Raw genomic sequence first — 57,671 nt, forward strand, 5'->3', positions numbered from 1 at the left:
ATAAAGCCATTGAATATTTACCTATAAGCTGGCCTGACGAGGAACATGGGCGGCCTGACAGAGTAGGCGCCATGGCATTAAAAGCGATGACACAGCTGTATGCTGCCAGCCCTTTGATGCAGAACGACTTGAATTCTATTGAAAACAAAGGATATGGAAAAGAGATGGCTGCCGAAGCTGCCCGTAGTGCGCAAAAGGCGATCAACGCTATTGAAAGCCACGAATATTATCGCTTGATGAATCACGACGAATATCGTAGTATTCAATTAATGCCTAATTCCAATCAATTCGCACAGCCGGAATACTTATGGTTCCTGCGTTGGCATCATGGCAACTGGTCTGCTTTCGTCAGAGCGCAATGGCTGACACAACCATACGATAACAAGACCGGTGCCGAAGGTACTCCTTATAATGCTCCGACACAAAATGCGGTAGATATGTACGAACGTAAGGGAGCTGACGGCAACTACTATCCAATCACTGATCCGCGTTCCGGCTATGATGCGGTAAAGACTACCGACCCTTACTCGGACAGAGATCCTCGTTTCACTAATAATATCCTCGTGCCCGGTGAGCAATGGGGAAAGAATTTACAGGGTGTTCCCTATTATCTGACTACTTATTCGGGCGGTTACTCCGAGAACTTCATTTCTACCAATCAGTTTACGAGAGGCTCTCAACAGACCGGATATATGTGTAAGAAGTTCATTTGGCCGGAAGCAAGTGTGCCTTTGTTTGGCGAAGCTGGTTTCCAATTATATCGTTTGGTGGCTGTGTACATTCGTGTTTCGCAAGTTTATCTGGATATGGCAGAGGCTTCATACGAAGCGACAGGTGATCCGGATGCAGTCGTTACGGGTTGTACGATGTCGGCCCGTCAGGCTTTGAATAAAATCCGTGTAAGAGCCGGAATCGGTGAACTGCCGGATGGAGTTGACTTTAGAGAAGCTTATCGCCGGGAACGTGGTGTGGAATTGATGTTCGAAGGACACCGCTGGTATGATATCCGCCGTTGGATGATTGCTGAAGACCTGTTTAAGGGTGAATATCCGATCATGGGTGTCAAAGCAACTCCGATCAACCATTCTTATACGGCCAACCAGTTGAAAGAGGATAAAGCCTGCACTTATAAGTTGACCGACTTTACTTACGAGTATGTCCCGGTGAGGACAGCCGTACGGACGTTTAACAAGCGTAATTATTGGTATCCGCTACCGATGGATGAAGTGGCGGCTTTGGATAATCTTCAACAGAATCCCGGATGGTGATACCTATAAATAAAGAAAAGTATATGAGAAACAAGATTAGATATATAAGACTGATAGGGCTCATATTTGTCCTTATTGTTGGCTCTAGCCTGACTTTCGCACAGAATAAATCAAAGAGAAAGTCGGCGAAGAAGCCTTTGGTGGAAGTAGTTTCTATTGTTACCGACGAGAAAGGTAACCCGTTGAAGAATGTTTCTATCATTTGTGGAGAAGGCGCAGTCGTTCTATATACAGATGCAAAGGGACGTTTTCAGACGAAGGTCGAGAATGACGCAACCGTCATGGTGGAGGCTTTGGGATATGAAGATAAAGTGTATAAGCTGACAGGCAGCAATATCGTTCCTGAAAAGATTGTCCTGAAGAAAGAGCCTCTGTTCCTGACCGAAGAATCGTTGGTGAATAGAGCCGATGGTGGCAAGACGTATAAAGGGAATGAAGTAGGCGCAACGAGCGTACTGGAGAACGGACAGTTCGGAACGTTCCCTGATTTGACGCTGACTAATATGCTGCAAGGTAAAATGTTAGGTCTGCAAGTTCGCTCCACAGTCAGCGGATTGGGTAATAATACGCCTGATTTATTTATCCGTGGCCAGCATGGCATGTCGGAGAATACAGCTATTGTTATCATCGATGGTGTGGAACGTCCGGCAGCGGATTTGATTCCTGAAGAAATCGAACGTATCGAGTTGCTGAAAGATGCCACTGCCAAGATTCTTTATGGGGCGCGTGCTGCGAATGGCGTACTTTGGGTGACTACCCGCAGAGGAAAGGCCAACCGCCGCATTTATAACGCAACCGCCGAAGCAGGTGTGGTACAGATGACGCGTACTCCTGATTTTCTGAATTCTTATCAGTATGCTAATCTGTACAATGAAGCGCGTGCAAATGACGGATTGACTCCTTACTATAATCAGAAACAACTGGAAGGATATAAAAACTCCAAAGGAGCCAATGACCTATTGTATCCGAACGTCGATTTGTACGATCAGCTATTGAACAAAAATGCCAATTACCGGAAAGTATCGTTCGATATGACGGGTGGTACCGACAGAGTGCGTTATGCCCTGATTGCCGGATATGTAGGAGGTAGCGGATTTGAAGATGTCACCTATACTCCGCAGTTACATCGCCTGACTCTCCGCGGAAACCTCGATTTTAATGTAACGGATTTCCTGACTATATCCGCAGACGTTGCCGGACGTATGGAAATGCGTAAATGGGGACAATTGGACTGTGGTCAGGTATTTACTGCCTTGTCTACGCATCGTCCGAATGAATACCCGCTGACTATGTCACCGGAAGAAACCGGACTGGCCAGCTCGGACGGAATTCCTTTGTTTGGCGCAAGTCTGCTTCGTCCGATGAATGCATACGCGGAAACGATGTACGGAGGATATACGGATGAGCGTTATACACGCAGCCAGACCAATATCGGTTTGAAATTTGATCTTGATATGCTGACAAAAGGATTGAAAGCCGGTGCTTTCCTTTCTTTCGACAACTATGATTACCTGCAACTCTCTTTGAGCAAAGTCTATCCGACGTATGCCATCAAGACATATCGTGACTTTGCCGGTGAGGAACAAATTATGTACACCCAGATGAAGAAAACAGATGTAGCCACTTCACAAAGCCGGAAGTCGACTACCTTGCAACAGACATTGGGTTGGAATGCTTTTGCCGGTTATGAGAATACATTCAACCAAAAACACGATGTATCGGCACGCCTGACTTATATGTACTCGAAAACAACCAATCAGGGAGTGACCCAGGATATCATCAATGCAAACTACGCATTGCGTCTGAACTATATGTATGACCGCCGCTATGCTGTGGAAGCCGACATGGCATTGATGGGAAGCAACCGTTTCAAATCGGGAGATAAATACTTCTTCTCGGCAGCAGGCGGCCTTGCCTGGATTCTAAGCAATGAAGATTTCCTGAAAGACAATGAATACGTGAACTTCCTGAAACTGAAAACCAGTGCCGGTATATTGGGCTATGACAGAAGCACGGAACATTTATTGTATGAACGTGCCTGGTCGCAAGACGGCAGCTTCCGGTTCGGAACAACGAACAACGGTGCTACGGCTTACTATTCCACTTTTGTCCGTGCAGGCAATCCGAACCTGAAATGGGAAAAGGCAGCAGAATGGAACATCGGTGTGGAAGGCCTGTTCCTGAACAACCGCTTATATACCGAAATAAACTATTTCCGTGAGAAACATACGGATATCATTGGTTCTGTTGATGCCTCTTACGGGGATTATACAGGCAACTTTACCTACCAGGATAACATGGGCTCCGTCTTGAATCATGGTATAGAAGGAATGTTCACTTGGAGCGACCGTATCAACGACTGGTCTTATTCGGTAGGAGCTAATTTCGTATGGTCTAAGAATAAAGTATTGAAATGGAACCAGGTGAAACATGGTGAAGAATACCGTTATACAGTGGGGCGTTCTACCGATGCTATGATGGGACTGGTTGCCGAAGGATTATTTGGCAAAGATGTAGCCATCAACGGACATGCCCCCCAGACGTTTGCCGATTATCAGGAAGGCGACATCGCCTACAAAGACCTGAACGGCGATAAGATCATTGACGGTCGTGACGTAAAGGAACTCGGAAACTCATTCCCACGTACTACATTGGGCATCGATTTCAATGTAAGTTACAAAGGCTGGGGATTGTATCTTCAGGGATATTCCGAACTGGGCGTTCACACTTGGGCAACAAATGCTTATTATTGGAACAATGGAGAAGGTAAATACTCTAAACTGGCATTAGATCGTTATCATCCGGCAAACAATCCGACCGGAAGTTATCCGCGCCTGACAACCACTGCCGGTGAGAACAATTTCCGCAATTCTTCTTTCTGGTTGAAGAATACAAGCTTCTTCCGTATGAAGAATGTTGAATTGAGCTACACGTTCAATCAGTTCTCCCCAAGTTCGGTCGTGAAGAAGATGAAGGTTTTCGCTCGTGGTGCAAATTTGTTTGTGCTTTCTTCCGTGAAAGATTTGGATCCTGAATTGCTGAATGCCGGTGTGACAAACTACCCGGTGACGCGTACTTTTACAGGCGGAGTCTCTTTTGTATTTTAATTTTGAACAATTAATAGATGGCAATATGAAACATATATTAGGAAGTTGCGTTTTAGCAGGTCTGTTTCTCTTTTGTGCTTGTGACGACACATTGGATACAAAGGTGACATGGCAGATCGGAGACTCTGATACCTGGAGAGTGCCGGAACTTGCTCAAGGCGTACTATATAAAGCTTATAATGGCATAGCCAACCGTCCGGATTGTTTTGACAATAACTTTCTGGATTGTGCTACCGATAATGCAGTGACTAATCTGCGCAGCTCTTCTGTCTATAAATTAAATATGGGTGGGATGACAGCGTTTAACAACCCGATCGGAAACTGGAGTAATGCGTACAACATGTTGAACTATGTAAACTCCTTCCTCGAAAACGGCTTGACCGACCAAGTGCAGTACAACCGCACCGACCCGGAAGTGGACAAGCAAATCAAGCTGCGTCTGGAAGGTGAATCGTATTTCCTGCGTGCATGGTGGCATTTTGAGCTATTGAAGATGTACGGCGGAAAGGCGAAGAATGGAAAAGCGTTGGGTATTCCGTTGGCAGATCATTTTATTTCGCAGGATGAGGCCGCGCAGAACGGTGAATTTCTTCGTCCTACTTATCAGGCAACAGTTGATTTTATCGTCAACGATTTGGATAATGCCATCGAGTTATTGCCGAATGTGTATCAGGGAGATGACCTGGAGTTTGGTAATACACAAATCGGCCGTGCCACGAAAGCGGCGGCAGCTGTTCTGAAAAGTCGTGCGCTTTTATATAGCGCAAGCCCTGCCATGCAGGATGATGATGTGACGAAGATCACCGGCATGGGACAATTCGAAATACTGAACCCTACGGTTTACCAGGCAAAATGGGAAGCGGTAGCCAAAGAGATCAATAAGATTCTGGGCATGGAAGGTTTCGGAACTTATGTTCCTGTTACAGCTTCCTCCATTGCCGATGTGCAGACCGAAAGTTCCGATTATGCTTTCCGCAAATATTTTAATAGTAATCTACTGGAAGGCCTTCATTTCCCGCCATTCTATTATGGAAGTGCCCGTGCCACTCCTTCTCATAATCTGGTAAAGGCTTTTTATGCGAAGAATGGTTATCCGGCAACCGATGTCCGTTCCGGTGTCGATCTGTCTGATCCTGATTTCGATCTGACGCAGCTTTATGCCGTACTGGATAATCGCTTTGCACTGAATGTCTACTATCATAGTGCTACATTTGGCGATTCCGGTCAGCCGTTGGATATGTCCGAGGGTGGAAAAGATTCTCCTTCGTTTAGTGAGAATGCTACACGTACGGGTTATTATCTGGCTAAATTCGTTTCCAAGAAATCGGCTATGCTGAATCCGATTCAGACCTTAAACTCGGTTCATTACAATCCTTTGTTACGAAAATCGGAAGTTCTTCTTAACTTTGCCGAAGCTGCTAATGAGGCTTGGGGCAACCCGACGGTGAAAGCCGAAGGATGCCTGTATTCTGCATACGAAATATTGAAAACAATCCGTTCGCAAGCCGGGGGTATCAATTTTGATCTTTATCTGGATGAAATGGCTCAAAGTAAAGACTCGTTCAGAAAGTTGATTCAGAACGAACGCCGCTTGGAATTTACTTTCGAGAATCATCGTTATTTTGATATGCGTCGTTGGGTATTACCGTTGAACGAAGAGGTGGAGGGCGTTGCCGTTACCCGCAAGGAAGATGGTACATTCAGCTTCAAAGTACAGAAAGTGGAACAACGGAAATATGAAGTGAAAAACTATTTCATGCCGCTACCGTATGCAGAGCTGGAAAAGAATAAGAATCTAATGAATAATCAGGGTTGGGAATAACGTGCTGTTGATATAAATACTTATTTACAATGAAAAGACTAAATATATTATGGATAGGGCTGATAAGCGTTCTGATGACTGCTTGTTATGACGATTATGAAAAGGACTACGATAAGAGTTCTGTGTACTTTGCTTCGCAAAAACCTTTGCGGACACTGGTAGCCGATACAGATATGTCGATAAAGGTAGGAGTGGCTATTGGCGGTAAAAGAGAGGTGCATACCGATGATTGGGCTACATTCGAGATCGATCCGTCTTTATTGGATGGTACGGGCTTGACACTAATGCCGGGAAACTATTATCAGTTGGCTAATCCGAACAAGATGACGATCAGCAACCCGAACCTGGCAATCGCAGATGTGAAAGTGACTTTCTCCGATGCTTTCTATGAAGACAATGCTGCTTTGAACAAGCACTATGCAATCCCTTTCCGGTTGGTCGATCATAATCAGGATGAAATTAGTACTGATGTGAATGGTAATTTGAAGGATTACAGTATTGTAGTTGTCAAATTTGTCAGCCAGTATCATGGTACCTACTTTGTGAAAGGAAAAGTTACCAATTTGTCTACCCAGCAGGTTACTGAATACAGTAACAAGGATTTGAGTCAGAATATGACCCGCGACTTTGTTTCGTTAGGTAGAAACAAAGTACGCAGACCGGGTTTCGGAAACACATTGGAAAACAATGAGTCGGTGAATCTGACAGTCAATCCGGATGGAAGCGTCAATATTGAAGCCGGAGGAAGCGTCGCTATCACAGATGCATCCGCCACATTAGATCCTGCAGCCGAATCATTGGAATTTGTAGGGAAACAGCCTAAGTTTACCCTTTCTTATAAGTACACGAAAGGTGGCGTCACTTATCAGGTTGACGAGGAACTGATTCGTCGTCAGAATCCGGAAGCTGATTTACGCTTCCAGGAATGGTAGAATAGGTATGAGTTGATTATAGATTTCTATTGCTCGCCGGTAATTAGCTACATCAGTGAATGTTGCAGATTAATTACCGGCGATATCTTTTTCTGTTGGGCGTAGTTGATTTACAATATATACCTACTTGCCCTGTTGGCTATTAATAGCTAACTTCCTTTTGATATAGACCAAACTTCTTTTTGCCGGTTGGATAACTTCCTTTTTCTTCATTCCAAACTATAATTGCAAGCTTTGTTTTTATAAATGCAAGTTCCGTTTATAAAAACAAAGCTTGCAATTATATAAACGGAACTTGCGTTTATAGTTTGAAATAGGGCAAAGACAACTTTACTATGAAGGGAAGAGATCTTTGCAAAGGGAGCAAAAGAACTTTTCTATTAATAGTTGACACGTTGTCTAAGGGTAGGTTGAATTTCTGAAGCAGTTACTTTTGCTTTCTATTTCAACTGTTTGAGAAACTCTGTCGGAGTGATATTAAATTCTTTCTTGAAACACTTTGTAAAGTAGTTCGGATCTGATATACCGACGGCAAATGATGCTTCGGAGACATTCATACCATTCAGTAAATGAGTTTTAGCCTCTTTCATTTTGATGGTCCGTATGAATTGAGTGATGGAGCATCCGGTGAGTGATTTCAGCTTCATGTGCAACAGGCTGCGGCTGATGCGGAGATGGGCTGTGATTTCCGTTACTCCGAAGTCTTCCTTGGTGAGGTTCGCCATAATCAGTTCCATCAGTTCTTTCATGAATATTTCATCCCGCGGGTTGTTGGTTATTTGCTTGATGTTCAGTTCTTCTGCCTGTTTGAAGTGTTCAATACTCTGTTTCCGGCTCTTTTGGATATTCTGTACCAGCAGTTCCAGATTCTTGGCGTTGAAAGGTTTGGTGATATACGCATCGGCTCCTCGCAGATAACCTTCCGTATGATCGTTTTCATCAGTCTTTGCAGTCAGGAGGATAACGGGGATATGGCTGGTCGTTACGTCCTGTTTGACACGTTCCGTGAATTCCAGGCCGTCCATCACCGGCATCATTAAATCCGATATAATGAGGTTGGGCAGCTGTTTGGCTATCTTCTTGCAGGCTTCCGCACCGTTATACGCCCGTATAATATCATATTTCTCACTGAATATGCTGGCAAGATAATCATTCATTTCTTTGTTGTCCTCCACAATCATAATAGATTCCCGAGCAGGATCTTTTTCTTTGTTGGTCAGCTTTTCGGGAATGAGTTCGATGGTTTCCTTGATTCGCTGGTTATATTTCTGTATTTCTTCGGTCGTGATGTTCTCGGACGAGCGTTCATCGGGACCATAAGCATCCTCCGATACATTCAGGGTAACGATAAAGTCCGAACCCTCATTGACTTCGCTTTCTACCCGGATTTCTCCTTTGTGCATGTGTATGAGCGAACGCGTAAGCGATAATCCCAGTCCGAATCCCTCGCGATGGTCGCGCTTCTCAACTTGGTAATAACTTTCAAATATTTGTTCCTGAGCTTCTTTAGGAATCCCCCTGCCATTGTCTTTGACGGAGATTTGCACAAATGTTTCTTTCTCTTCTTTTATTAGTTTGGCACTCAACTTGACGTATCCGCCGGGTTGGGTATATTTAAATGCGTTTGAGAGCAAGTTATAAAGAATCCGTTCCAGCTTGGAAGGCGAGAACCAGACTTCCTCTTCGGTGTCTTCCAGATTGACGATGAAGTCAATTTCTCGTTCCCCGGCTACAATGTCGAAGATGTGCGACAGTTCTTCCAGAAAGTGCATGATGTCTCCCTTCCGGACGCTGATACGCATCTGTTTCATCTCGATTTTACTGAACGTCAATAGTTCATTAATCAGATAATTCATCCGGTTGGCGTTTCGGTAGATGACTTCCAGTTTCTCTTTATCGTTGTTGCTGATTTGTGGCTGCTGGATCAATCGTTGCAGAGGCGATAGAATCAGGGTCAGCGGTGTTTTCAGGTCATGGGAGATGTAAGTGAAGAAATTGATCTTCTGTTGATTCATATTCTCTATGTTGACGCGTTGTTCATGCTCCGTTTTCAGTCGCATGAGCAGGATGATACGCGTTTTGGTATATCTGTATGCGGCGTAAATGATTAATAGGAAGAGTAGTGCATAAACTAAATATGCTCCCGGTGAGAGCCACCAAGGAGGAAGGACTCTGATGGCAAGGTCCTTTTGGCCCGTTTCGTCCCAGTGGATACCATCTTTGCTGGCTTTGATCTTTAAGATATATCTTCCTGAAGGCAGATTGGAGAAGCGTACCTGATGCTGGTTGCCTACAAACTGCCAGTCCTTGTCGATACCTTCCATTTTCATCGCATATTGAGTGTTGTCGGTATATTGATAATTCAGGCCGGAATATTCGAGACGCAGGGATTGGGCTTGTTCGTGCGTCAGGGTGATCTCTGTCAGTTCGGAGATAGAGGAAGGGATGAATGCTTTCTCATTGTTGGGCGACATATATTCGCTGTTGCTCCAAATGGCAGTCAGTGCAATGTTGAAACGGGGATTGACGGAGCGTACCTGTTCCGGGTAGAAAGAAATCATACCGTTGATAGTTCCGAAATACAATTCTCCGTCAGGCTTCTTGCAGGCGGAGGAGTAGTTGAACTGGTTGATGGGCAATCCGTCGGCCGTGGTATATCGGTCAATGCTTCCTGTTTGGGAATTGATACAACAAAGTCCGTTTCCGGTACCTACCCAAACATTGCTCATCTCATCTTCAATGATACCTTTGATGGCGTTGGATCCCAACTGTTCTTTACTGTAAAAGGCGATAATGCTACCGTTGCGGTCCGATACATAAAGCCCGTTGTTGTCTGTACCTATCCATATCCGTTGATGTGAATCGGGGTAGATATAGGTGATGTAGAGATCGGTATGCGGCAGGATGGGGAGCGAGGTTACTTTCAGTGTATGGGTATTGATCTGAAATATACTGCCTTTTCGGGTTCCTGCCCAAAGTATACTGTCATTAAACTGTACCAGGTTAAAGACACGGAGAGATGAAATCTTTTCCGGGCGGGAGTTTGCTTTCTTCTTGTCGATCAGGAATAAGCCGGAAGGGCCTCCGTACCAGATATGATCGTTCTTGTCTTCGATGATACAGAAGCCGGAAGAAACCTCATCCGACAGTAGATTATAGTCCACCGTGCGGTTTAGATGCGGTATATAGTGAAGAGCTCCTTTCAGGAACAGTCCGAGCCACAGGCTGTTATCTTTGTCGAGCCATAAAGAATGTATGTTCTTGGCGTAGATTTGCATTTGCTTGTGAAGCCGTTCGGCGCGGGTGATTTCTTTCTTATTGTCCAGGTAGTTCAATCCGCCATCTTCGGTGGCGATGTACAGACCATTGTCCGGAGCATTGATAATCTGGCGGACAGCCTTTCCGCTCAAATGATTGAAACTGGCTCCGTATGGATATATCTGGAACTGGTCGGAACCGAATATATAATAATTGACTCCTCCGAAATAGGTTCCCACCCACATATTATGAGCCTTGTCCTGATAAAGGCTGTAAATGGGAGAATCGTTCAGCGCACTTAAATCCCGTTCCGATTGTTCGTAGTGTGCAATCAGTTGATAGAGTTTGTTGAAGACAAAGATGCCATACTCCGTGCCTACCCATATATTCCCCGTATGGTCGGTTGCCGCACACCGGAAGTCTTTCACTTCAAGGTCTTTCGAAAGATTACACAGCGTATTGCTTTGTATATGATAGACGAAAAAATCGTTGTTAGTATTAAATAAAAGCTGGTTGGACGAGATCAGGACGGCATTGTTGCATTGTTGTGTAAAAGGCTGGATGAGAGTCGGGAGGGAAACGAACTGTTTCTTTTCCAGACTGTATCGCATCAGTCCTTTGTTGGTATCTATCCATAAGGTTTTGTCTCCGTCCTCCGCAAAGTATCTCACATGAGGTTTTTCTTTATCGAGAAGAAAAGGGACGAACAAGCTGTCTTGTTCATTGTAGCGATAGAGTCCGTTGCTACAAGCTGCCAGAAGCATACCATCGCTGGTGTTCAGGAAACAAACATCATCCTTAGTGTTCCCTTTAATCTGGTAACGACTGAAATCTTCTGTCTCGTAGTTATAGCTGCAGATGCCCTGATCGGTAGAGATCCATAGAATGTTACGGAGCGAATCGTTATATAAGCGCGTGATGAAATTGTGGCGGAGTGAGGTGCTGTCGGCTTCATTATGTGCGAACAGGTTGATATTATAACCGTCATATCGGCACAATCCGTTGCGTGTACCAAACCAGATGAACCCGTGGTTGTCCTGGGTGATTGCATTGATCGTATTATGCGGGAGTCCTTCAGCTATACTTAGCTGTTTGAAGCGTATATTATTATATTGAATCTGTCCCGTCGACAAGCTTGTATTTAAGAGCACGAGACTAAATAAGAGTACGAATTTAAGTAAGGTGGTTCTCATGGCTTTTCTGATTGATTTTCACGACCTAAAGATACGTCTTTTTTTGTTTTGAACGGTCGTAGAATTGTTCAAACGGGCAGCACTCATGTTCAGTTTGCCGCTTCGCTACAGATTTTTATACATGATTGCAGGTATTAAGCATTATTTTTCTGTTTTTCTTGGATAGAAAAGACCACATTTGCAATGTGAAACTCTAAAAACAAATGCTATGAATCATTCGACATTCAAATCCTTTACGTTTGGTATCGGTCTGTTTTTCACATTACCTCTGGTATATGGGAATAGTTCCTCTCCGTCTTCCTCCGATGGAACGTTGTATATCAATAAATCGAAAACCCACAAAGTGGCTCCCGTAAAGTACGGTTTCCATTATGAGGAAATAGGAATGATGGGCGAGGGTGCCTTGCACGCCGAACTGATACGTAACCGTTCGTTTGAAGAAGCTACACCGCCTGCCGGATTATCAGTAAAGAACGGTCTTTATGAAAATGTTCCGGCTCCCCGCGTTAAAGAGAAAAAAGTGTTTCAGGCCGATCCGCTGATTGGATGGACGACTTATCCGTTATCATATACTCCTGTATTTATCAGTCGCACGGATGAAAATCCGATGAGCGGGGAAAATAAGTATTCGATGCTGGTTAATGTCACGGAAGATATTGCGAACCATTCGGATGCCCTGATTCTCAACCGTGGATATTATGGAATGAACCTGAAGACAGATACGTCTTACCGTCTTTCCTTGTTTTTGAAGAACAGGAATTATTCCGCTCCGTTACGTGTATTTCTGGTTGACGAATGGGGACAGCGGGTGAGCAATGTGATCGAAGTGAATGTAGGGAATCGGGACTGGACAAAATATACCGGTGAACTGAAACCGGAAAAGAACGTCCGGCGTGGAATGTTTGCCATACAACCGATGTCGAAAGGACAATTTCAGATAGATGTCGTTTCCCTGTTCCCGTCCGATACCTGGAACGATGGGAAATCCGTATTTCGTAAAGACATTGTTCAGAACCTGAAAGAGTTTTCTCCCAGCTTTATTCGTTTTCCGGGCGGGTGCATCGTGCACGGAGTCAATGAAGAAACGATGTATCACTGGAAAAAGACGCTCGGACCGATTGAAAATCGTCCGGGACAGTGGAGCAAATGGGCGCCTTATTACCGTACCGACGGAATCGGTTATCATGAGTTTTATGAATTGTGCGAATATGTGGGAGCCGATGCGATGTATGTGATGCCTACGGGTATGATTTGCAGCGGTTGGGTGAAGCAAAGTCCACAGTGGAATTTCAGACACATTGATGTCGATCTGGACGCTTATATCCAGGATGCGTTGGATGCCATCGAGTATGCTATTGGTGATACAACTACGAAATGGGGAGCCGAACGGGCAAAGAACGGTCATCCTGCTCCTTTCCCGCTAAAATATATCGAGATTGGAAATGAAGATTTCGGACCTGTGTATTGGGAACGTTATGAAAAAATCTATCAGGCGTTGTCCGCCAAATACCCCGACTTGGTTTATATAGCCAATAGTGTCATCCGTGTAGTCGGAAGAGAGAATGACGACAAACGGAAAGATATTCCCAATTTTGTCAACCCGAAGAATGTAAAAGTGTTCGATGAGCATTATTATAACTCAATCGAATGGGCTTGCGAACAGCATTATCGTTTTGATAACTACAAACGGGGTGTTGCCGATCTATTTATCGGCGAATTGGGTATTAGCGGAAAATATCCTTATAACCTGCTGGCTACCGGAGCCATCCGTATGTCAATAGAACGCAACGGCGATCTGAATCCTTTGTTTGCCGAACGTCCGGTGATGAGGCATTGGGACTTTCTGGAACACCGTATCTTCCTGCCGATGTTGATTAATGGAGTAGACAGTAGCGTAAAGACTTCCTTCTTCTACCTGGCAAAGATGTTCAGGGATAACACGTTTGACGTGTGTCTGGATGCAGCGATCAAGGATATAGAAGGTTTGCAGAACATCTTTGTTACGATGGGATATGATACGGCCAGCAAACAATATATCCTGAAACTGATAAACCTGCAGGATAAAAAAGTCATTCTACAACCGGAAGTTTCCGGCTTCAAACGTCCCGTCAAGGCACATAAAACAAGCCTGGTACTGGTTCCGGGAAAAGAAAACACCCCGTTTACCCCGAATGAAGTCCAACCGGTAGAGACGGAAGTCGGACTGGACCTGAATCAACCGCTCGAACTGGAGGCCGCTTCCATGGTTGTATACCGTTTTAAATTGAAATGATAAATGGGAATTTAGCAGTTAGGCTGAAAGCCTTACAATTATATATTTATTGGGGTGCCCTGAAAGGGCTTAATTACATAGCGTAGGGCAACGCCCTACGAAAAAGACACACCAGCCACAAGACCTGAAAGGGCGGAACTGTATACAATTATGCCCTTTCAGGGCGCAAATTCAGATTGTCGTTTTTACGTAGGGCGTTCCCCTACGCTATATAATTAAGCCCTTTCAGGGCACTCCGCAAAATTATCATTTACTATTCCGAGATATAAGTCATGACAGTTTTTTAATCGTCAAATAGCAAATTAATAAAATGAAAGCAATCTTTTGTATCACAGGGCTTGCCATACAAGGTTTGACAATATCAGCCCAGGCGCAAACCGGCAAACCGAATATTGTGGTTATTATGACCGATCAGCAGCGTGCCGATTTGTGCGGCAGGGAAGGTTTTCCGCTGGAAGTGACTCCCTTTGTCGACCGGTTGGCGCAAGAGAATGTATGGTTCAATAAGGCATACACTGTGATGCCAGCCAGCTCTCCGGCACGTTGTTCCATGTTCACCGGGCGTTTTCCTTCCGCCACTCACGTACGCACGAATCATAATATTCCTGACATTTCCTATCAACAGGACTTAGTGGGCGTATTGAAAGAAAACGGATATAAAACAGCATTGGTCGGCAAGAATCACGCTTACCTGAAACCTGCCGACCTTGATTTCTGGTCTGAATACGGACACTGGGGAAAGCACAAAAAGACGACTCCCGCAGAGAAGGAGACTGCCCGTTTCCTGAATCAGCAAGCCAGGGGGCAATGGTTGGAGCCATCTCCCATCTCGCTGGAAGAACAGCATCCCACCAAAATCGTGAACGAAGCACTGGCATGGATTAAGCAGCAGAAAGAAAATCCTTTCTTCGTATGGGTTTCTTTTCCGGAACCTCACAACCCTTATCAGGTATGTGAACCCTATTACTCCATGTTCTCCCCCGATAAGCTTCCCGTCTTAAAGACCTCCCGCAAAGATTTGGCAAAGAAAGGAGAGAAATACCGTATTTTGGCGCAACTGGAAGACGCGTCCTGCCCGAACCTGGAACAAGACTTGCCTCGAATCCGTGCCAACTATATCGGAATGATCCGGTTGATAGACGATCAGATCAAGAGACTGATCGAATCATTGAAAGCCAGCGGACAATATGAAAACACCCTCTTTGTCGTACTTTCCGACCACGGTGACTACTGGGGGGAATACGGATTGATTCGTAAAGGAGCCGGACTTTCCGAAAGCCTCGCACGTATCCCGATGGTATGGGCAGGATATCACATTAAGAACCAGCCTGCCCCTATGGATAGCCACGTATCGATAGCCGACCTTTTCCCCACCTTCTGCTCTGCCATCGGTGCCGAAATACCGGCAGGAGTTCAGGGCCGTAGCTTGTGGCCGATGCTGACCGGAAAAGCTTACCCTAAAGAAGAATTCTCTAGCATGGTCGTACAACAAGGCTTCGGAGGAGCTGATGTTGGACTGGATGCCTCCTTGACTTTTGAACAGGAAGGAGCATTGACTTCCGGCAAAATAGCCCACTTCGACGAACTGAACACCTGGACGCAAAGCGGTACCTCACGCATGATAAGAAAGGATGACTGGAAACTGGTCATGAATCATTATGGTAACGGAGAACTTTATAATTTAAAGAAAGATCCTTCGGAAATTCATAATCTGTTTGGCGAGAAGAAATACAGCGAAATTCAAACAGAACTTCTGACCCGTTTACTGGCATGGGAGTTGCGTTTGCAGGACCCGTTGCCTCTCCCGCAAAGACGTTACCATTTTAAACAGAATCCATTTAATTATCTCCACCCGGAACACTAAAAAATAAGAAGATTGTACATACCTACGGATATTAAAAACATGATTCCATGAAGTCTGCCCCGCAACGGCCTATTTTTGTATCCGTAAACATAAAACAGAAATATATGAAATTGATTTTGCGATTAGGATTGATCTTGTTTACAGGATTTATTTCCATCTCTACAGCATCAGCACAGTTATATGGAACGGCAGATACAAACGCTCCGGAACTACGTGTTCCGACATCTGTAAAGCCGGCATTTGATTATTGGATGAGGGACACTTGGGCTACGCTGGGGCCCGACGGTTATTATTATATCACAGGAACGACCTCTACCCCTGATCGTTACTTTCCGGGACAGAGGCATTGCTGGGACTGGAACGACGGTCTGTACCTGTGGCGTTCCAAAGATATGAAGTCTTGGGAAGCCAGAGGACAAATATGGTCGATGGAAAAAGACGGAACCTGGCAAAAGAAGCCGAAAGTATATAAAGCAGGAGAGAAATATCAGAAGAAATCTATCAACGGTGATCCGATGGACAACCGTTTCCATGCTGTATGGGCTCCGGAAATGCATTATATCAAAAGTGTGAAGAACTGGTTTATCGTTGCCTGCATGAATGAGTCGGCAGGTGGGAGAGGTTCTTTCATTTTGCGGAGCAAGACCGGAAAGCCGGAAGGACCGTACGAGAATATCGAAGGTAATAAAGATAAAGCTATCTTCCCGAACATCGACGGAAGTTTGTTCGAAGATACGGACGGCACTGTCTACTTTGTCGGGCACAACCATTATATCGCCCGTATGAAACCGGATATGAGCGGATTTGCCGAGGAACTGAAAACATTGAAAGAGAAAAAATATAATCCGGAACCATATATTGAAGGAGCGTTTATCTTCAAATACGATAACAAATATCACCTCGTACAAGCTATATGGTCGCACCGTACGTCGGAGGGAGATACCTATATTGAGAAAAAGGGAGTAACCTCACCGAAGACACGTTATAGTTACGACTGCATCATCTCGACCGCCGATAATGTGTATGGTCCCTATAGCGAACGCTACAATGCCATCACGGGAGGAGGACACAACAATCTTTTCCAGGATAAGGATGGAAACTGGTGGGCTACCATGTTCTTCAATCCGCGTGGGGCACAGGCGGCAGAGTATAAAGTGACGTGCCGTCCCGGATTAATTCCGATGATCTATGAGAATGGTAAATTCAAACCCAACTTTAATTATAATACCAAATGAAAACTTCTTTATTGATAGCAGGCAGCCTGGCTCTGGTCCCGATGACGTATGCGCAGGACAAGCCGAATATTATTATCATACTGGCAGACGATTTGGGCTTCTCCGATCTCGGCTGTTTCGGTGGTGAGATTCATACACCGGTACTGGATAAACTGGCAAAGAATGGCGTCCGTATGACGCAGATGTACAACAGTGCCCGTAGTTGCCCGTCGCGTGCCAACCTGTTGACGGGACTTTATCCGCATCAGACGGGATTGGGACACATGGACGGCAGTCATCCTGCCTGGCCGAAAGGATATTCCGGTTTCCGTTCCAATTCGGACAACGTCACGATTGCAGAAGTCCTGAAAGATGCCGGATATTTTACGGCTATGTCGGGAAAGTGGCATTTGGGGAATAAGTCGAATCCTATTCTTCGTGGTTTCCAGGAGTATTACGGTTTGTTGGGCGGATTCAACTCTTTCTGGAATCCGGCGGTATATACCCGTTTGCCGAAAGACCGTACGCCCAGACACTATGAGGAAGGAACTTTCTACGCTACCAATGTGATAACGGATTATGCGATTGACTTTATCGACCAGGCACATCAGGAGAAGAAACCGTTGTTCCTGTATCTGGCTTATAACGCTCCCCATTTCCCTTTGCACGCACCGAAAGAAGTGACCGATAAATATATGTCTCTCTATATGCAGGGATGGGACAAGATTCGTGACGCCCGCTGGAAACGGATTGTTGACCTGAAACTCATGCAAGGCAAACCGGCACTTAGTCCGCGCGGCGTGGTTCCCGAAAGTCTGTTTGAAGATGAAACGCATCCGTTACCGGCATGGGACTCATTGACGAAAGATCAGCAGACCGACCTCGCACGGCGTATGTCCATTTTTGCCGCTATGGTAGATGTGATGGACGCGAACATCGGCCGGGTGGTAGATGAATTAAAGAAGAACGGTGAGTTGGACAATACGTTTATCATGTTTATGTCCGATAACGGAGCTTGTGCCGAATGGCACGAATTCGGTTTCGACAAACAGACCGGAGTCGAATACCATACCCATACCGGAGAAGAACTCGACCAAATGGGTTTGCCCGGAACCTATCATCATTACGGTACAGGCTGGGCAAATGTCTGCTGCACGCCGTTCACGCTCTATAAACATTATGCACACGAAGGAGGTATTTCCACTCCGTGTATCATTTCCTGGGGTAATCATGTGAAGAACAAAGGCGGACTGAATCATCAGCCTGCACAATTCTCCGATATCATGTCTACCTGTGTGGAACTGGCAGGAGCCACTTATCCGAAAGAATATCAGGGAAGAGCGATTCTGCCTACGGCAGGTCAGTCTATCCTTCCGATTGTGAAAGGAAAGAAGATGCCCGAAAGATATATTTATGCCGAGCATGAAGGCAACCGCATGGTGCGTAAAGGTGACTGGAAGCTGGTTTCCGCCAACTTCAAGGGAGATGAATGGGAATTGTACAACATCAAGGAAGACCGTACCGAACAGCACAACCTGATCGGTAAATATCCTGAAATGGCAAAAGAATTGGAAACAGCCTATTTCGAATGGGCGGACAAGAGTGATGTACTGTATTTCCAGAAAATGTGGAATACCTACAATAAGAATCGACGGAAAGATTTTAAAGAATATAAAACCCGCTAATGCTTATGGATAAGAGAATCTTACTAACTCTGGCTTTAGGAGCCATGTCGCAGGTGTTTACCCATGCATGGGAGCCTAAAGGAGATAAAATTAAAACAGTATGGGCTGAACAGGTGACGCCGGAAAATGTGTGGCAAAGTTATCCTAGACCACAGTTGCAACGGGCAGAATGGATCAATCTGAACGGATTGTGGAAGTATGCCGTAACGGATCAGAACACGTCCCGGAAGAATGTTTCCTTTGAAGGGGAAATCTTGGTCCCGTTTGCGATTGAATCATCTCTGTCCGGAGTGCAGAAAACATTTCTTCCTACGGATAAACTATGGTATCAACGTGAGTTCTCCTTAGATCCTTCCTGGAAGAATAAATCTGCTATTCTGCATTTCGGAGCAGTGGATTATGAATGTCAAGTATGGGTGAATAACCGGTTGGTCGGTACGCATAAAGGAGGAAACAACCCGTTCTCGTTCGATATTACTAAATACCTGAAGAAGAGTGGTCCTCAAAGCATTGAAGTAGCCGTCACCGACCCGACGGACACGGAATCTATCTCCCGAGGGAAACAGCAACTTAACCAGGAAGGTATCTGGTACACGCCTGTATCGGGCATTTGGCAAACTGTGTGGCTGGAAGCGGTGAATAAAACCTATATCCGTCAGGTACTTCCTTCCACTGATATTGAAAGAAAATCCGTGAAGCTGGCTTTCGATATAATCGGAGCCAAAGGCAATGAAGAAGTGAAAATAGAAGTGTTGGATGATGGCAAAGTAATCAAGACGGTGGAACAGAAGTTGACTAATGCGATAGAGATAGACGTTCCGAACGCTGTCTTATGGTCTCCCGAATCTCCGAAACTGTATCATTTGAATATTGTCTTGTCCAATGGAGGACGTGTTTTAGACCGGGTAAAGAGTTACTTTGCCTTGAGAAAAGTAGATGTCCGTAAAGATGAGTGCGGATATAACCGTATTTGCCTGAATAACCAACCCATCTTCCAATACGGTCCGCTCGATCAAGGCTGGTGGCCCGACGGATTGTTGACTCCTCCTTCCGAGGAAGCGATGCTGTGGGACATGGTGCAGTTGAAGAAGATGGGATTCAATATGATCCGTAAACATATCAAAGTAGAACCGGAGCAATATTATTATTACGCCGATTCTCTGGGATTGATGATGTGGCAAGACATGGTTTCCGGTTTTGCTACGTCAAGGAAGAAGGAGGAACACGTCAATCCGTTGGCTACTACTGATTGGAACGCTCCCGAAGAACACACCCGCCAATGGCAAAAAGAAATGTTCGAGATGATCGACCGTCTCCGTTTCTATCCCTGTATCACTACCTGGGTGGTTTTCAATGAAGGATGGGGACAGCATAACACGGTGGAAATCGTAAATAAAGTGATAAAATACGACGATACACGCCTGATAAACGGAGTGACCGGCTGGACGGACAGAGGCGTAGGCGATATGTACGACGTACATAATTATCCTGTCACTTCCATGATTCTGCCGGAGAACAACGGCAACCGCATTTCCGTACTGGGAGAATTCGGCGGCTATGGCTGGGCGATCAAGGAACATATCTGGAATCCGAATATGAGGAACTGGGGGTATAAGAATATAGACGGAGCAATGGCTCTGATTGATAGTTACGGCCGTCTGGTATATGATTTGGAAACGCTGATTGCCCAAGGATTGAGTGCGGCAGTCTATACACAAACCACTGATGTGGAAGGAGAAGTGAACGGCCTGATTACTTACGACCGGAAAGTAACTAAAATACCGGAAGGCTTGTTACACCTGATGCACAACCGTTTGTATGAAATCACCCCTGCGAAAGCTGTTACTTTGATTGCAGACAGTCAGAACGGAAGCAAGAATACCCGCCTTGTCAGTCTGAACGGTCAGGAGTTGAAAATGACTTCTTTGCCTTTCGAGTGTCCCCCTCGTTCTACGGTAGTATCAGAAGCTACTTTTAAGGTGGATAAGGATTTCAATCATCTGTCTTTATGGCTGAATGTTGCCGGAGAAGCCAAAGTATGGCTGAATGGAGTGGAAGTCTTTGCGCAGGAGGCAAAGCAGACCAGGCAATATAATCAATATAATATCAGCGATTACAGCCGTTACTTGCGAAAAGGAAGTAATTTGTTGAGAATTGAAGTGAAAGATAGCAAGAAGATGAGGTTTGATTATGGGTTGAGGGCTTATTAACAGACTTGTTTTTCTTTTGTCTGTTTCTATTGTAAGGTACGTACCTTTGTATTATTTATTGCCTTATTTCCAATATATTCCAAATAAATCATTTATCTTTGTCACACGCTTTCTGCCCATCAGCGTGATGGAACTGGTGGAAAGTGGTTTTATTTCTTATTAGAGTAAAAGCGTATTATCTCTCGTCTATGAAAATTAGCAGTTTTAAAGGAGAGAGGTGATTCAGCAGATACTCCACGCGAACGGTGTATATCAACATATCCGTCAGGAATGTGTTATATATAAACGATTGGCGTGGGTGTCTGTTGTTATCATTATCTTCCGAAGGGTGTTGCTAAGCCTCATAGACGGATAATGGTGCAACAGCATCTACGCCTTTCTTGTATCCGGTCGGTTTATTCATAATACCCCAATATAACCTAACCAATCCCCGCCCACCGGACTGCAGAAAGCGTAGATGCCCGCTGCACTAATATAATAAAAAGAGTATCCCTCTTTCATTGTATCACACATAAAAAAACGAACATTATGTCAGAATGGATTAGCGTAGAAGAAGCGGCTAAGAAATACAATCTTAAAAAAGAATATATCCAACTTTGGGTGGATATGCGGGTAATCATGTCATATTTCAAGGATTACAAAACGGTTGTAAACGATGAAAGTCTCCGTGGATTCCTGAAAACCAGGGAGAAAGGTATTGATCCGGAATATGTGAAAGCATTGGAACAATTCTGTATCAGTAAATCCGAGACGTGCTTGATATATGCTTTCCTCTTAGGGGCACGCGACAAAGAGCTTGAAATGTATAGGGAAGCCAAATCACAGCGGGATGCGTTACGGGGCATGTGGATGGAACAAAACGAACGGGTACGGGATTTAGAAATAGAACTTGAATTAGGACAGTTCAACTGTTATAAATGCCGGTTAAAAAAGTGGTGTATGAGAATCAAAAGAATAAAATTGAATTGGTTTACAAAGGTCTGGAAATGAGGCAAATGCCAACTCCAACATGGAAATTTAGGGGCATAGCGCCCCTAAATTTCCATTTAACTAAGAACGGTGCAGTCATGAGTACATCAATTAAAAATTCAGCAAGCTCTGCAAACGATTTTTCATTTTTATTTCTCATATTCTCATTGATGACTGATAAACAACAAAGAATCAAATAAGTAGCTTATGAGAAATACTTTCTAATATGGTATTTCTCATAATGTACCCTCTATTTTAGCTTAAAATTCACCTTGTTCTCATAGTATTTCAAGGTATTTCTCATAGTCAAGATACTGTCTTCTTCCTTTTTCTAGTTGGAGATAAACTAGTTCCGATCGTCCCATATATTGTGGGAAAGTATTCCCTCATATTATGGGAATTTGTTCCCACAAAATGAGGGAATCTTTTCCCAGTCAGTAGGGAATACTTTCCCACAATATATGGGACAAAAAGAATATGTACTTCCCTGATAATGGTTGACTAGTTGTTTTTTTATTCTTGTTATAGGTTGACTGGAAAGACACTATGAGAAATGAAAATTTGTGTATTCAGAATAATTATATCAGGCAGAGTTTCTATCTGACTTCTTCCATCCGTTCCAACTCCCATCCGCGAAACTGCATGACGATGCAATGCAACTCGGTGTCGTATATCATCCTGCGTACCTTGGGACCGGCAGCATAACCTTTTATCTGCTCTACAGCTTCTTTCCATTGGGCTTCGGCTTTCGCTTCCGAGTCTTTGACAGAGAGATATTTTAGTTCGATGATATAACTGTGCTTCACGTCATAGCGTATCAGGTCGGGCATTAGGAACAGATCACAATAACCGTGGTTCAATTCTACTTCCGGGGCTATCAGGTAATATGCATTCGTACTCAGGTAAGCAGTAAAGAAGCCTTGCAGGTTGCGCTCTCCCTCAATAGCGTTGCGCACGGAAGAGTTTTCCTTGTAGGCATGGGCGATAAATTCCAGCGTTTCACGCCAATGGCCGTCGTAAGCCATTTCGTAATACATCAGGCCAAGGTCGTTCAGATTAATATGTCGATTGTCCTGATATTCTTCCAACAAGAATTCGTAATACTGTTTACGCACGTTATTATTGGGAATACTTAACACCAGATAGTTGCCGCGAGTGGCAGTAATGGTAAGCATACCATAATAAAAAAGCAGACTGGGGAAAATCTCAGGTTTGGTAATATCGGTAGCGGGAAAGGTAGTTGTCAACGTGGTGACAATCTGCCCATCTTCGGTGATTTTACGTAACACTCCTTTGCGGTTACCGTCCAACTTGTCCAGCCGGATAAGTTTTTTCATCTTATTATAGTCCGTGCGGGTATTGGGGTCTATCATTTCTTTGGGGGATTTGCCCAAAGTCATATAATGACGCAGATAATAGAACACCATGTCACAGTTGAACATCTTCGGGTCACGCTCCAAGCTTTCTTCGGCAAAACAATAATTGTCATACCACGGTCGCATTTCCTCTATCATCGCATCTATGTTCGTATTGCCCGGCAACTGCCCGGCATCCTTATAGTATTGGATCATCTCGCGTACATCGGTCTCGCTGAATCCCAACATCATATTAAACTGATGATCGGTGCTGATATTCCAGCCGATATTGAATCCGCTAGTCAGGTCGTCCAGCGTTACGGGGCTGACTCCGGTCATGAAGATGCGTTCGAACATGCCTTTGAACTTCTTGAAGATTTCGCGGTAGAAGCCACTGGCATGGGTTAGGGCGTGATAGACTTTGTCGCCTTGCTCGTTTAGCACCACATTCGTGAAATTATCATATTCATCCACTATCAGATAAAGCTTGGAGCCGTTGTTGCGTGCCTTGCGATCGAGGAAATTCAGTTTGTTGGTAGTGCCGTATTGGGCTTTCATTTCCTCTTCAAAGCCGGGATAATAATAGGGTTCATAGATAGAAGCAAAATCATCCAGTCCGCCGCAACAGTAATCATCAAAGTTTTCGGCAAGCGTTCTGTCAAGCCCTCCCACTCTGGAGAAATCAAGAAAGAGTATTTGGAAAGTCCCTTGCAACTGTGTAGGACGACTGCCTATCCATAAATTGCTGAAACGTTTTTCGAACTTTTCTTTTTGAGCGATGTCATAATAAGTTCGGAGCATACTCAGAAAGATGCTCTTGCCGAAACGGCGGGGGCGGATAAAGAACAAATTACTAGGTTGTTTTTCCAACAACGGCAGATACATAGTCTTATCTACGTAATATTGATTCTGTTCCACCACTTCCACAAAGTTGGAAACTCCGTAAGGGATTCTTTTTACTTCTTCCATAATTTGTTCCTTTCTTTAGTTCTCATATTTATGAGATAATGCAAAAGTAGCATATTCCCGCAGAAAGAACAAAGAAAGGGAAAGAAAGTTGGGGATGTTGACGCACCAGAGTGATGAATATAAACTCTCTTGCGTTTTTATGTCATTAGCCAAATAATGTTGATAATGGAGATGCTTTGCTAATAACCGTACCAAAAATGAATGAAACCTTATTCTTAACTATTCATTTCTAGGATTTATAGTCTAGTAATTCTTTTGTAACCAGACTCCCAACAGTTTATCAGCTATTTCATAGTGATTTTGTTCCTGCGAGACTAGATTCTTTTCCAGTAATCCCTTGAGTGCAGCTTGTACGGAACTCGGAGTACTTAGCTTGTATTTTTTTATAAATTTTCCTGAAGTGACTCCGGTTGCTTTTTGTTCTTTTCCGATAGCAATCAGTACTTCTTTCTGTTTTTCCGGAAGGCGGGAGAAAATCTCCTGATATGTGAAGTCCTGCATCTGCAGGATATTGGTCAGGGCAATACTTTGGAGGGAACGATCACACACTTCCCCTTTTCCGGTCAGTATATATAATTCATTAAACATGAGTTGTACATACCAGGTATGTCCTTCAAAGAAATTATATACTTCGTCTATCAGTTCTTCTTCAATACGTTTCTTATTTTCAAGGAAAAGCCTTTCAACAAATGCCCTGTATGCCGTAAGCGGAATGCTCTTTAGTTGCATCATATTGACACTTTGATAAAAAGGTCGGGCCGGGCTGTTGAACATATTCATCATAATGTGTTTCTGGCTTCCGGCAAAGATGAAACGAGCATTTTGGCAATGCTGGACTTTAGTTCTCAATATGGCTTCTACATTCTTCTCTGTGTAATTGCCTATTTGCTGAAATTCGTCGATGGCTACGATACAAGGTTTATCAGCCTGTTCTAAATAAGCGAAGATTTCATCCAGTGTTGTTTCTGCAGTATGAATGTCTCCTAATCCAATATCAAAGGTGGGTTCTCCCGTAACAGAATCCAGTTTAAAACCTGCGCGCAGTGAGGAAATGACGGAGAAGAAACGTTCGATGAACTTCATTCCTTTGGGTTTGAGCTTCTCGAAAATCTCTTTTCCCAAAGCGAATACAAATTCCCTAAGGCTGGCTGTCGCATAAATATCAATGAAGAATGTATAGTAATGCTCTTTAATCTCATCCTGATAAAAGCAATGACGAATCAGACCTGTCTTTCCCATGCGACGCACAGAAATGATAACGACATTTCTTCCATTGGTTATGTTACGTATCAACTGTTCTGTTTCCACTTCGCGGTCACAAAAGTAATGGGGAGATAGGTATCCGCCTACGATAAAAGGGTTATTAACGATTGCCATACTGATTATTATAAATACAATTATTACAAATATAATAATTATGTTTATAATAAATCCGATTTACCTCCTCTTTTTAATAAACATTGTTTTTCTGCCTGCAATAATTTTCTCCTGAAAGCCGGAAGTTTCTGAAAGACTTTTATCTTTGCAATCATAATACATACGGCACTATGAAAAAAGTGATTCTGATTTTTGTGACAATCGTCCTTTCCGGTCTGCTTTATGCAAAAGATAATAAGAGTACCGATGCGTTACTTCGTGAGATTGATGGTATCATTAAAAACCGTCAGACCTATGGAGCGGAAAAGGAGGCGCGTATCGCTGACCTGAAGAAATTGTTGGCGGAGGCTACTTCCGATGAACAACGATATGGTTTTTGCGGACGTCTTTTCGATGAATACCGGGCTTATAATCTGGATTCGTCTTTTGTCTATGCTCAACGGAAAGAGGAACTGGCGCATCGCATGGATAAACTGGATTACCTGGATGATGCTGCCATGAATATGGCGGAAGTGATGGGAACTACCGGAATGTATAAAGAAGCGTTGGAACTATTGGGGCAGATTAATAAGAAAACGTTGCCCGATTATCTCTATGGTTACTATTATCATCTGTATCGCACTATTTACGGATTGATGGGAGATTATGCCGTTACGGAGAAAGTCAAGAAAGAGTATTATCGAATGACGGATCTGTATCGTGACTCTCTTCTGCAGGTCAACGCTTCCGACTCTTTGGGGCACGTATTGGTGATGGCGGATAAGTGTATCGTACATGCTCAATACGATGAAGCCATCCGTATGCTGATGGAATATTACAACAAACCTTCTTTGGATGACCATTCAAAAGCAATGCTTACTTATACTCTCTCCGAGGGTTACCGGTTGAAAGGCGACAAGCAGGGGCAAAAACATTACCTGGCCCTTTCGGCTATTGCCGACCTGAAATCGGCAGTAAAGGAATATGTATCTTTGCGCAAACTCGCTTCCCTTGTCTACGATGAAGGGGATATTGACCGTGCCTACAATTACCTGAAATGCTCCTTAGAGGATGCCACTCTTTGTAATGCCCGCCTTCGTACGTTAGAAATCTCGCAAGTCTTTCCTATCATTGACCAGGCCTACCAATTGAAAACCAAACGGCAGCAGCAGGAGATGAAAGTCTCATTGATTTGTATCAGTTTGCTTTCCGTATTTTTGTTGGTTGCCATTTTCTTCGTTTACAAGCAGATGAAAAAGGTTGCTGCCGCACGTCGCGAAGTGGTCGATACCAATACGTTGTTGCAAGAACTGAACGAAGAACTTCACGACTCCAACTCGCAACTGAAAGAGATGAACCATACGCTTTCGGAAGCCAACTATATCAAGGAGGAATATATCGGCCGATATATGGACCAATGCTCCACTTATCTCGACAAGATGGATTTATACCGTCGTTCCCTGAATAAAATTGCCGCTGCCGGAAGAGTGGAAGAACTATATAAAGCCATTAAATCTTCTCAATTCCTTGACGAAGAACTGAAAGAGTTTTATGCAAACTTCGACATGACTTTCCTGCAACTCTTCCCCAATTTTGTGGAGGAATTTAATGCGCTGCTTACCGAACCCATGCAACCCAAACCGGGAGAACTGTTGAACACCGAACTCCGTATCTTTGCCCTTATCCGGCTGGGGATTACGGACAGTACCAAGATAGCGCAATTCCTCCGTTATTCCGTGACTACCATTTATAATTACCGGACCCGTGTCCGTAACAAAGCTTTGGGAGAAAGAGATGAATTTGAGACTAAAGTAATGCAAATAGGGAAGGTGGAAGAATAAGAAAACCACTACTTTTTTAGTCTGACTTCTATTTTATAACGTTCTTATATTTAGTGGTTTATGCTGTGAGATACTGTGTAAATCACTATATTTTTGCTATCTGCTCAAAGAAGCAGTATGAAATGTGGATACTTTTGTTTCACGGTCATTTCAGCAATGACACAGAGAACGAAAACAAAAGTAACCCTAATATTAACTTTAAATTAATGTACATGAAACAGAGTATGAAGTCGAAAGGCCTTGAACGCCGCCTCTTATTAATAATGTGGGGCTTGTTCCTATCTCTTAGTGCATTCGCACAACAGATTTCAATAAAAGGACATGTAGTAGATGCCACAGGTGAACCGGTGATCGGTGCCAGTGTGGTGGAAGGACGTACAACGAATGGTACGATAACCGATGTAGACGGTAATTTCTCATTAAGCGTTCCGGCTAACAGCACGCTGACTATCTCTTTTGTCGGCTATAAAACGCAGACTGTTCCGGTGAACGGGAAAAACTCGTTGAAAGTAACCTTGCAGGAAGATACGGAAGTATTGGACGAAGTTGTTGTAGTAGGTTACGGAACAATGAAAAAGAGCGATTTGACTGGTGCCGTATCTTCTGTCGGAGTGAAGGACATCAAAGACTCTCCGGTAGCTAATATCGGTCAGGCAATGCAGGGAAAAGTATCCGGCGTGCAGATTATCGATGCCGGTAAGCCGGGTGATAATGTCACCATTAAAATCCGCGGTTTGGGTACGATCAATAACAGTAACCCGCTGATTGTCATTGACGGAATTCCTACCGACTTGGGATTGTCTTCCTTGAATATGGCTGATGTGGAACGGGTAGACGTATTGAAAGATGCTTCGGCAACAGCTATCTATGGTTCGCGTGGTGCCAACGGTGTGGTGATGATTACCAGCAAACGTGGTGCCGAAGGTGCCGGAAAAGTAACGGTAAACGCAAACTGGGCTATTCAGAACGCTACTAAAGTGCCCGATATGCTGAATGCTGCGCAATATGCCGCCTTGAGCAATGATATGCTGTCTAATAATGATGATAATACAAACCCTTATTGGGCAGACCCTTCTTTATTGGGAACAGGAACGAACTGGCTGGATGAGATGTTACGTACGGGAGTGAAACAAAGCTATTCGGTTAGCTATTCCGGTGGTACGGAAAAGGCACATTACTATGTATCCGGCGGTTTCCTCGATCAGTCCGGTATCGTAGAAAGCGTTAATTACCGTCGTTTCAACTTTCAGGCAAATAGTGATGCTCAGGTCAATAAATGGTTGAAGTTCACTACTAACCTGACATTCAGTACGGACGTGAAAGAAGGAGGAAGCTATAGCATCGGAGATGCGATGAAAGCACTCCCCACCCAGCCGGTGAAGAATGAAGACGGTAGCTGGAGCGGTCCCGGACAGGAAGCGCAATGGTATGGAAGTATCCGCAACCCGATCGGTACGCTGTATATGATGACGAACGAGACGAAAGGATATAACTTTCTGGCAAACATCACCGGAGAGATTGCCTTTACCAAATGGTTGAAGTTGAAAAGTACCTTTGGTTATGATGCCAAATTCTGGTTTGTCGACAACTTTACTCCGGCTTACGACTGGAAACCGAATCCGGTAGAAGAATCTTCCCGCTATAAGAGTGACAACAAATCATTTACCTACCTGTGGGATAATTATTTTGTATTCGACCATACTTTCGCCCAAAAACATCGTGTAGGTGTGATGGCAGGTTCTTCCGCCCAGTGGAACAACTATGATTACCTGAATGCTCAAAAGAATATCTTCATGTTTGATAATATCCATGAAATGGACAACGGCGAGAAGATGTACAGTATCGGTGGCAGCCAGAGCGACTGGGCACTGCTTTCTCTGATGGCACGTCTCAACTATTCTTACGAAGATAAATACCTGCTTACAGCCACTGTGCGCCGTGACGGTTCCTCCCGCTTCGGTAAGAACAACCGTTGGGGAACATTCCCTTCCGTTTCTCTGGCATGGCGTATTTCGCAGGAAGAATGGTTTCCGAAAGACAATTCTCCGGTGAATGACCTCAAATTGCGTATCGGATACGGTGTGACCGGTAATCAGGAAATCGGTAACTACGGCTTTGTGGCTTCCTATAATACGGGAGTTTATCCTTTCGGCAACAACAACTCCACCGCTTTGGTATCTACCACCCTTTCCAATCCGAATATTCATTGGGAAGAGGTACGCCAAACCAACTTCGGTGTGGATATGAGCCTGTTCAATTCACGTGTCAACCTTTCGCTGGATGCCTACATCAAAAAGACGGCAGACATGTTGGTGAAAGCTTCCATCCCTATCACCTCCGGTTTTGAAGATACTACTGAAACCTTTACCAATGCCGGCAAAATGCGTAACAAAGGAGTGGAAATGACCCTGCGCACCATCAACCTGAAAGGTCTTTTCTCTTGGGAATCTGCTTTAACGGCTACCTATAACAAGAATGAAATTCTGGACCTGAACAGCGAAACTCCGATGTTTATCAATCAGATGGGTAACTCATACGTGACTATGCTTAGAGCCGGTTATCCGATCAATGTATTCTACGGATACGTGACCGACGGACTTTTCCAAAACTGGGAGGAAGTAAACCGCCACGCCACCCAACCGGGAGCAGCTCCGGGGGATATCCGTTTCAGGGATTTGAATAACGATGGAGTCATCAACGATGAAGACCGTACCGTTATCGGTAACCCGAATCCGAACTGGTTCTTCTCTTTAAGCAATAATTTCTCTTATAAGGGATGGGAACTCTCCGTTTTCCTGCAAGGCGTATCGGGAAACAAGATTTATAACGCCAACAATGTTGACAACGAAGGAATGGCAGCCGCTTACAACCAAACCACAGCCGTATTGAACCGCTGGACGGGTGAAGGTACCAGCAACTCTATGCCCCGCGCCATTTGGGGAGACCCGAACCAGAACTGCCGTGTATCCGACAGGTTTGTGGAAAACGGTTCCTATCTCCGTCTGAAGAACATCACGCTTTCGTATACACTGCCTAAAAAGTGGATGCAAAAGATTCAACTGGAAAATGCCCGCATCTCTTTCTCTTGCGAGAATGTGGCAACTATCACCGGATATTCCGGCTTCGACCCGGAAGTGGATATTAATGGCATCGACAGCAGCCGTTACCCGATTTCACGTACTTTCAGTATGGGCTTGAACTTTAACTTTTAAATCAGGAGAAAGAATATGAAAAAGATAATAACTTTGGTATTTATGTCTGCCGTGCTGGCATTGACATCGTGCAACGATTTCTTGGATAAATATCCCAAATATGGCGTCGATCCCGAATCGGAAGTGACGAATGAGATTGCTGTGGCACTGACTACTGCCTGCTACAAGACTCTTCAGTCATCTAATATGTATAACCAACGTATCTGGAGCCTCGACATCATCGCAGGTAACAGTGAAGTAGGAGCCGGAGGAGGTACTGACGGTTTGGAGACTGTTCAGGCTTCCAATTTCATAGCCCAGAGCGACAACGGCTTTGCTTTGTATGTATGGCGTTCTCCGTGGGTTGGGATCGGACGTTGCAACATCGTGCTTTCCAATCTGCCTTCAGCATCTATCTCCGATGAGATAAAGACCCGTTGCATGGGTGAGGCTTATTTCCTGCGTGCACATTATTATTATATTCTGGTTCGTTTGTACGGAGGGGTGCCTTTGCGCTTGGAACCGTTTGAACCGGGAGAATCTGCGGATATTGCCCGTAATACGGTAGATGAGGTATATGCTCAAATTCTTTCCGACTGCAAAAATGCAGTGAATATGCTTCCTCCGAAAAGCAGTTATGGAGATGCTGACAGGGGACGTGCCTGCAAAGAGGCTGCAATGGCGATGCTGGCGGATATTTACCTGACATTGGCTCCCAACCATCGCGACTATTATAGTGAAGTAGTGACCTTGTGCAATAACATTGCTGCAATGGGATATGATCTGACTCAATGCAATTATGCCGATAACTTTAATGCGACGATCAATAATGGTGCAGAATCTCTCTTCGAAGTGCAATACTCCGGTAGTACGGAATATGATTTTTGGGGCGGCGATAATCAAGCATCCTGGCTGTCTACTTTCATGGGTCCTCGTAATTCGGGTATGGTAGCCGGTGCTTATGGATGGAATCTGCCTACGGAAGAGTTTATCAAGCAATACGAGGATGGTGATTTGCGGAAAGACATCACTGTGTTGTATCAGGGTTGTCCTGCTTTTGATGGTATGGAATACAAACGTTCCTGGTCCAATACGGGTTATAACGTACGTAAGTTCCTTGTGTCGAAAGACGTCTCTTCGGAGTATAATACCAACCCCAACAACTTTGTAGTATACCGTTATGCGGATGTCTTACTGAAGAAAGCGGAAGCTTTGAATGAGCAGGGACATCCGGATCAGGCTGCCGAACCATTGAATATCGTTCGTAAGCGTGCCGGACTGACAGAGCTGCCGACCACTCTGACGCAGACCGAAATGAGAGAAAAGATTATTCACGAACGTCGGATGGAACTTGCTTTTGAGGGACACCGCTGGTTCGATATGATCCGGGTTGATAATGGAAATTATGCATTGACATTCCTGAAATCTATCGGTAAGAATAATGTGACCAAAGAACGTCTCCTGTTGCCTATTCCGCAGACGGAGATGGACTCCAATCACCTGATGACTCAAAATCCCGGTTATTAATCCGTTTTATAATCATTCATTTAGACAAATAATATGATGAAGAAATATATATATCAGTTGTTATGCTCTCTTTTCATCGGCGCAACGATGGTTGCCTGTACCGAGGATTATATGGAGACAGATAAAGGACATGATACCCTCACCCTTTCGGTGAATCAGCAGGAGTTGGTGTTGAACGAAAAGAACCATAGTCAGGAGGCGCTGGCGCTTTCATGGACTACCGGAACGAATTATGGAAGCGGTAACCGTATCTCTTATACGCTTGAACTGGCGAAAGCCGGAACGGACTTTGCGAATGCTTATTCGGTGGATTTGGGTACGGGAACGTATCAATGGACTAAGAAAGTGGAAGAACTTAACCAATTTCTGCATACGCAGTTCGGTATCGGTTATGACGTGAAGGCAGAGCTGGAAGCACGTATCACAGCGGTTGTTGCCGGAATGGAAGATCAGAAGCAGATTGCGATGACTGCCTTTACAGTGACTACCTACCAGCCGGTTACTACCACGCTTTACCTGATTGGTGATGCTGCTCCGAGCGGATGGAGTGCCGATAACGCAACGGCAATGGAGCGCACGGATAACGGACAATTTACATGGACAGGAAAGCTGAATACCGGATCGTTTAAGTTTATAACGACCTTAGGAGAATTCCTGCCGTCGTACAACCGTGATGCTACTGCCGAAGAAGGACTCAAACTGACCTATCGTACATCGGGTGACCAACCGGACGAACAGTTCACAATCAGTAAAGAAGCAACTTATATCGTAAAAGCAAACCTGCTCGACTTGACGTTGACACTTACCGAAACAGAAGATATTGGCTGGAGATATGAAGAATTTTTCATTGTCGGTTCGTTTACGGGTAACAATGGTTGGGGATTTGAAGCACTGTCTAAAGATGCTGTTCAGATGAACCTGTTCCATTATGGAGCTGTGATTCCCTGGAAGGCGGACGGAGAATTTAAATTCGCTTCCGTGGCAGACTTCGGTCAGGCGGATGCTTTCTTCCATCCTACCGTGGCTAATGCTCCGTACACTTCGACATCCGTAGTGCTTGGAGGTGACGATAATAAATGGCAGATGAAGGAAGCCGAATGTGGCAAACCTTATAAAGTATGGTTCTATACAGGCAAAGGAAAAGAAAAGATGCTGATGCGTCCGTTCACTCCTTACGAAGGATTGTATCTGGTGGGTGAGGCAACTCCAAACGGATGGGATTTAGGCAATGCTACTCCGATGACGAAGAGTGCCGACAGTCCTTACATCTTTACCTGGAGCGGCACACTGAAAACAGGTGAGATGAAGATATCCTGCGATAAGCAGTCAGACTGGAACGGGGATTGGTTTATGGCGGATAAGAGCAACAAGGCTCCGACGGGGGAAGTAGAGACGGCATTGTTCGTTACCAAGTCGGATGCGGAGTTGAGCAGTATGTATCCGGATGCAGATTTGGGTAGTTTGGATAATAAGTGGAATATTCAGGAAGCCGGTTCTTATCGGATTACGATTGACCAGTTGAAAGAGACGATTTCGATTGTGAAACAATAAAACAAGAATTCAAGATGAAGAAAATAATATATTTGGTGGCTGCTTTCCTGTGTATGGCTTGCAGTGACGATCATGGGTCGAACCAGGAGAATGGAGGAGCTTCGGGCAGTGTCACCGAAGTGACTCCGGTAACATCGGATTTAAGTGTGGACCTGTCTACGGATAAGGCTTTCTATAAACCGGGGGAGAAAGTGGTATTTACAGCAGATGACGCGTTGCCTGCCGGAACTAAAGTTCGTTATCGTCTTTTAGGGGAGGTTGTCGGAGAAGAGTCGGTAAATGGTACCAGTTGGACATGGCAACCGCCTACTACTGATTTCAAAGGATATATGGCGGAACTGTACCGTCAGGAGAATGGTACAGATGTGATTGTCGGTACGATTGCGGTAGATGTATCCAGTGATCCGGCACGTTTTCCGCGTTATGGTTTTGTCGCTGATTTCAGTCGGGAGAAGACGGCTGAAAAGACACAGGAAGAGATGGCGTATCTGAATCGTCATCACATCAATTGGGTACAGTTTCAGGACTGGCATAATAAGCATCACTGGCCGTTGGGCGGTACACGCACACAGTTGGACGAAGTATATATGGACATCGCTAACCGGGAGGTTTATACAAGTTCGGTGAAAAATTACATTGAAGCGCAGCATCGTTTCGGTATGAAGTCTATGTTTTACAATCTTTGTTTCGGGGCGTTGAAGGATGCCGCTACGGACGGGGTGAAGGAGGAATGGTATTTGTTTAAGGATGCTTCTCACACTACTAAAGATAGTCATGATCTGCCGGGCGGATGGAAAAGTAATATTTATCTGGTAGATCCTTCTAATAAGGAATGGCAGAAATATTTGAACGAGAGGAATGATGATGTATATGTGAACTTTGCCTTCGACGGCTATCAGATAGACCAGTTGGGACGACGCAGCACGCTTTACAATTACAATGGTATTCCGGTCAATCTGCGTGAGGGATATGCTTCTTTTATTGAAGCGACGAAGCAGGCTCATCCGGACAAGAGTTTGGTGATGAATGCGGTCAGCCGTTACGGTGCCCGTCAGATAGGGGAGACAGGTAAAGTTGATTTCTTCTATAATGAAGTGTGGGCGGATGAGGCTGATTTTACCAATCTGAAAGCCATTCTTTATGAAAATGGAGTCTATGGCAATTATCAGTTGAATACGGTTTTTGCAGCTTATATGAATTATAATAAAGCGGATAACCGGGGAGAATTTAATACGCCGGGTATTCTGCTGACGGATGCTGTCATGTTTGCTTTGGGTGGTTCGCACCTTGAGTTGGGAGGCGATCACATGTTGTGCAAAGAGTACTTTCCGAATGAGAACCTGACAATGAGCGAAGAACTGAAAACAGCGATGGTTCGTTATTATGATTTCCTGACTTCTTATCAGAATCTGCTTCGTGACGGTGGTACGGAAAATAGTGTTTCCATGAATTGTACCAATGGCGAAATGAGATTGAATAGTTGGCCTCCTCAACAGGGATCAGTTACTACTTATGCCAAGCAGGTAGGTGGCAAGCAAGTGATACATCTTCTTAATTTCTCGCAAGCGAACAGTCTTAGCTGGAGAGATGTGGACGGTACGATGCCGGAACCGGCTTTGATTACAAAAGCGGCTTTGCAAATGAATCTGTCGGCAAAGGTGAATAAGCTGTGGGTAGCGTCGCCGGATGTACACGGAGGAGCTTTGCAGGAATTGGCCTTTACACAGGAGAATGGAGTTGTCTCTTTCACATTGCCTTCCTTGAAATATTGGACGATGATTGTGGCTGAATAAAGCGGCTGCTACAGAATAACTAAAATGATAGGTATGATGATTAGATATAGATTATGGGTATGGATGTTGTGCCTGGTATTTCCAACATGGGTTTGGGCGGAAAATACGACACGTACATGCACTTCTTTTACACAGCAGGGACGTCAGGTGACTTTTCACCTGGCGGACAGTGCCGCCTTGCAATTGCAACTTTGCAGCTCTTCCGTCGTGAAAATCTGGTTCTCACCCGACGGGCAATTGCAACGAAGAAATGCTTCGTTTGCAGTGATTAATGAAGAACTGGAAGAGGTAGGAACTATCCATGTTGATGAACAGGCGGCCTGTTACGAGATATTTACTCCGAAGTTGCGTATCCGGGTGAATAAATCTCCGATGAGTCTTCAGATATTCGATAAATATCAGAAACTCCTGTTTAGCGATTATGCCGATAAAGGCCATGTCAGTGAAGGAACGAAGAAGGTGGAATATAAAGTGCTTCGTCGTGACGAGCACTTCTTCGGACTTGGTGAGAAAGCGGGAAAGATCGATCGTCGTGGCGAGTCTTATAAGATGTGGAATAGTGACAAACCTTGTTATAGTGTGGTAGAAGATCCTCTTTACAAGAGTATTCCTTTCTTTATGAGCAATTATCGGTATGGTATTTTTCTTGATAACACCTATAAGACAGAATTCAAATTCGGAACGGAAAGCCGTGATTATTACAGTTTTGAAGCGCCGAACGGGGAAATGGTATATTACTTTATCTTCGGTAAAGACTATAAAGAAATCATCAGCCAATATGTCGGACTGACCGGAAAACCTATCATGCCGCCGAAATGGGCGTTGGGTTTTGCTCAATGCCGCGGTCTGTTGACAAGTGAAAAGCTAAGTCGTGAGATAGCCGAAGGCTACCGGAAACGGGGAATCCCTTGTGATATTATCTATCAGGATATCGGCTGGACAGAATATTTGCAGGATTTCGAATGGCGCAAAGGAAACTATGAAAACCCCAAAAAGATGCTTTCGGATTTGAAAGAGATGGGTTTTAAGGTAGTCGTATCTCAAGACCCGGTAATTGCACAAGCCAATAAAAAACAATGGGAAGAAGCTGACCGCTTAGGCTATTTTGTAAAGGACAATACGAACGGCAAAAGCTACGATATGCCCTGGCCGTGGGGTGGGAACTGCGGAGTGGTGGACTTCACCCTGCCTGCCGTAGCCGACTGGTGGGGAACTTATCAGCAGAAACCTATTGACGATGGTGTCTCCGGCTTCTGGACAGACATGGGCGAACCTGCCTGGAGTAACGAGGAGCAGACGGAACGCCTGGTGATGAAGCACCATCTCGGTATGCACGATGAAATCCATAACGTCTATGGCCTGACCTGGGATAAAGTGGTGAAGGAGCAATTTGAAAAGAGGAATCCGGACCGTCGTGTTTTCCAAATGACTCGTGCTGCTTATGCCGGATTGCAACGTTATACGTTTGGCTGGACGGGTGATAGCGGAAACGGAGACGACGTACTGCAAGGTTGGGGACAATTAGCCAATCAGATTCCTGTAATGCTTTCCGCCGGATTGGGATTAATCCCATTTTCTTCCTGTGATATCACCGGTTACTGTGGAGATATTGAGGATTATCCGGCTATGGCGGAACTCTATACCCGTTGGATTCAATTTGGTGCATTCAATCCTTTGAGTCGTATCCACCATGAGGGAGATAACCCGGTGGAACCGTGGCTTTTCGGACCGGAAGCGGAAAAGAACGCGAAAGCGGCTATCGAACTGAAATATCGTTTGTTACCGTATATCTACACTTACGCCCGCGAAGCGTATGATACAGGATTGCCTATCATGCGACCTCTGTTTCTTGAATATCCAATGGATATGGAAACATTTTCTACGGATGCCCAATTCCTGTTCGGTCGTGAATTACTGGTAGCTCCTGTGGTGAAGAAAGGTGCCCGCACAAAGAACGTGTATCTTCCCGAAGGTACATGGATAGACTACAACAACAAGCAGACAGTCTACACCGGAGAGCAGTGGACTACGGTTGATGCTCCCTTGTCTTCTGTTCCTATGTTTGTGAAGCAAGGTTCTATCATCCCCACCATGCCGGTGATGAACTACACCCATGAGAAACCGGTATATCCACTTACTTTTGAAATCTTTCCCGCACAGGAAGGTGCACAGGCTGCCTTTACTCTCTACGAAGATGAAGGAGAAGACTTAGGATACCAACGTGATGAATTTGTCAAAACACCGATTATTTGCAGCACTCTGGCAAATGGATATGAATTGACTGTCTCTGCCCGTGAAGGAAAAGGATACACTGTCCCCGGTCCGAGAAATCTGCTGTTCCGTATTTATTCTGCGAAAGCCCCGAAAGAGTTAGCTGTCAAAGGAAAGAAGATAAAGAAAACTAAACCGGAACGTTTGGAAGATAATTTAGAGAATGATACTGAAACTGTGGCGTGGAGTTGGGATAAAGAAACTGGTGTCTGTAGTGTGCGAATGCCTGATAAGGGTATTGATGAGCAGGTTATGATTATCTCCAAATAGTAGACAGAGACAAAATAGAGGGAAGTACAGCCCTAGTCATGTATTCCCTGTTTATTGGGCATATATATCCAGCATCTTGGGTATATATGCCCACCATGGTGAATATATATGCCTACCACGCTGGATATATATACAACAAACTATGAAGTACAACCTTAAACTTTAGGGAAGTATCGTGAATGGCGGAGGTAAAAACAATCTCTACCATTCACGATTTTTTCTAATTAGTGTTTTTTCTAAAATTTCAGAACCGCTTTTACCGGGAAATGATCCGAAGGAATATGAGATTCATACTTTCCAGTAGTTTCATTCTTGGTACGATAAGTATCCGTTAATACACCGTATTTCTCTACAGTAAAATTGGGGGTTACGAAGATATGGTCAATACGGTTTGGAGTATATGTGTTCGGATTCCAGCCTGTACATGTCCCATTAGTTGCATATCTCATTTGAGCTACCTCGTAAGAATCTGATAATATTCCGGATTCATGAAGAACCTGATAACTTTCGCTAGTTTGGTCTACATTGAAATCACCTGTTAGTATAACGGGATCTTTGCCACACATTTCCTTAATTTTGCTAATAACCAGTTTGGCACTTTCTCGACGGGCTACCACTCCGATATGATCCATGTGCAGATTAAAGAACCAGAATTTGAACTTACCGGTTTTGTCTTTGAATTCTCCCCATGTGCAGATGCGGGTATAAGCAGCATCCCATCCTTTATTGGGCTTTGTAGTGTCTTCCGACAACCAGAAGTTGCCGGACTTGAGTAGTTTGAACTTATCTTTCCGATAGAAAATAGGTGCATATTCCCCTTTCGTCTTGCCGTCATCCCGTCCTACACCTATGTAACTGTATGTAGGTAGAGCATTGAGCATATCCTCCAGTTGATTATGCTTTACTTCCTGCGCTCCAAAAATATCGAAATCATGGAAAGTGATTAACTGTGTAAGTATTGGGTAGCGTTGCTCCCATCCATTTCCGGCTTTGGCATCGTTCGGGTTACTGTTTCGTACGTTGTAGGAGGCTACATTCAGTTGCTGTGCATTCAGTATTGACGCACCGAAGAGCGTCAATACAATAAAAAGTTTTCTCATTGTTTTTTATTGTTAGATGGTTATTTAATATCTTTTTTTTCTGTTCGTTCGCTTCTGTATTCTTTGGGCGATGTATTGTATAATTTAGTAAATTCCCGGTAGAAATACGACTTGTTGGAGAAGCCTGATTTATACATGATCTCGGTGACGGTGAGCTTGGTAGTCTTTAGCAACCCGGCAGCATATTCCAGGCGGATGGTACGGACAAATTCGCTTGGGGTCTTTTCTGTTAATTCTTTGAGTTTGCGATACAATCCTGCTTTGCTCACTCCTATAAAGTCTGCTAGAGAATCCGGATTCATGGATTCATCGTCAATATTATCTTCAATGAACTTGATAATCTTGTTTAGTAATAGCTCATCTTCTTTGTGCATGGTGATTCCATCTCTTACAATAAGAGAAGAACGGCCCGATTTGAAATACTCTTTCATCAGAGAATATTTATTAATCATATTCTCTACTGCACTCAACACATGCCTTGGATGGAAAGGCTTCGGGATATACAGATCTGTACCATGATTATAAGCATTGATTTGGTCTTCAATAGAGTTTTTGGCAGAGATGTGGATAACAGGAATGTGCATTGTCCGTTCATTAGATTTCAATATGTCTGTCAGTGTAATACCATCTAGTTTAGGCATTAACACATCGCTGATAATGATGTCCGGTTGTTTTTGCTCTACTTCTTTCAGTGCCTCTTCTCCATTGCCAGCTTCGCGAACCTGATAGTAGGGAAGCAGAATATCTTTCAACAGTTCCCGGATATTCTTTTCGTCTTCTACAATCAGTATGGTAATTTCTTTCTGCTTAGGAATGAAAAGCATTTCACTGACCTCTGTTTCTTCTTCTGTAGGCTGACTTTCTTTTTCGGTATTCACGTGCATAGGAGGCAGGGATACATTGAATTCTACATATTCTCCCAAAGTACTTTCTATAGTGATTTCTCCACCTAATAATTCAGTCAGGCTTTTGGTTAGGTTCAGACCCACTCCGGTACTCCCGGCATGCTTCAGCTTACTGCTCTCGAAAATCTTAAAGCGACTGAATATTTCGCTCGTTTGCTTCTCAGTCAATCCCTTACCAGAGTTGCGTATACGGAAATGTAATGTTCCGGTAGTGGCATTCTGTCTTATTTCAGCATGAATATATCCTCCGGACGGTGTATATTTGAATGCGTTAGATAATAAGTTGAATATAATTTTCTCCAGCGAATTCCGGTCTGTAGTAAAAGACGACACTTCTTTACTTTTGAAACTAAAGTCTATTTTATTCTCTTCAGCAATTTCAGTATAGTTGTCTGACACATAATCAACGAGTAGGTGAATATCTACTTTCTCTGCATAGATAGCTGTATGTCCCGATTCTGCTTTCCGAAACTCCATTAGTTCGTTGATGAGTTTCTGCATCCGGTCGGCATTGTTCTTGATGATGTAGATATACCTTTTCGTATAACTGTCAAGGTCTGCTTTTTCCAGCAGATGCTGTGCCGGACCATATATCAGTGTTAGCGGAGTGAAGAACTCATGTGCCACGTTCGTAAAGAAGTTCAACTTCGATTCATGAATACGTTGTTGATTTTGCTTTTCAATATGTTCTAGTAAAATCTGGCGATTCAGTCGGATACGATTCTTGATGACAGATTGTGTTATATAAATAGCAATAGCAATTAAAATAAAATAGATAATAAAGGCAGTAGTACTTAGCCACCAGGGATAGGCGACATCCAGATGAAGAGAGTAGATTTGATTGCTCCATACACGGTCACCATTAGTACATTTTACTTCCAATTTATATTTCCCCGGAGGAAGTTTGGTGATGACGATATTGGGGTTGTTTTCGTTGTAAATCCATTCATCAGCGAAGTCAATAATCCGATAACTAAATTCGCAGTTCTCGTTGTTGATAAAGTCGTGTGTTGTGAACCCTAATGTAAGGTAAGGTTCGTCATAGGCAAGCCGGAGCGTATGATTAAGAATACGCTCGTAAATGTTTTGGCTGGTGTTATTAATTTTTAGACTATTCAAACTTAGAGTAGCAATATGGTCCCGTAAATGTATTTTGTTCTCATCGAAATAGTTCAGCCCACTGACTCCTCCGAAATACAACCATCCTGCTTTATCCTTAAAAATCGCTCCATCGGAAAATTCATCATTTTGTAATCCGTTTCTGGAAGAATAGTTAGTAATCTTTCCCGAAGATAGATTGATAAAAGAGATACCTTGATTGGTACTTGCCCAGATATTACCGTTTTCATCTTTTAGAATACCGTGAATCGTATTGTTGGGCAGTCCGTTATGATCCGTATATTCCATAATAGATGGCGGAATGTCTGCCGGAAACAATCGATTGAGGCCGTAACTGGTGCCTACCCAAATGCTGGCAGAATCTCCTTTGGTCAGATAGAGTATATCGTTGTTGGTTAGGGATAAAGTAGAGTCTATCTCATGAATTTGTTGGAAACATTCGGATGTGATATCGAACTTATTGATTCCGCCGCCTCGTGTGCCTAGCCAAAGTTCATTTTCATTATACCCGGCAATGACCGAATAAATGATGTTATTACTTGGTGAGGAAGGTCCGGGAGATTTATATTGTTTCATTTCTGTCACTTTATAATTTTTTCCTTCCCTTTGCAAGCTTAGTTTGATAAGTCCATAGCCGGAAGTGCCCAACCATAATAGTGAGTCGTTATGAGTGAACAGGATGCTGTATACAGCTTTGAAAGTCGGATATTCAGCAGGAATATTTAACTTCTTTACCTGACTGCTATTAAGTGGAATATAATTGATGCCCGTTCCCTCGGTCCCGATAAATATGTCTCCGGACATATTTTTTCGGATAGTATAGACAGAATTGGAAATCAATCCGTTGTCGGTTGACAGATAAGGTTCGACCTGCCGTTTCTGTTTGTCAAGCAGCAAAATTCCTTCTCCTTTGGTTCCCACGAGTATATTACCATTATCTTCTTCGCAAAAACAACGTACGGGATAATCAGTTTTTATGGTGTGGAATGGAGAACTGTGTTCATAGACTTCCAATACTCCTTGCCCGTCGGTGCCTACCCAGAGTATATTCTGCGAACCGATGTAGATGGTGAAAATGGGTGCTTTCGCTGGTAATTGAGGTAATTCCGTTGAAGTATTATCTTTCAGATTATACCTGATACATCCCCCTTCGATAAAGCTGATGAGAAGATACTCTTTGTGACAGATAACTTGCGAAACCGTTTTATTTTCCGGAATATCTATGCTATTCAGTATGCGGTTGTCCAAAGAAACGGTTAATGTCCGGTCATCGTTAATGATAAGATAATCTTGAGAAAGATAAATGCCGGAAATGAAAGCAGGTTGTTTGATTTCTTTTTTGAACGAGAGTTCGAGATTAGAGCTATGGACAGATAGTTGATAATGTAATAATTGTCCATGTTCTGTGAGGAAGAATACTTGGTCTTTGGCATCAATAACGAAGTTTTTGATGCCATCAGGCAGATTATTTTTCAATGGAACAAAGTCCTGTTTCCGGTCGTCAAAATAGAATAAACCTTGTTCTTTCACATAGCAGATAATGTATTTGCCGGAAGTGATATCCAGTAGGAATGATTTCTCTTGTTTGGGCGGATTGTTCTGCGTACCTAAATAATAAGGAGTAAATTGCTGTGTGGAACGTTTCCACCGGTTGACGCCATAGTCGGTAGATACCCACAATACAGAGTCATTTTGCTCGATAATTTGCCAGACCACATTGTTACTGATAGATCCTGCATTTTTATTATAAGAATAGGTTTTAAAGCTACGTCCGTTGTAGGCATTCAGCCCGTCCCATGTTCCTACCCAAAGCGTATGTTCCGAATCTTCTAGAAAACAATTCACTGAATTATTGGATAACCCGTCTGCATTCGAAATCTGTTTCACTACATTTTGGGAATGTAATAAAACAGGCATCAGGCATGAATAAATAAGGATGCAGATGTAGCGGAAATATGAGTGCTTTCGTAGAATCATGTCGCAAAGATAGAGAGGAAAAATAAGAAAACAAAGATAAAAATATGCTGTACAACACCTGTATACCCTTTTGAGAATATAGTGCACCTTTTCCGTTGTTGTGCAGGGTAGCTTTGTCACCAGAAATAAAAACAACACATATTTATTTAATAATTTGAAAATGGATATTGCAAAACGATTTCATCAAAACCCATTGTTGAAACCCTCCGACCTACAATCAGGAATAGAAGGTATGGAAATCACCTGTTTTCTGAATCCCGGCGTGTTCCGTTTCGACGGAAAAATTTGGTTATTACTGCGAGTGGCCGAACGGCCTGTGCAGAAACAGGGAGTTATTAGTTTTCCCGTATATAATAAAGATGGAAAAATAGAAGTGCTCTCTTTCGATGAGAATGACCCGAAACTGGATGCTTCTGATCCTCGTGTGATAGGATATGCAGGGCAGAATTATCTGACTACTATGTCTTATCTCCGACTGGTGTCGAGTGAAGACGGAATTCACTTCAAGGAAGAACCGGATTATCCTCCTATTTTTGGTAAAGGAGCATTAGAGGCTTTTGGCATTGAAGATTGCCGGGTGGCCACTACTGCCGATGGTTATTATCTTACGTTTACGGAAGTCTCTTCTGTAGCTGTTGGTGTAGGGCTGATTCATACTTATGACTGGAAAAACTATGCTCGTTATGGCATGATTTTCCCTCCTCATAATAAAGATTGCGCGCTGTTTGAAGAGAAAGTGAACGGAAAATATCTTGCACTGCATCGTCCGAGTAGCCCAGAGTTGGGTGGCAACTATATTTGGCTTGCCGAATCACCCGACCGGCTGCATTGGGGCAACCACTGTTGCATTGCAACTACCCGTCCTGATAGTTGGGACTGTGCCCGCGTGGGTGCAGGAGCGGCACCTATTCGTACAGAGGAAGGGTGGTTGGAAATTTATCATGGTGCGGACTATCAAAACCGTTATTGTCTGGGAGCTCTTCTACTTGATTTAAATGATCCTTCAAAGGTAATTGCCCGAAGTAAAGAACCTATCATGGAGCCTGTTGCTCCTTACGAACAAACCGGATTTTTCGGGAATGTAGTTTTCACCAACGGACATTTGGTAGAGGGAGATAAGATAAGGCTTTATTATGGTGCCAGTGATGAAGTAATCTGTGGGGCGGAGTTGTCTATTGCAGAGATTCTCTGTTCATTAAAGTCGTAATATAAATAAGATAGATAATGAATAAACTAAAAAGAGAGTATCAGTTCTTCAAACAGCAAACTTCTAATGTACGGGTCTTGCTGATGACTAATCTTCTTTATGCGCTGGTGCTTCCTGTAGTTGAGATTTTCGTGGGCGCTTATGTGATGCGCCATACCAGTGAACCGGTTTCGGTGGCTTTTTATCAGCTTTTCATATACATTGGTATCATCAATACCTCATTTGTGAATGGTTTCTTGTTGCGACATGTGAGTGTGAAGATTCTGTATGCAGGAGGGATATTAGTTAGTGGATTGTCGATGTTTGCCATGATGTTGGTAAAGTCATTAGGCTTTGTGGAATTGAGTATAGCCGGATTTGTACTTGGAGCTGCATCGGGCTTCTTCTGGACCAATCGCTATCTGCTGACTCTGAATAACACGACAGATGATAGTCGTAACTACTTCTTCGGGCTGGAGTCTTTTTTCTTTTCCATTACTTCGATTACTGTACCTTTATTGATTGGAGCATTTATCAGTCAGATAGATGGCAGAGAAATAATGGGATGCCTGATTGATATTAATGGAGCCTATCGGTTGGTGACGGTTGGAGTAATCATAGTGACTTTGTTTGCTGTAGCCGTTTTATGGCGTGGTAAGTTCGCCAATCCGGTGCAGAAGAATTTTCTGTATTTCCGGTTTTGCACACTTTGGAAAAAAATGTTGTTGCTGGCTTCCCTGAAAGGAATGGTACAGGGATTTCTGGTGACTGCTCCTGCTATTCTGGTTCTGAAGTTAGTAGGTGATGAAGATGTACTGGGTTTAATACAGGGAATCAGTGGTACACTGACAGCTGTTTTGGTTTATGTATTGGGACGAATAACCAAACCTGAAGACCGATCGAAAGTATTTATAGCCGGGCTACTTGTCTTTTTTATCGGTACTCTGTTCAACGGAATCTTGTTTTCAGTCACCGGAGTGATTATCTTTGTCCTCTGTAAGGTGATCTTTCAGCCATTGTTTGACTTACCTTATTACCCTATTATGATGCAAACCATCGATGCAGTAGTAAAAATCGAAAAAAGAAATGAATATACCTATATTTTAAGCCATGAGTTCGGACTATTTCTGGGACGTGCTTTTGGACTAATACTTTTTATGGTACTCGCATTTGTCATATCACAGGATTTTGCATTGAAGTATGCATTGATCCTGGTGGGAGCTTTGCAGTTGATTGCCTATCCATTAGCCCGGAACATCATCAGACAGAATCAAGCTATTCGCTAATATTTCAAAATCGTTAAATCGTCGTTGCAAACGAATGAATTATTATGTTGTACAGCACCTATATACTCTTTTGAGAATATAGTACACTCTATTTTTTGCGGGGTACGATAGTTTTGCCGGCAGAAAAACGATGAACGACCGATTTGGGAAAACTAAAAAAAACGACGTATGATAAAACTAAAATCTGTAATCTATTTAATCAGTATGATGACACTAGCTGGATGCTCCGGACAAAAACAGGCATCCGTAGCTGTCGAAGAACAGAGCGGACAATGGATACTCGGCCCTTTTGTCCGCCCGGAAGGGGTGAATCCGGTGATTTCTCCGCAACCGACTACTTTCCAATGCCCGATGCGCAAGCAGCCGGTAAGATGGGAAGAGAGTGACACTTTCAATCCGGCGGCAACCGTCAAAGACGGAAAGATTGTGGTACTCTACCGCGCGGAAGACAACTCGGCGCAAGGCATCGGAAAGAGGACATCCCGCATTGGCTATGCGGAAAGTACGGACGGAGTAACGATGAGCCAAGCGGACGCACCGGTACTCTTTCCTTCCGAAGACGATTTTAAAGAAATAGAATGGGAAGGTGGTTGCGAAGACCCGCGTGTGGCAATGACGGAAGACGGATTGTACGTCATGCTTTATACAGCCTGGAACCGCAATCTTCCCCGCTTGGCGGTGGCTACTTCCAGAGACTTGAAAAACTGGACGAAACACGGACTCGCTTTTGCGAAAGCGTACAACGGGCGTTTTGCCAATATAGCAAGCAAATCGGCTTCTATTGTCACCGGAGTGAAAGACGGCAGACTGGTCATTGAGAAAGTGGACGGCAAATACTTTATGTACTGGGGGGAGAATGCGGTATGTGCCGCAACTTCCGATAACCTGACCGACTGGACTCCGGTACTGAATGAAAACAACGAACTAAGAGAGATAGCCAAACCCCGCAGCGGGTATTTCGACAGCCGCCTGACTGAGTGTGGCCCACCGGCTATCAAAACCGTGAACGGTATTGTATTATTATACAATGGCAAGAACGGGTATAAGGAAGAAAGGGACTCAGCATATCCCGCAGGCGCTTATTGTGCAGGGCAGTTCCTGTTTGACGCCAACGACCCTTATAAAGTACTCGACCGCCTGGATAAACCCTTCTTTGTGCCCGAAGCCGCTTTCGAGAAAAGCGGCCAGTACAAGGACGGAACGGTGTTTATCGAAGGGCTGGCTTACTTTAAAAACAAATTATATCTCTATTATGGCTGTGCCGATTCGCAGGTTGCAGTAGCGATATGTGATGATAATATAGATTCGAAACTTAAAACACATAACTAATTTAATCTATGAAACATGCATGTAAAATGAACACGGTTGTCTTAAAGTCGTTCAATGACCGGCTGAAGATAGCTACTGTTTCAGCTTTAATGGCAGGGACTTTCCTGTGCGTGCCGTTTACGGTATATGCGGAAAGCCCTTCGGTATCGGGTATCGAACAGACTGTTCGGAATATCACGGTGAAAGGTGTGGTTGTTGATGCCGGCGGAGAACCGGTTATCGGAGCTTCGGTGCAACTGAAAGGTGCTGCCGGTGTGGGGACGATTACCGATGTGGACGGTAAGTTTACCTTGCCGGTTCCCGCTAATGGAGTGTTACAGATTTCCTATATAGGATATAAAACAACAGAAGTGCGGGTGAACGGGCAAGCTGGACTGAAAGTAACTTTGCAGGAAGATACCGAGACGCTGGACGAGGTAGTGGTGGTAGGTTACGGTATTCAGAAAAAGGCTTCCGTGACCGGTTCGGTAGCTGCCATCTCTTCGGATAAGTTGATGGAAGTAAAAGCTCCCAGTGTGACGAATATGCTCGCCGGACGTTTGCCGGGTTTGCGTGCCGTACAGCGTAGCGGAAGCCCCGGTGATGATGGAGCTTCCGTCGATATTCGCGGATATGGAAGCATGCTGGTGATTGTAGACGGTATCGAGCGTGATTATACGCAGCTCGACCCGAATGATATCGAATCCATCTCTATCCTGAAAGATGCCGCCGCAGCTGTTTACGGTTTTAAAGGTTCAAACGGTGTTCTGCTGGTTACTACCAAGAAAGGGACGGAACAGAAGGTAAAGATAGAATATAACGGCTATGTAGGTTTTCAGAAAGTGACCCGCTATCCGGAGATGATGAATGCTTATGAGTACGCTTCTCTTTACAATGAAGCGATTCACAATGCCAACCCGTGGCGCGGAGCTTCCGCTTATTCACAAGAACAACTGGAAGCCTACCGGAACGGTACGGCAGGTACGGACTGGTGGAGTGAGACGATGCGTAGCACCGCTCCCCAGACTTCACACAACTTGAGCCTGACAGGCGGTACGGAGAAAGTGAAATATTACATGTCTATCGGATATATGGACCAGGGCGGTATTATCCGTTCGGGCGACTGGAATTACCAACGTTACAACGTCCGTTCCAACCTGAGCGTGGAAGTGGCTAAGGGACTGAACGTGGAACTGCGTTTGAGCGGACGCTTCGACAACCGCAAAAAGCCTTACAATGGCGATAACCTGTTCCGTTCGGCACAAATGGCTATCCCGACTTACTCCATGTATGCCAATGATAACCCGGATTATTGGGGAGCCGTAGGAGATATGGCGAACCCCGTGCATGTTTCCGATTCGGACGACAGTGGTTATGAAGACCGCCTGCGTCGTGAATTTAACAGCTCGTTGGCTATCACCTGGCAACTTCCCTGGGTGAAAGGACTGATGGCGAAAGCATTGGTTGCCTACGACTATACGAACAAGGAATGGAAAACGTGGCGGAAAGACCTCTCGGAATATACGTATGATTATGCGAATGAAGAGTATATAGAGAAAGTGGTTAATACCGCGCATCTGGAATCGAAACTGGAAAACTATGACAAACCGACCTATCAGTTCTCTATGAATTACAACAATACGTTTGCTAAAAAGCATAACATCGGTGCCATGCTCGTATGGGAAATGTATAATGACAAGAAGAACTGGGTGACCGGGACACGTGATTTTGCTATCGGGCTGATTCCTGACCTGGACTATGGGGATAAAACGAATCAGGAAGCTTCCGGCAAGACACAGGAAACGGCTCACGCCGGCTTGGTGGGACGTCTGAACTATGATTTCTCTAACCGTTATCTGGTGGAATTCAATTTCCGCTATGACGGAACCTATAAATTCCGTGCAGGTAATCGTTGGGGATTCTTTCCGGGTGTTTCATTGGGATGGCGTGTTTCCGAAGAGGCTTTTTTCAAGAAACTGTTACCCGATATGGATAACCTGAAAATCCGTGCTTCGTACGCCAAAGTGGGCGATGAAGGAGATTTCGACGCGTTCCAGTATCTGGATGGATATACGTCTCACGGAAGCTATATCATGGGCAGCAACGGAGTGACTTCGGGCATGACTACGGTAGGTATGGCAAACCCGTGGCTGACTTGGTATGAATCGAAGATTATGAACATCGGCTTTGAGGCGTCTTACCACAGGGGACTGATTTCTGTGGAGTTCGACTGGTTCCGCAGAAACCGTTCCGGTCTGCCTGCCACCCGTGTAGGCTCATTGCCTACTATCTTCGGTGAATCAATGCCGCAGGAGAACCTGAATTCTGATATTAACACCGGATTCGAGATTGTAGTCGGGCATAAAAACCGGATTGGCAATTTTAATTATAATGTGTCGGCCAACTTCTCTACTACCCGGATTAAGTATGATTATGTGGAGCGGGCGGCTTCCACCAATATGTATGACGATTGGCGTAATAACACCAACGGGCGTTACAAGGATATCCGTTGGGGAAAGAAAGTAATCGGGCAGTTTACTTCTTTCGAGGAAATTTTGAACTCACCGGTTCAGGATAAGGACGGTAACCGTTCGCTGATGCCGGGTGATTTGAAATTCGAAGACTACAATGGTGACGGTATTATTGATGATAACGATACGCAACCACTCGGACACGGTGCCACACCCCGTATGTACTACGGGCTGAATATGTCCGGAGAATACAAAGGATTCGACCTGACTGTCTTCTTCCAGGGAGCTGCCGGACACGATATTTATGTTAGCGGGGATATTCTCGACCCGTTTATCCAGCAAGGTTTAGGTAATGGGCTGGCTATCATGACCGACCGCTGGCACCGGGAAGACCCGACCGACCCTTATAGCAAATGGATTCCGGGATATATGCCTGCCGCACGCGTGGCAGGTGTCGCCGATAACCGTTCCAGTAACTCGTGGTCATTGCACAACGCAAATTACCTGCGCCTGAAAACTCTGGAACTGGGATACACGCTTCCTAAAGTCTTGACAAAAAAGGCGGCTATCGACCGGGTGCGTTTCTATATCAACTGCAACAATCTGCTGACTTTCACCAAGCGTGACGGACTGATGAAGAACGTCGACCCCGAAAGCAATTCCAGCGGAATACGCTATTATCCGCAGATGAAGACGTATAACTTTGGCGTAAATGTAACCTTCTAAAACCAGTAAAGACAATGAATAGGAATTATCTGAAATATATATTGATAGGCGGGGTGTCCATCTTCGTATGGACGGGATGCGATGATTATCTGAACCGTGAGAGTACCAGCGGTGTCAACACACCGGATTTGATTTGGCAAAATCCGAAAGCAATCACAGCCGTATTGGCGGATATGTATGACTCGGGACTGAAACTGGATGAGTTTGACGACTGGTATGGAAGCAAGAAGGCGAACCTGGCGAATCAGACCAGCCTCTCGGATGAGGCTACCGCCAGTTATCAGAAGGAGAGCGCATTCGACAAGTCGAACTCTACTTATTCTTATGGCGACTATGTATTCAACGACGACATGGTGACCCGCTACAAGCAAATCCGCATTGTAAACAACTTCCTGCTGAATATTGAGAAAACTTCCGTATTGAGTGAGGATGAGAAAGAAGAACTCGGAGCAGAAGCCCGTTTTATCCGTGCTATGCAGTACTTCGGACTGGTGAAGCGTTATGGGGGCGTTCCTTTGCAGACTGTTCCGAAAGAATATACCGCAGGAAATACGGAAGCTCTTTACCAGGCTCGTGATACGGAAGCCGCGACCTATGATTTCATTATCAATGAATGTAAGGCTATCTATGAATCATTGCCGGAAGTACGCAGCAGTGATGCCAAATACCGCGCAAATCGTGGAACGGTGCTTGCCTTGTGGTCACGTGCCGCACTGTATGCCGGTACTATCGCCAAGTATTCCAAAACGCTGACTCTCACAGGCGAGGCTGTTTCCAAAGGATATGTGTATATTCCCGAGACAGAAGCGGAACGTTACTTTGACGAATGTTATACTGCTTCATCGAAGATTCTGGATGAAATGGTTCCCCGTGTGTATAGCTTGTATAAATCGACCGGTACGGAAGCGGAAGAGCTGGCGCAGAACTTTTACAATCTCTTTTCCAAAGCAGTGAATGGGGATAACGGAGAATATATTTTCCAGAAACAGTATAATGTGGCTGCCGGTAAAGGACATATGTGGGATAAACTGAATGTTCCTTTCTCTTATCGTGGCGACGGTTGGGGATGCGGCATGTCTCCGGTACTGGAAATGGTAGAGGAATTTGAATATATTGACGGTACGGAAGGGAAGCTGAAGATGAAAGACAGCAGTGGAAAAGCTATCAGCTATGATAGCCCGTATGATATCTTTAAGAATAAAGACCCTCGTTTATTAGGTTCGGTTTACCTGCCCGGTGCTGATTATAAAGGATACGGTGGCGGAAAAATCGAATGGATACGCGGTGTCATCAACGGACAGGATGGGATAGGAACCAAGTATGAAGCTTCCGCCCAACCGGATAAGGAGAACAAGGTCGTAATAGACGGACAGACTTATAATACTTCGGGAAAAGACGGTGGCTCGTTAAGTGTAGGCGACGCCAGCAAGACGGGTTTCTATCAGCGTAAATTCCTGGATGAAAGTCTGACGGACTATACGAACATCGACGCAAAACGTTCTTCTACTCCCTGGGTGGTTTTCCGTCTGGCAGAAATCTATCTGAATCGTGCAGAGGCTTGCATGGAACTGAACCGGCATCTGGACGTGGCTTTGAAGGATATCAATGAGATTCGCGGCAGGGCAGGTATCAAACTATTGACTGCAGGTAACCTGACGCTGGATAAAGTGCGCCATGAACGGAAAGTGGAACTTGCTTTTGAGAAGCATCGTTACTGGGATTTGAAACGTTGGCGCCTGGCTCATCTCGATGTAAGCAAAGGTGGTTTGACCAATTTCCGCGGCACGGCTCTCTGTCCGTATTACAATGTCAAGAGTGGCAAGTACACCTTTGAAACCGGTGTGCCCGAAAAGAGAAAGCGTCTTTTCCTTGAAAAGAACTACTATACGGTGTTCCGTGCCGAGGACTTGAGTACGAATCCGTTGATGGTACAGAATCCGGGTTACGGTAATTGATACATCCAATTTTAAAGAAGAAACGATATGAATAAAATAGTAAACATAGGATTGACTGCATTATTCGCCTGTTTCGTGGCGGCATGCGAAAATGACATCGATAATTATGATGCACCGAACGGTGGCGTGTATGGCACTATCTATGATAAGGAAACGAATGAACCGGTTCCTATGCCTGTGCCGGGAAGTAGCGGTGTGATGATGAGTTTGTACGAGCAGAATACGGGGGCTACCGCCTCTGTTGATTTCCGTGCTCGCCAGGATGGAACGTTCGAGCATACGAAGGTGTTCAATGGCAGCTATCGTATTCAGGCAAAGGATGGTCCTTTTGTCGGGGTATGTGAAGGGTATGTCACCGTGAACGGACAAACGCAGGTTGATTTGTACACAATCCCGTTCTCGCGTATCAGCCTTGATGTGGCTGTATCGGCTGATAATAAGCTGACACTGACCTATGATGCGAAAACATCGAACGAGACATTGCAACTGACGGATGTTTCCGTGATATGGAATTATGCTCCGGGAGTGGATGTGAACAATGCAAACCATGCCACCCTCTCTTCACTGGGGACAAAGGCCAGTGGCACGCACGTCATCGACCTGATGAGTGATACTGAATTTATAGAGAATCATTATAAGATTGTTTCCAACAAGAACAGGGTGTATGTACGTGTTGCGGCTACGGTGACAGCAGAAAGCAAATCGTATGTGAATTACAGCCGGGTAGTGGAAGTAATTGTGAATGATATAAGATAAACGATAAAAAAGAAGGTAACAATGAAACATAAATTCTATTTATTACTGCTACTGTTGGCGGGCGGTTTGTTTGCCGGTTGCAGTTCGGATGATGACGGTGTGACCCCGCCGGACGAAAAGGACGGGGTATTGGTAAAAGTCATGTCTTACAATATATATAGCGGGCAGAAAGCTTATTCCGGGAAAAAGGGAATGGAAGCGATTGCCCAAGTGATTAAAAAGATAAATCCGGACTTGGCAGGTTTGCAGGAGTTTGAGACGAAGACTAACAAGGTGGGGAAAGCGGATATTATCGCCCTGATGAAAGAAGTGACCGGAATGCCTTATGCTTTCTTTGTCAAAACCCGCGATGTGGATGGTGGTGAATATGGAAACCTAATTCTCTCGAAATATCCGATAAGTGATGAAGTGAATTATGATTTGCCGAGAATAGAGACAGTGGAAGATGTCCACCCGCGTTCGATGGGAGTAGTGAAAACAGAAAAAGATGGAAAGGGTTTCTATTTCGGAGTGACGCACCTGTCTCATGTGGGCAACGAAACTAACCGTATCAACCAGACTACAACGATTATCGAAAAGACAAAGGGCTTGGATGAGCCAATGATATTGACTGGTGATTTCAATGCTTTAGCCGACTCCGGCCCGATGAAGATATTGTATGAACGTTTTGAAATCGGTTGCCTGAACGGGAACTATGGACTGACAACGGGAACGCCCGTTCCGGTGAAAGCGATTGATTTCGTATTGTACACTCCGGATGAAGGAATGTCTCCGAAAGCCTATGATGTGTATTATGATGCTTATGTAGAATCAGACCACTTTCCGGTGGTAGCTACGTTCAGTATAAACGATTAACCTAAAAAGACAGAAACATGAAAACATTGATACTTCATTTGAAACGGTTTTCTATCTATTCTCTGATGTTTGCGTCAATCGGCTTTGTCGCATGCGAGGATGAGAACCGGCAGGATATGACGCCTGAAATCGGAGAAGGAGAGGCTACTCCCAAAATCACTATGTACACGCCGACAGCCGGCGGAAAGTCTACAAGCCTGACTTTATACGGTACGCATTTCGGCACGGATTTGGATAATATCCGCGTGACAGTCAACGGGGTGGACGCCGAAGTGACGGGTGCGTTGGGGAATATTATTACTGCCAATGTACAGAGAGGTTCCGGCTCCGGTCCGGTGAAAGTGTATATCGGTCAGGGAGAAGCTGCGCAAGAACTGACATATAAAACGGAGTTTGAGTATTCTCAGTCTCCTATCGTAAGTACTTATATCGGCAGTTATGTTCCTTCCGAAAAAACGGAGAAGAAAGAGGGGACCCTCATGGAAGCGGGTCTTTGGAAACCGGGTTCTATCGCTTTCGACAAGGAAGGTGCTTTGTATATCGTGGAAGATGATGACCGTGATATCCGTATCGCGAAAAACAATCAGGTCGCTACTTTCTTACGCGGAGATGGAACCGGTGGAACTGTATTCAGGATGATGAATATCGCTTTCTCATTGGATGGCAATACTTTATTCTTGTCCAATGATGCCAACGGTTCGGGCAATGCGCATATTGCAACAATGCCATGGAGCAATGATACGCATCAGTATGATGCCGCTGATCTGTCTGCAATATGGTCAATCACTGAATCTTTGAAAAATGGAGTCACTAATGTAGGTGTGCATCCTGTCACGGGAGAGGTTTTCTCCGTAGCTCATGGAAATGCCATGATTTACAAATATGACCCGGAGCAGAATACGATGGTGGCAACCGGTGTGCAACTTCCCGACGCAGCAGGTAAAAATGCGGCGAAAGTAAAAATCCGCTGTATTCTTTTTGACAAGGCAGGAACTACCGTGTATATGAGTTCACAGGAAAAAGATGTGATTTATAAAGGGGATTACGACATGTCGACAGGCGAGTTTTCTAATCTCCATATTTGGGTAGGGCAGTACGAGAAAGCAGGTTTTACAGAAGGTCAGGGAAATGAAGCCAAACTGGAAGAGCCTTGCCAGATGGATTTGGATGAAGAGGGAAATATTTATGTAGCAGTCCGTAGAAAGCATCGTATAGCGAAAATTACCCCTGACGGTATGTTGACAAACTACACCGGTACAGGCACTTCCGGTACGACAGACGGCCCGTTGGATAAAGCGCAATTCAACCATCCGGAAGGTGTACAGTTCGGTCCGGACGGAGCATTGTATATTTCAGATTATTGGAATCATAAGATTCGTAAGATAGAAAAGGATTAATTTTGTATCAGGTAGGAAAGATTGTTTTTCAGGATAACATTCACTTATTAATTGGTTGTATATGAATTTTAGAATATGCATTTCATTGTTTCTATTGTGTTGTTTGTTACAACCTTCAACGGCACAGAAACCCGTGACGAAACCGAAAGAGGTCACAGTAAAAGCCATGACTTACAACACGTATAGCGGTCGTAAACAAGGAATTGATAAGATTGCCGAAGTCATTAAGAAAGAGAGCCCGGATATCGTTTCACTCCAGGAAATAGAAAGAAACACGGAGATTAACCCTTGGGATACTCCGAAGAAACTGTCGGAACTGACGGGAATGAAATATTATTATTTTGCCCATGCGCTCGATATTCCGACTGGCGGAGATTACGGAAATGTGATTCTTTCCAAATATCCGGTTTCTGAGGAAAAGAGTTTTAAGTTGAGTGTACTGAAAGAAGGCGATTATGTCCGTTCTTTCGGCTATGTGAAAGTTGCGAAGGAAGGCAAAGAATTCTATTTCGCTACGACACATCTGGACCATAAATACGAAGATGCTGCCCGTCTGAAACAGGTTGATGAAATTCTTGCGTGTGTGGAGCAACTGGATAAACCTGTTATCTTGGGGGGAGATTTGAATTCCCGCCGTGGTTCTGCTACCATGGCTGCTTTTCAAAAGTATTTCACCGTAAATTGTTTGAGTGATGGTGCTCCATGGACAGTACCCGTTCCAAGTCCGGCTTACGCATGTGACTGGTTGATTTATGCGCCAAACGAGGCTTTTACGGTGAAGGCGTATAATGTTTGTTATTGGGCGGATAAGGAATCAGACCATTATCCGGTAGTGGCTACTTATCTTATCAAATAAGAGGGTGTTCTGACATGCTTATGATTCTTTTTATATAAACCGAATTCTTGTAAAGCAGCATTATTCTTTTTGTTCTTGATGAACCTTTCGATAAGCAGTAGGAGACATCCCGAAATACTCCTTGAAGCTTTTCCCGAAATAGTTCAATGAACTGAAACCTAGCTGAAAACTAATATCGCTAATGTTGTATTCTTCATTTTTCCGAAGCATTTTAGCGGCAGTTTTCAGCTTTATATTTTGGATAAAGGAATGGGGAGATTCTCCAGTTATTTTCTTCATTTTCAAGAATAACTTTGTCCGGCTCAGCCCTAACTCAGCACATAACAGTGTGACGTTAATATCTCCGTTTCCTTCTTCCAGTCTGGTTTGTACAATTCTTATTATTTGGTCGATAAAATCCTGATCGAGTTTGTTATCAGTCAGTTGTTCCGCACTGCTGTTTTCTAATGCTCTGTATCGTTCTTGTAATTTTCGTCTGTTATTTAGTAGGTTAATACATTTGGCGATTAGGATTCTGATATTAAAAGGTTTGGTGATATAATCATCAGCCCCGCAATTTAGACCTTTTATATTATGTTCCACACTGCTTAGTGCAGTGAGCAGGATGACCGGTATGTGACTGGTATCAAAGTGAGATTTTATTCTTGCGCAGAGATTTATGCCGGAAATACCAGGCATCATGACATCTGATAAAATAAGGTCCGGTGAGTTTAACTGTGCAATCTTAAATGCCTCTTCACCATTCTTGGCCTCAAAGATTTCAAAAATAGGTTCAAATATCTCTATAAGCAGTTTCCGCAATTCGTCATCATCTTCAACGATAAGCAAGGTAGATGAATGGTCGAAATCCTTTTTTTGCTGTGCGATGAAATCTTCCAGGTTTTCTTTTTCGCTTTCTATGCTTATAGCGTTGTTGATAATTTCCTTGTTCCCTTCATCTTCTATAATAGTGACATTTTTGTCTTCCTTGAAGTGTTCCTTGCCGACGGGTAGTTCAACGATGAACGAACTTCCTTTGTGTTCTTCACTTTCCACTGTTATTTGTCCGTGATGGGCTTTTACGATGTTGAGTGACAACGATAATCCTATGCCGGTTCCGGTATTGGATAATTCTCTGTTTACGGAGTTATTCACCTGGAAGAAACGTTCAAAGATTCGTCCGGTCATATCTTTGGGGATTCCGATGCCGGAATCGGTGAAAGTTATAATTACAGAAGAATCCGATGAGGTTATTTTTATCTCGACCGTTCCGTTTTCCGGAGTGAACTTGAAAGCATTCGACAGGATATTATTGAATACCTTTTGTAGCTGAACTTCGTCAAACCACGCGTACCGGCTCTTTTGGTCGAACACAAAATTGAAATGTATATTCTTTAATTCGGCATAACTGACGAAAGAATCATATATCTCTTGTGTGAATAGCACTATATCCTGCTGCTTGATTCTTAATGAGAAATTCTCCTTGTTGTATTTCAGGAAATCGAGAAGTTCGTTTATCAAAGCTCCCATTTTGGCAGCCCTGTTGTGTACTTCACGCAAACTGTTCTGAATGGTTGGCAATGAATAATTGGACATAAGGATAAGCTCCAGTTGCCCGGATATCAGCGCAATAGGTGTTTTTAATTCATGTGATATGTTCCCGAGAAAACGCATCTTGGATTCGTTTATCGCATCTTTTTGCAGTTTGTCCCGTCTTTCAAGTTCCAGTGAGTTTCTTAGCAATAACTTGGAACGGTAGAAATAGGCGATGCTGACGATGACGGATAATATCAGTAATGTATATAAGAGATAAGCGTACCAGGTGGCATAAACCGGGGGGATAATCGTAATCCCGAGACTGATTTCATTAAGTTCGG

At 44.2% G+C, this 57,671-nt stretch carries 31 protein-coding genes (2 of these 31 cut by a window edge); 25 read left to right on the forward strand and 6 right to left on the reverse strand.

Annotation, left to right across the window (positions count from 1 at the left end; genetic code table 11):
* The 4 genes in view from DW173_RS15750 to DW173_RS15765 are tightly spaced (at most 29 nt apart) and all read left to right on the forward strand, a layout consistent with a single transcriptional unit that may run on beyond the window.
* Positions 1 to 1,268, forward strand: the 3' portion of a protein-coding gene (locus DW173_RS15750) for a RagB/SusD family nutrient uptake outer membrane protein (protein ID WP_049701418.1). It extends 619 nt beyond the left edge of the window; only the last 1,268 of its 1,887 coding nucleotides appear in the window; the start codon falls outside the window, past its left edge; the stop codon is at positions 1,266 to 1,268.
* A gap of 23 nt (positions 1,269 to 1,291) precedes the next feature.
* Complete coding sequence (locus DW173_RS15755) at positions 1,292 to 4,375, forward strand: SusC/RagA family TonB-linked outer membrane protein (RefSeq protein ID WP_120144754.1); 3,084 nt, start codon at positions 1,292 to 1,294, stop codon at positions 4,373 to 4,375.
* Positions 4,376 to 4,400: 25 nt separating this feature from the next.
* Positions 4,401 to 6,197, forward strand: coding sequence for a RagB/SusD family nutrient uptake outer membrane protein (locus DW173_RS15760; protein ID WP_065539872.1), 1,797 nt, complete (start codon positions 4,401 to 4,403; stop codon positions 6,195 to 6,197).
* Between the two features lie 29 nt (positions 6,198 to 6,226).
* The gene (locus tag DW173_RS15765; RefSeq protein ID WP_049701417.1) at positions 6,227 to 7,129 is read left to right on the forward strand and encodes a BT_3044 domain-containing protein; all 903 of its coding nucleotides are present in this window, start codon (positions 6,227 to 6,229) and stop codon (positions 7,127 to 7,129) included.
* Between the two features lie 440 nt (positions 7,130 to 7,569).
* Here the strand turns inward: DW173_RS15765 and DW173_RS15770 are convergent, their stop codons facing one another.
* Positions 7,570 to 11,580 carry a two-component regulator propeller domain-containing protein gene (locus DW173_RS15770; protein WP_120144742.1) on the reverse strand — a complete coding sequence of 1,337 codons (4,011 nt, stop codon included), beginning with the start codon at positions 11,578 to 11,580 and terminating at the stop codon, positions 7,570 to 7,572.
* Positions 11,581 to 11,788: 208 nt separating this feature from the next.
* Here DW173_RS15770 and DW173_RS15775 point away from each other — a divergent pair, with 208 nt between their 5' ends.
* The 6 genes from DW173_RS15775 to DW173_RS15800 all read left to right on the forward strand — a co-directional run bounded on the left by DW173_RS15775 (position 11,789) and on the right by DW173_RS15800 (position 21,815).
* The gene (locus DW173_RS15775) at positions 11,789 to 13,852 is read left to right on the forward strand and encodes an alpha-L-arabinofuranosidase (RefSeq protein WP_120144743.1); all 2,064 of its coding nucleotides are present in this window, start codon (positions 11,789 to 11,791) and stop codon (positions 13,850 to 13,852) included.
* Between the two features lie 310 nt (positions 13,853 to 14,162).
* On the forward strand, positions 14,163 to 15,716 hold the full coding sequence (locus DW173_RS15780) for a sulfatase (protein WP_049701414.1): 1,554 nt from the start codon (positions 14,163 to 14,165) through the stop codon (positions 15,714 to 15,716).
* A gap of 47 nt (positions 15,717 to 15,763) precedes the next feature.
* Positions 15,764 to 16,951: a family 43 glycosylhydrolase gene (locus DW173_RS15785; RefSeq protein WP_004322915.1), complete on the forward strand. Its 1,188-nt coding sequence runs from the start codon at positions 15,764 to 15,766 to the stop codon at positions 16,949 to 16,951.
* Complete coding sequence (locus DW173_RS15790; RefSeq protein ID WP_004298622.1) at positions 16,948 to 18,615, forward strand: arylsulfatase; 1,668 nt, start codon at positions 16,948 to 16,950, stop codon at positions 18,613 to 18,615. Before DW173_RS15785 ends, DW173_RS15790 begins: the two co-directional genes overlap by 4 nt.
* 5 nt (positions 18,616 to 18,620) lie before the next feature.
* Positions 18,621 to 20,825: a glycoside hydrolase family 2 protein gene (locus DW173_RS15795; protein ID WP_120144755.1), complete on the forward strand. Its 2,205-nt coding sequence runs from the start codon at positions 18,621 to 18,623 to the stop codon at positions 20,823 to 20,825.
* A gap of 528 nt (positions 20,826 to 21,353) precedes the next feature.
* Positions 21,354 to 21,815: a hypothetical protein gene (locus DW173_RS15800; protein ID WP_004298612.1), complete on the forward strand. Its 462-nt coding sequence runs from the start codon at positions 21,354 to 21,356 to the stop codon at positions 21,813 to 21,815.
* Positions 21,816 to 22,390: 575 nt separating this feature from the next.
* Here DW173_RS15800 and DW173_RS15810 read toward each other — a convergent pair.
* Positions 22,391 to 24,118, reverse strand: a complete 1,728-nt coding sequence (locus tag DW173_RS15810; RefSeq protein ID WP_004298610.1) for an ATP-binding protein — start codon at positions 24,116 to 24,118, stop codon at positions 22,391 to 22,393.
* A 243-nt stretch (positions 24,119 to 24,361) separates the two neighbouring features.
* Positions 24,362 to 25,495 carry an AAA family ATPase gene (locus tag DW173_RS15815; RefSeq protein WP_008023490.1) on the reverse strand — a complete coding sequence of 378 codons (1,134 nt, stop codon included), beginning with the start codon at positions 25,493 to 25,495 and terminating at the stop codon, positions 24,362 to 24,364.
* Positions 25,496 to 25,665: 170 nt separating this feature from the next.
* Between DW173_RS15815 and DW173_RS15820 the strand changes: the two genes are divergently transcribed.
* The 6 genes from DW173_RS15820 to DW173_RS15845 all read left to right on the forward strand — a co-directional run bounded on the left by DW173_RS15820 (position 25,666) and on the right by DW173_RS15845 (position 37,918).
* Positions 25,666 to 27,315: a DUF6377 domain-containing protein gene (locus DW173_RS15820; RefSeq protein WP_087318733.1), complete on the forward strand. Its 1,650-nt coding sequence runs from the start codon at positions 25,666 to 25,668 to the stop codon at positions 27,313 to 27,315.
* A gap of 212 nt (positions 27,316 to 27,527) precedes the next feature.
* Positions 27,528 to 30,527, forward strand: coding sequence for a SusC/RagA family TonB-linked outer membrane protein (locus DW173_RS15825; protein ID WP_120144756.1), 3,000 nt, complete (start codon positions 27,528 to 27,530; stop codon positions 30,525 to 30,527).
* 42 nt (positions 30,528 to 30,569) lie between these two features.
* Positions 30,570 to 32,033, forward strand: a complete 1,464-nt coding sequence (locus DW173_RS15830) for a RagB/SusD family nutrient uptake outer membrane protein (protein ID WP_369904718.1) — start codon at positions 30,570 to 30,572, stop codon at positions 32,031 to 32,033.
* A gap of 36 nt (positions 32,034 to 32,069) precedes the next feature.
* The gene (locus DW173_RS15835) at positions 32,070 to 33,584 is read left to right on the forward strand and encodes a SusF/SusE family outer membrane protein (RefSeq protein ID WP_120144757.1); all 1,515 of its coding nucleotides are present in this window, start codon (positions 32,070 to 32,072) and stop codon (positions 33,582 to 33,584) included.
* Between the two features lie 14 nt (positions 33,585 to 33,598).
* Positions 33,599 to 35,377 carry a glycoside hydrolase family 66 protein gene (locus DW173_RS15840; protein ID WP_120144745.1) on the forward strand — a complete coding sequence of 593 codons (1,779 nt, stop codon included), beginning with the start codon at positions 33,599 to 33,601 and terminating at the stop codon, positions 35,375 to 35,377.
* 36 nt (positions 35,378 to 35,413) lie between these two features.
* On the forward strand, positions 35,414 to 37,918 hold the full coding sequence (locus tag DW173_RS15845; RefSeq protein WP_120144758.1) for a glycoside hydrolase family 31 protein: 2,505 nt from the start codon (positions 35,414 to 35,416) through the stop codon (positions 37,916 to 37,918).
* A gap of 236 nt (positions 37,919 to 38,154) precedes the next feature.
* Here the strand turns inward: DW173_RS15845 and DW173_RS15850 are convergent, their stop codons facing one another.
* Together DW173_RS15850 and DW173_RS15855 are read right to left on the reverse strand one after the other, a co-directional pair.
* Positions 38,155 to 39,018: an endonuclease/exonuclease/phosphatase family protein gene (locus tag DW173_RS15850; RefSeq protein ID WP_117809039.1), complete on the reverse strand. Its 864-nt coding sequence runs from the start codon at positions 39,016 to 39,018 to the stop codon at positions 38,155 to 38,157.
* 20 nt (positions 39,019 to 39,038) lie between these two features.
* Complete coding sequence (locus DW173_RS15855) at positions 39,039 to 43,019, reverse strand: response regulator (protein WP_199722846.1); 3,981 nt, start codon at positions 43,017 to 43,019, stop codon at positions 39,039 to 39,041.
* Between the two features lie 160 nt (positions 43,020 to 43,179).
* On the opposite strand from DW173_RS15855, the gene DW173_RS15860 reads away from it, so the two are divergent.
* The 9 genes from DW173_RS15860 (at position 43,180) to DW173_RS15900 (ending at position 55,815) form a co-directional block, all read left to right on the forward strand.
* Complete coding sequence (locus DW173_RS15860) at positions 43,180 to 44,226, forward strand: glycoside hydrolase family 130 protein (protein WP_117809037.1); 1,047 nt, start codon at positions 43,180 to 43,182, stop codon at positions 44,224 to 44,226.
* A gap of 17 nt (positions 44,227 to 44,243) precedes the next feature.
* Positions 44,244 to 45,491, forward strand: a complete 1,248-nt coding sequence (locus DW173_RS15865) for an MFS transporter (RefSeq protein ID WP_120144747.1) — start codon at positions 44,244 to 44,246, stop codon at positions 45,489 to 45,491.
* Positions 45,492 to 45,659: 168 nt separating this feature from the next.
* Positions 45,660 to 46,820, forward strand: a complete 1,161-nt coding sequence (locus DW173_RS15870) for a glycoside hydrolase family 130 protein (protein ID WP_192498826.1) — start codon at positions 45,660 to 45,662, stop codon at positions 46,818 to 46,820.
* A gap of 8 nt (positions 46,821 to 46,828) precedes the next feature.
* Positions 46,829 to 49,996 carry a SusC/RagA family TonB-linked outer membrane protein gene (locus DW173_RS15875; RefSeq protein WP_120144748.1) on the forward strand — a complete coding sequence of 1,056 codons (3,168 nt, stop codon included), beginning with the start codon at positions 46,829 to 46,831 and terminating at the stop codon, positions 49,994 to 49,996.
* A 14-nt stretch (positions 49,997 to 50,010) separates the two neighbouring features.
* Positions 50,011 to 51,951 (forward strand): RagB/SusD family nutrient uptake outer membrane protein, encoded by a 1,941-nt coding sequence (locus DW173_RS15880; RefSeq protein WP_022275416.1) that lies wholly within the window; start codon positions 50,011 to 50,013, stop codon positions 51,949 to 51,951.
* A gap of 27 nt (positions 51,952 to 51,978) precedes the next feature.
* Positions 51,979 to 52,707: a DUF3823 domain-containing protein gene (locus tag DW173_RS15885; RefSeq protein ID WP_022275417.1), complete on the forward strand. Its 729-nt coding sequence runs from the start codon at positions 51,979 to 51,981 to the stop codon at positions 52,705 to 52,707.
* Between the two features lie 21 nt (positions 52,708 to 52,728).
* Positions 52,729 to 53,562, forward strand: coding sequence for an endonuclease/exonuclease/phosphatase family protein (locus DW173_RS15890; protein ID WP_087318224.1), 834 nt, complete (start codon positions 52,729 to 52,731; stop codon positions 53,560 to 53,562).
* Positions 53,563 to 53,579: 17 nt separating this feature from the next.
* Positions 53,580 to 54,959 carry an SMP-30/gluconolactonase/LRE family protein gene (locus DW173_RS15895; protein ID WP_120144749.1) on the forward strand — a complete coding sequence of 460 codons (1,380 nt, stop codon included), beginning with the start codon at positions 53,580 to 53,582 and terminating at the stop codon, positions 54,957 to 54,959.
* 61 nt (positions 54,960 to 55,020) lie between these two features.
* The gene (locus DW173_RS15900; protein ID WP_120144760.1) at positions 55,021 to 55,815 is read left to right on the forward strand and encodes an endonuclease/exonuclease/phosphatase family protein; all 795 of its coding nucleotides are present in this window, start codon (positions 55,021 to 55,023) and stop codon (positions 55,813 to 55,815) included.
* Between the two features lie 60 nt (positions 55,816 to 55,875).
* Here DW173_RS15900 and DW173_RS15905 read toward each other — a convergent pair whose 3' ends face one another.
* Positions 55,876 to 57,671, reverse strand: partial view of a two-component regulator propeller domain-containing protein gene (locus tag DW173_RS15905; RefSeq protein WP_225739820.1) — the end only. 2,245 nt of this gene lie beyond the right edge of the window; the window shows 1,796 of its 4,041 coding nt (coding positions 2,246-4,041); its start codon lies beyond the right edge, outside the window; it ends in the stop codon at positions 55,876 to 55,878.

The organism is Bacteroides sp. AM16-13 (genome assembly GCF_003602705.1).
Lineage (GTDB): Bacteria > Bacteroidota > Bacteroidia > Bacteroidales > Bacteroidaceae > Bacteroides > Bacteroides xylanisolvens.

Excerpts from the sequence above, each read along its gene's own strand:
- DW173_RS15790 (WP_004298622.1), top strand. The coding sequence starts at position 16,948 with ATGAAAACTTCTTTATTGATAGCAGGCAGCCTGGCTCTGGTCCCGATG.
- DW173_RS15815 (WP_008023490.1), bottom strand. The coding sequence starts at position 25,495 with ATGGCAATCGTTAATAACCCTTTTATCGTAGGCGGATACCTATCTCCC.
- DW173_RS15830 (WP_369904718.1), top strand. The coding sequence starts at position 30,570 with ATGTCTGCCGTGCTGGCATTGACATCGTGCAACGATTTCTTGGATAAA.
- DW173_RS15860 (WP_117809037.1), top strand. The coding sequence starts at position 43,180 with ATGGATATTGCAAAACGATTTCATCAAAACCCATTGTTGAAACCCTCC.
- DW173_RS15765 (WP_049701417.1), top strand. The coding sequence starts at position 6,227 with ATGAAAAGACTAAATATATTATGGATAGGGCTGATAAGCGTTCTGATG.
- DW173_RS15870 (WP_192498826.1), top strand. The coding sequence starts at position 45,660 with ATGATAAAACTAAAATCTGTAATCTATTTAATCAGTATGATGACACTA.
- DW173_RS15850 (WP_117809039.1), bottom strand. The coding sequence starts at position 39,018 with ATGAGAAAACTTTTTATTGTATTGACGCTCTTCGGTGCGTCAATACTG.
- DW173_RS15795 (WP_120144755.1), top strand. The coding sequence starts at position 18,621 with ATGGATAAGAGAATCTTACTAACTCTGGCTTTAGGAGCCATGTCGCAG.
- DW173_RS15865 (WP_120144747.1), top strand. The coding sequence starts at position 44,244 with ATGAATAAACTAAAAAGAGAGTATCAGTTCTTCAAACAGCAAACTTCT.
- DW173_RS15755 (WP_120144754.1), top strand. The coding sequence starts at position 1,292 with ATGAGAAACAAGATTAGATATATAAGACTGATAGGGCTCATATTTGTC.
- DW173_RS15875 (WP_120144748.1), top strand. The coding sequence starts at position 46,829 with ATGAAACATGCATGTAAAATGAACACGGTTGTCTTAAAGTCGTTCAAT.
- DW173_RS15880 (WP_022275416.1), top strand. The coding sequence starts at position 50,011 with ATGAATAGGAATTATCTGAAATATATATTGATAGGCGGGGTGTCCATC.
- DW173_RS15855 (WP_199722846.1), bottom strand. The coding sequence starts at position 43,019 with ATGATTCTACGAAAGCACTCATATTTCCGCTACATCTGCATCCTTATT.
- DW173_RS15845 (WP_120144758.1), top strand. The coding sequence starts at position 35,414 with ATGATTAGATATAGATTATGGGTATGGATGTTGTGCCTGGTATTTCCA.
- DW173_RS15785 (WP_004322915.1), top strand. The coding sequence starts at position 15,764 with ATGAAGTCTGCCCCGCAACGGCCTATTTTTGTATCCGTAAACATAAAA.
- DW173_RS15820 (WP_087318733.1), top strand. The coding sequence starts at position 25,666 with ATGAAAAAAGTGATTCTGATTTTTGTGACAATCGTCCTTTCCGGTCTG.
- DW173_RS15770 (WP_120144742.1), bottom strand. The coding sequence starts at position 11,580 with ATGAGAACCACCTTACTTAAATTCGTACTCTTATTTAGTCTCGTGCTC.
- DW173_RS15840 (WP_120144745.1), top strand. The coding sequence starts at position 33,599 with ATGAAGAAAATAATATATTTGGTGGCTGCTTTCCTGTGTATGGCTTGC.
- DW173_RS15890 (WP_087318224.1), top strand. The coding sequence starts at position 52,729 with ATGAAACATAAATTCTATTTATTACTGCTACTGTTGGCGGGCGGTTTG.
- DW173_RS15810 (WP_004298610.1), bottom strand. The coding sequence starts at position 24,118 with ATGGAAGAAGTAAAAAGAATCCCTTACGGAGTTTCCAACTTTGTGGAA.
- DW173_RS15885 (WP_022275417.1), top strand. The coding sequence starts at position 51,979 with ATGAATAAAATAGTAAACATAGGATTGACTGCATTATTCGCCTGTTTC.
- DW173_RS15775 (WP_120144743.1), top strand. The coding sequence starts at position 11,789 with ATGAATCATTCGACATTCAAATCCTTTACGTTTGGTATCGGTCTGTTT.
- DW173_RS15835 (WP_120144757.1), top strand. The coding sequence starts at position 32,070 with ATGAAGAAATATATATATCAGTTGTTATGCTCTCTTTTCATCGGCGCA.
- DW173_RS15800 (WP_004298612.1), top strand. The coding sequence starts at position 21,354 with ATGTCAGAATGGATTAGCGTAGAAGAAGCGGCTAAGAAATACAATCTT.
- DW173_RS15825 (WP_120144756.1), top strand. The coding sequence starts at position 27,528 with ATGAAACAGAGTATGAAGTCGAAAGGCCTTGAACGCCGCCTCTTATTA.
- DW173_RS15900 (WP_120144760.1), top strand. The coding sequence starts at position 55,021 with ATGAATTTTAGAATATGCATTTCATTGTTTCTATTGTGTTGTTTGTTA.
- DW173_RS15780 (WP_049701414.1), top strand. The coding sequence starts at position 14,163 with ATGAAAGCAATCTTTTGTATCACAGGGCTTGCCATACAAGGTTTGACA.
- DW173_RS15760 (WP_065539872.1), top strand. The coding sequence starts at position 4,401 with ATGAAACATATATTAGGAAGTTGCGTTTTAGCAGGTCTGTTTCTCTTT.
- DW173_RS15895 (WP_120144749.1), top strand. The coding sequence starts at position 53,580 with ATGAAAACATTGATACTTCATTTGAAACGGTTTTCTATCTATTCTCTG.